Origin of the sequence: Tropicimonas sp. IMCC34043 (assembly GCF_003390845.1) — a bacterium.
Classification (GTDB): domain Bacteria; phylum Pseudomonadota; class Alphaproteobacteria; order Rhodobacterales; family Rhodobacteraceae; genus Tropicimonas.
Window position 1 is genome coordinate 170,666 of record NZ_QMEK01000002.1, and the last position, 55,721, is coordinate 226,386.

The 55,721-nt window shown below is 66.0% G+C and carries 53 protein-coding genes, 2 tRNA genes and 1 pseudogene (2 of these 56 running past the window's edge); 30 read left to right on the forward strand and 26 right to left on the reverse strand.

Features of this window, described 5'->3' with window-relative positions; genetic code table 11:
- Positions 1-517: the 5' portion of a complex I NDUFA9 subunit family protein gene (locus DQG17_RS10540; protein ID WP_116132806.1), read on the reverse strand. The gene continues 464 nt to the left of window position 1, outside the view; only the first 517 of its 981 coding nucleotides appear in the window; its start codon is at positions 515-517; its stop codon lies off the left edge, out of view.
- A 275-nt stretch (positions 518-792) separates the two neighbouring features.
- On the opposite strand from DQG17_RS10540, the gene DQG17_RS10545 reads away from it, so the two are divergent.
- The 3 genes from DQG17_RS10545 to DQG17_RS10555 all read left to right on the forward strand — a co-directional run bounded on the left by DQG17_RS10545 (position 793) and on the right by DQG17_RS10555 (position 2,212).
- A tRNA-Leu gene (locus DQG17_RS10545) sits at positions 793-879 on the forward strand.
- Positions 880-1,182: 303 nt separating this feature from the next.
- Entirely contained in the window at positions 1,183-1,509 is a 327-nt protein-coding gene (locus DQG17_RS10550) for a hypothetical protein (protein ID WP_157973581.1), read from the forward strand.
- 49 nt (positions 1,510-1,558) lie between these two features.
- Complete coding sequence (locus DQG17_RS10555; protein WP_116132808.1) at positions 1,559-2,212, forward strand: tripartite tricarboxylate transporter permease; 654 nt, start codon at positions 1,559-1,561, stop codon at positions 2,210-2,212.
- A 31-nt stretch (positions 2,213-2,243) separates the two neighbouring features.
- On the opposite strand, the gene DQG17_RS10560 is transcribed toward DQG17_RS10555, so the two are convergent.
- The 5 genes and pseudogenes from DQG17_RS10560 to DQG17_RS10580 all read right to left on the reverse strand — a co-directional run bounded on the left by DQG17_RS10560 (position 2,244) and on the right by DQG17_RS10580 (position 5,703).
- A complete protein-coding gene (locus tag DQG17_RS10560) occupies positions 2,244-3,677 on the reverse strand; it encodes a pyridoxal-dependent decarboxylase (protein WP_157973582.1) in 1,434 nt (477 codons plus the stop codon).
- Positions 3,678-3,778: 101 nt separating this feature from the next.
- Positions 3,779-3,904: pseudogene (locus tag DQG17_RS10565) on the reverse strand (IS5/IS1182 family transposase); the annotation flags it as partial.
- 112 nt (positions 3,905-4,016) lie between these two features.
- Positions 4,017-4,892 (reverse strand): SRPBCC domain-containing protein, encoded by an 876-nt coding sequence (locus DQG17_RS10570; protein ID WP_116132810.1) that lies wholly within the window; start codon positions 4,890-4,892, stop codon positions 4,017-4,019.
- The gene (locus tag DQG17_RS10575) at positions 4,889-5,365 is read right to left on the reverse strand and encodes an SRPBCC family protein (protein ID WP_116132811.1); all 477 of its coding nucleotides are present in this window, start codon (positions 5,363-5,365) and stop codon (positions 4,889-4,891) included. The genes DQG17_RS10570 and DQG17_RS10575 overlap by 4 nt, the downstream gene beginning before the upstream one ends.
- Entirely contained in the window at positions 5,362-5,703 is a 342-nt protein-coding gene (locus DQG17_RS10580; RefSeq protein WP_116132812.1) for a helix-turn-helix transcriptional regulator, read from the reverse strand. The genes DQG17_RS10575 and DQG17_RS10580 overlap by 4 nt, the downstream gene beginning before the upstream one ends.
- Before the next feature lie 150 nt (positions 5,704-5,853).
- On the opposite strand from DQG17_RS10580, the gene DQG17_RS10585 reads away from it, so the two are divergent.
- The 6 genes from DQG17_RS10585 (at position 5,854) to DQG17_RS10610 (ending at position 12,768) form a co-directional block, all read left to right on the forward strand.
- The gene (locus DQG17_RS10585; protein WP_232829403.1) at positions 5,854-6,885 is read left to right on the forward strand and encodes a transcriptional regulator; all 1,032 of its coding nucleotides are present in this window, start codon (positions 5,854-5,856) and stop codon (positions 6,883-6,885) included.
- A gap of 125 nt (positions 6,886-7,010) precedes the next feature.
- The gene (locus tag DQG17_RS10590; RefSeq protein ID WP_116132813.1) at positions 7,011-8,519 is read left to right on the forward strand and encodes an alpha-N-arabinofuranosidase; all 1,509 of its coding nucleotides are present in this window, start codon (positions 7,011-7,013) and stop codon (positions 8,517-8,519) included.
- Between the two features lie 27 nt (positions 8,520-8,546).
- Positions 8,547-9,647: an ABC transporter ATP-binding protein gene (locus tag DQG17_RS10595; protein ID WP_116132814.1), complete on the forward strand. Its 1,101-nt coding sequence runs from the start codon at positions 8,547-8,549 to the stop codon at positions 9,645-9,647.
- 1 nt (position 9,648) lies between these two features.
- Positions 9,649-10,524 (forward strand): carbohydrate ABC transporter permease, encoded by an 876-nt coding sequence (locus DQG17_RS10600; protein WP_116132815.1) that lies wholly within the window; start codon positions 9,649-9,651, stop codon positions 10,522-10,524.
- 3 nt (positions 10,525-10,527) lie between these two features.
- The gene (locus tag DQG17_RS10605; RefSeq protein WP_116132816.1) at positions 10,528-11,376 is read left to right on the forward strand and encodes a carbohydrate ABC transporter permease; all 849 of its coding nucleotides are present in this window, start codon (positions 10,528-10,530) and stop codon (positions 11,374-11,376) included.
- An 84-nt stretch (positions 11,377-11,460) separates the two neighbouring features.
- A complete protein-coding gene (locus tag DQG17_RS10610) occupies positions 11,461-12,768 on the forward strand; it encodes an extracellular solute-binding protein (RefSeq protein WP_116132817.1) in 1,308 nt (435 codons plus the stop codon).
- A 242-nt stretch (positions 12,769-13,010) separates the two neighbouring features.
- On the opposite strand, the gene DQG17_RS10615 is transcribed toward DQG17_RS10610, so the two are convergent.
- The 9 genes from DQG17_RS10615 to DQG17_RS10655 all read right to left on the reverse strand — a co-directional run bounded on the left by DQG17_RS10615 (position 13,011) and on the right by DQG17_RS10655 (position 21,713).
- Complete coding sequence (locus DQG17_RS10615; protein ID WP_116132818.1) at positions 13,011-14,456, reverse strand: aldehyde dehydrogenase; 1,446 nt, start codon at positions 14,454-14,456, stop codon at positions 13,011-13,013.
- Between the two features lie 178 nt (positions 14,457-14,634).
- A complete protein-coding gene (locus DQG17_RS10620; protein WP_116132819.1) occupies positions 14,635-15,855 on the reverse strand; it encodes a 3-hydroxybenzoate 6-monooxygenase in 1,221 nt (406 codons plus the stop codon).
- 69 nt (positions 15,856-15,924) lie between these two features.
- Complete coding sequence (locus tag DQG17_RS10625) at positions 15,925-17,187, reverse strand: TRAP transporter large permease (protein WP_116132820.1); 1,263 nt, start codon at positions 17,185-17,187, stop codon at positions 15,925-15,927.
- Entirely contained in the window at positions 17,184-17,678 is a 495-nt protein-coding gene (locus DQG17_RS10630; protein ID WP_116132821.1) for a TRAP transporter small permease, read from the reverse strand. The genes DQG17_RS10625 and DQG17_RS10630 overlap by 4 nt, the downstream gene beginning before the upstream one ends.
- On the reverse strand, positions 17,675-18,664 hold the full coding sequence (locus DQG17_RS10635) for a TRAP transporter substrate-binding protein (RefSeq protein ID WP_198666087.1): 990 nt from the start codon (positions 18,662-18,664) through the stop codon (positions 17,675-17,677). The genes DQG17_RS10630 and DQG17_RS10635 overlap by 4 nt, the downstream gene beginning before the upstream one ends.
- A 55-nt stretch (positions 18,665-18,719) precedes the next feature.
- Entirely contained in the window at positions 18,720-19,367 is a 648-nt protein-coding gene (maiA, locus tag DQG17_RS10640) for a maleylacetoacetate isomerase (RefSeq protein WP_198666088.1), read from the reverse strand.
- Positions 19,364-20,059 (reverse strand): fumarylacetoacetate hydrolase family protein, encoded by a 696-nt coding sequence (locus DQG17_RS10645; protein ID WP_116132822.1) that lies wholly within the window; start codon positions 20,057-20,059, stop codon positions 19,364-19,366. The genes maiA and DQG17_RS10645 overlap by 4 nt, the downstream gene beginning before the upstream one ends.
- A gap of 12 nt (positions 20,060-20,071) precedes the next feature.
- On the reverse strand, positions 20,072-20,668 hold the full coding sequence (locus DQG17_RS10650) for a maleylpyruvate isomerase N-terminal domain-containing protein (RefSeq protein ID WP_232829404.1): 597 nt from the start codon (positions 20,666-20,668) through the stop codon (positions 20,072-20,074).
- Positions 20,640-21,713, reverse strand: a complete 1,074-nt coding sequence (locus tag DQG17_RS10655; RefSeq protein WP_198666089.1) for a cupin domain-containing protein — start codon at positions 21,711-21,713, stop codon at positions 20,640-20,642. The genes DQG17_RS10650 and DQG17_RS10655 overlap by 29 nt, the downstream gene beginning before the upstream one ends.
- 144 nt (positions 21,714-21,857) lie before the next feature.
- Here DQG17_RS10655 and DQG17_RS10660 point away from each other — a divergent pair, with 144 nt between their 5' ends.
- The gene (locus tag DQG17_RS10660) at positions 21,858-22,361 is read left to right on the forward strand and encodes a MarR family winged helix-turn-helix transcriptional regulator (RefSeq protein ID WP_116132824.1); all 504 of its coding nucleotides are present in this window, start codon (positions 21,858-21,860) and stop codon (positions 22,359-22,361) included.
- Positions 22,362-22,434: 73 nt separating this feature from the next.
- On the opposite strand, the gene DQG17_RS10665 is transcribed toward DQG17_RS10660, so the two are convergent.
- Positions 22,435-22,632, reverse strand: a complete 198-nt coding sequence (locus DQG17_RS10665) for a heavy-metal-associated domain-containing protein (protein WP_116132825.1) — start codon at positions 22,630-22,632, stop codon at positions 22,435-22,437.
- Between the two features lie 168 nt (positions 22,633-22,800).
- Between DQG17_RS10665 and DQG17_RS10670 the strand changes: the two genes are divergently transcribed.
- Both DQG17_RS10670 and cueR read left to right on the forward strand, forming a co-directional pair.
- Positions 22,801-25,308 carry a heavy metal translocating P-type ATPase gene (locus tag DQG17_RS10670; RefSeq protein ID WP_369908015.1) on the forward strand — a complete coding sequence of 836 codons (2,508 nt, stop codon included), beginning with the start codon at positions 22,801-22,803 and terminating at the stop codon, positions 25,306-25,308.
- 10 nt (positions 25,309-25,318) lie between these two features.
- A complete protein-coding gene (gene cueR / locus DQG17_RS10675; protein ID WP_116132826.1) occupies positions 25,319-25,744 on the forward strand; it encodes a Cu(I)-responsive transcriptional regulator in 426 nt (141 codons plus the stop codon).
- Between the two features lie 170 nt (positions 25,745-25,914).
- Here the strand turns inward: cueR and DQG17_RS10680 are convergent.
- From DQG17_RS10680 to DQG17_RS10700, 4 genes are all read right to left on the reverse strand, one after another.
- Positions 25,915-25,990, reverse strand: a tRNA-Thr gene (locus DQG17_RS10680).
- 106 nt (positions 25,991-26,096) lie between these two features.
- On the reverse strand, positions 26,097-27,572 hold the full coding sequence (locus tag DQG17_RS10685) for a heme biosynthesis protein HemY (protein ID WP_116133163.1): 1,476 nt from the start codon (positions 27,570-27,572) through the stop codon (positions 26,097-26,099).
- Positions 27,573-27,583: 11 nt separating this feature from the next.
- Positions 27,584-29,305 (reverse strand): COG4223 family protein, encoded by a 1,722-nt coding sequence (locus DQG17_RS21845; protein WP_198666090.1) that lies wholly within the window; start codon positions 29,303-29,305, stop codon positions 27,584-27,586.
- Positions 29,306-29,381: 76 nt separating this feature from the next.
- The gene (locus DQG17_RS10700; protein ID WP_116132829.1) at positions 29,382-30,116 is read right to left on the reverse strand and encodes a uroporphyrinogen-III synthase; all 735 of its coding nucleotides are present in this window, start codon (positions 30,114-30,116) and stop codon (positions 29,382-29,384) included.
- A 39-nt stretch (positions 30,117-30,155) separates the two neighbouring features.
- Between DQG17_RS10700 and tsaD the strand changes: the two genes are divergently transcribed.
- The 3 genes from tsaD to DQG17_RS10715 are packed head-to-tail and all read left to right on the forward strand — an operon-like array spanning position 30,156 to position 32,031.
- On the forward strand, positions 30,156-31,268 hold the full coding sequence (gene tsaD, locus DQG17_RS10705; RefSeq protein WP_116132830.1) for a tRNA (adenosine(37)-N6)-threonylcarbamoyltransferase complex transferase subunit TsaD: 1,113 nt from the start codon (positions 30,156-30,158) through the stop codon (positions 31,266-31,268).
- Between the two features lie 59 nt (positions 31,269-31,327).
- Complete coding sequence (locus tag DQG17_RS10710; protein ID WP_116132831.1) at positions 31,328-31,600, forward strand: YciI family protein; 273 nt, start codon at positions 31,328-31,330, stop codon at positions 31,598-31,600.
- Positions 31,600-32,031, forward strand: coding sequence for an EVE domain-containing protein (locus DQG17_RS10715; protein WP_116132832.1), 432 nt, complete (start codon positions 31,600-31,602; stop codon positions 32,029-32,031). Before DQG17_RS10710 ends, DQG17_RS10715 begins: the two co-directional genes overlap by 1 nt.
- Positions 32,032-32,309: 278 nt before the next feature.
- Here the strand turns inward: DQG17_RS10715 and DQG17_RS10720 are convergent, their stop codons facing one another.
- Complete coding sequence (locus DQG17_RS10720; RefSeq protein WP_116132833.1) at positions 32,310-32,651, reverse strand: DUF2853 family protein; 342 nt, start codon at positions 32,649-32,651, stop codon at positions 32,310-32,312.
- 261 nt (positions 32,652-32,912) lie between these two features.
- On the opposite strand from DQG17_RS10720, the gene lysM reads away from it, so the two are divergent.
- Positions 32,913-33,338: a peptidoglycan-binding protein LysM gene (gene lysM, locus DQG17_RS10725; protein ID WP_116132834.1), complete on the forward strand. Its 426-nt coding sequence runs from the start codon at positions 32,913-32,915 to the stop codon at positions 33,336-33,338.
- Between the two features lie 131 nt (positions 33,339-33,469).
- Here lysM and ahcY read toward each other — a convergent pair whose 3' ends face one another.
- Positions 33,470-34,861, reverse strand: coding sequence for an adenosylhomocysteinase (ahcY, locus tag DQG17_RS10730; RefSeq protein WP_116132835.1), 1,392 nt, complete (start codon positions 34,859-34,861; stop codon positions 33,470-33,472).
- A gap of 132 nt (positions 34,862-34,993) precedes the next feature.
- Between ahcY and DQG17_RS10735 the strand changes: the two genes are divergently transcribed.
- On the forward strand, positions 34,994-35,557 hold the full coding sequence (locus DQG17_RS10735; protein WP_198666101.1) for an HD domain-containing protein: 564 nt from the start codon (positions 34,994-34,996) through the stop codon (positions 35,555-35,557).
- A 19-nt stretch (positions 35,558-35,576) separates the two neighbouring features.
- Here DQG17_RS10735 and DQG17_RS10740 read toward each other — a convergent pair whose 3' ends face one another.
- From DQG17_RS10740 to DQG17_RS10750, 3 genes are all read right to left on the reverse strand, one after another.
- Positions 35,577-36,014 (reverse strand): hypothetical protein, encoded by a 438-nt coding sequence (locus DQG17_RS10740; protein ID WP_116132837.1) that lies wholly within the window; start codon positions 36,012-36,014, stop codon positions 35,577-35,579.
- Between the two features lie 97 nt (positions 36,015-36,111).
- Entirely contained in the window at positions 36,112-36,666 is a 555-nt protein-coding gene (locus DQG17_RS10745) for an ActR/PrrA/RegA family redox response regulator transcription factor (protein ID WP_116132838.1), read from the reverse strand.
- 92 nt (positions 36,667-36,758) lie between these two features.
- Complete coding sequence (locus DQG17_RS10750) at positions 36,759-37,379, reverse strand: SCO family protein (protein ID WP_116132839.1); 621 nt, start codon at positions 37,377-37,379, stop codon at positions 36,759-36,761.
- A 98-nt stretch (positions 37,380-37,477) separates the two neighbouring features.
- Here DQG17_RS10750 and regB point away from each other — a divergent pair, with 98 nt between their 5' ends.
- The 11 genes from regB (at position 37,478) to DQG17_RS10805 (ending at position 52,412) form a co-directional block, all read left to right on the forward strand.
- Positions 37,478-38,878 carry a sensor histidine kinase RegB gene (regB, locus tag DQG17_RS10755; protein ID WP_116132840.1) on the forward strand — a complete coding sequence of 467 codons (1,401 nt, stop codon included), beginning with the start codon at positions 37,478-37,480 and terminating at the stop codon, positions 38,876-38,878.
- A gap of 62 nt (positions 38,879-38,940) precedes the next feature.
- The gene (locus DQG17_RS10760; protein ID WP_116132841.1) at positions 38,941-40,569 is read left to right on the forward strand and encodes a PAS-domain containing protein; all 1,629 of its coding nucleotides are present in this window, start codon (positions 38,941-38,943) and stop codon (positions 40,567-40,569) included.
- Positions 40,570-40,732: 163 nt separating this feature from the next.
- Positions 40,733-41,245, forward strand: a complete 513-nt coding sequence (tsaE, locus tag DQG17_RS10765) for a tRNA (adenosine(37)-N6)-threonylcarbamoyltransferase complex ATPase subunit type 1 TsaE (protein ID WP_116132842.1) — start codon at positions 40,733-40,735, stop codon at positions 41,243-41,245.
- Positions 41,242-42,255, forward strand: a complete 1,014-nt coding sequence (locus DQG17_RS10770; RefSeq protein ID WP_116132843.1) for an aminoglycoside phosphotransferase family protein — start codon at positions 41,242-41,244, stop codon at positions 42,253-42,255. Before tsaE ends, DQG17_RS10770 begins: the two co-directional genes overlap by 4 nt.
- Complete coding sequence (locus tag DQG17_RS10775) at positions 42,231-42,929, forward strand: nucleotidyltransferase family protein (RefSeq protein ID WP_116132844.1); 699 nt, start codon at positions 42,231-42,233, stop codon at positions 42,927-42,929. Before DQG17_RS10770 ends, DQG17_RS10775 begins: the two co-directional genes overlap by 25 nt.
- Positions 42,922-45,882: a double-strand break repair protein AddB gene (gene addB / locus DQG17_RS10780; protein WP_116132845.1), complete on the forward strand. Its 2,961-nt coding sequence runs from the start codon at positions 42,922-42,924 to the stop codon at positions 45,880-45,882. The genes DQG17_RS10775 and addB overlap by 8 nt, the downstream gene beginning before the upstream one ends.
- Positions 45,879-49,280: a double-strand break repair helicase AddA gene (addA, locus tag DQG17_RS10785; protein ID WP_116132846.1), complete on the forward strand. Its 3,402-nt coding sequence runs from the start codon at positions 45,879-45,881 to the stop codon at positions 49,278-49,280. The genes addB and addA overlap by 4 nt, the downstream gene beginning before the upstream one ends.
- A gap of 61 nt (positions 49,281-49,341) precedes the next feature.
- Positions 49,342-49,662, forward strand: a complete 321-nt coding sequence (gene trxA / locus DQG17_RS10790) for a thioredoxin (RefSeq protein ID WP_116132847.1) — start codon at positions 49,342-49,344, stop codon at positions 49,660-49,662.
- Positions 49,663-49,774: 112 nt separating this feature from the next.
- Positions 49,775-50,332: an ATP-dependent protease subunit HslV gene (gene hslV / locus DQG17_RS10795; RefSeq protein WP_116132848.1), complete on the forward strand. Its 558-nt coding sequence runs from the start codon at positions 49,775-49,777 to the stop codon at positions 50,330-50,332.
- Positions 50,333-50,416: 84 nt separating this feature from the next.
- On the forward strand, positions 50,417-51,079 hold the full coding sequence (locus DQG17_RS10800; protein ID WP_116132849.1) for a TrkA family potassium uptake protein: 663 nt from the start codon (positions 50,417-50,419) through the stop codon (positions 51,077-51,079).
- Position 51,080: 1 nt separating this feature from the next.
- Complete coding sequence (locus tag DQG17_RS10805; protein WP_116132850.1) at positions 51,081-52,412, forward strand: TrkH family potassium uptake protein; 1,332 nt, start codon at positions 51,081-51,083, stop codon at positions 52,410-52,412.
- A gap of 3 nt (positions 52,413-52,415) precedes the next feature.
- On the opposite strand, the gene DQG17_RS10810 is transcribed toward DQG17_RS10805, so the two are convergent.
- Positions 52,416-53,540, reverse strand: coding sequence for a class I SAM-dependent RNA methyltransferase (locus DQG17_RS10810; RefSeq protein WP_116132851.1), 1,125 nt, complete (start codon positions 53,538-53,540; stop codon positions 52,416-52,418).
- A gap of 180 nt (positions 53,541-53,720) precedes the next feature.
- On the opposite strand from DQG17_RS10810, the gene hslU reads away from it, so the two are divergent.
- Together hslU and DQG17_RS10820 are read left to right on the forward strand one after the other, a co-directional pair.
- Positions 53,721-55,028: an ATP-dependent protease ATPase subunit HslU gene (hslU, locus tag DQG17_RS10815; protein ID WP_116132852.1), complete on the forward strand. Its 1,308-nt coding sequence runs from the start codon at positions 53,721-53,723 to the stop codon at positions 55,026-55,028.
- A 170-nt stretch (positions 55,029-55,198) separates the two neighbouring features.
- On the forward strand, positions 55,199-55,721 hold the 5' portion of the coding sequence (locus DQG17_RS10820; protein WP_116132853.1) for an MFS transporter. The gene runs 707 nt beyond the window's last position; the window shows 523 of its 1,230 coding nt (coding positions 1-523); it begins with the start codon at positions 55,199-55,201; its stop codon lies off the right edge, out of view.

The following is a 55,721-nucleotide window of genomic DNA, read 5'->3' on the forward strand; positions in this document are numbered from 1 at the left end:
GCCCGAATTTCGACATCGCGGCGAATCGATTGAAGAACTCGTCCTCCGGCCCGAAGATGATCGAGGGACGCAGGATCACCGCACCGGGCATCGCAGCCCGGACCGCGGCCTCGCCAGCGGCCTTGGTGCGGCCATAGGCACTGTCGGATCCTGCGTCGGCCCCGATTGCCGAGATATGTACCATGCGGGCAATCCCGGCCTCGGCCGCCAGACGGGCGATCCGCCCCGCGCCTTCGACCTGCAGCGCCTCGAAGGAATTCTTGCCGTGCTCGGCCAGGATCCCGACGCAGTTGATGACCACGTCTGCGCCCTGCATCGCCGCGCGAACCGAGTCCTCGTTGCGGATGTTGCAGAGGACGGGCTCGACCTGACCGACTTCGCCATAGGTGCGCACAAAGGCGGACTCGTTGGGAACCCGCGTCGCGACCTTCACCCGCCAGCCATCCTTGGCCATGCGGCGAACGATGTAGCGTCCGACGAAACCAGAGCCGCCATAGATCGTCACGAGTCCCGACATGTAAGATCCCTCCGTTCGATCGCCTTAAAGCCAGATACCTTTGCGCCCGAACCTGAACAAGCAGCGATTGCGTCGCGCCCCGCGTCAAAAATCGCAACCAGTCCCGTTTCGATGCCTTTGAGGGCAATCAGCCGGCGGCCTTGCCGGTCTTGTTGCCGCCCGTCGCAGCGCCGAACTCGCGGCCCGATGCTGCGCGGCGAGGCGGCACGAAAAAACCCCGAAATCGCCGTTGACACCCCCCGACGCCAGCTATAATCACCGCGCTCACGACACCTGCCCAGGTGGCGGAATTGGTAGACGCGCTAGCTTCAGGTGCTAGTATCCGAAAGGATGTGGAGGTTCGAGTCCTCTCCTGGGCACCATTGATCCGACAGAGCTATTTGTATTTAGCGGCTTACGCGACTGTAGCGCTTTGCAGTCCACCCCTAAGTCCATCCACAGGCGCCCTGTGGCGGTGTATTGCCGTTCAGCGTTGAGCCTGCCTCCACCCTGCTTTCTCAGCCTCCGCTTCCGAACGGAACCACCGCTCTCCCTTCTCGGTCGAGATGCGGGTGCCGTCGTAGTCTCGCCGCCCCTGGCAGACAGTAGATCCTGCCCGAGTCGGAGGTGTTGCCCTTGATCTCGCACCCGGCCGGTATTGCCTGCGGTGCGCTTGGCGCCGATGCATGCCGGCAGGTTTCGGGCAGGATCGCTTCGCCTTGCCAGACGCCCCCCGTGACTCCGGGGTGTCGGATCTGGCGTATGCCGAAACCGCTTTCCCCTTTCCAGCGGTGCTGGCGATCCCGTCCGTGGTTCTCTGGTTCGGCTGGAACGTGCTTGGCGGGGTGCTCTGCGCCGCGCTCATCGCTGTACTTCTCGCGATCACGCTGGGTGAGCGGCGGCCACTGCCGATCATCGCCCTCGGCGCGCTCGCTGGCGGGGTGGTCGAGCTTCTGTTCGTCAAACTCCTGTATGCGCGCATCCCTGAAGGGCTGCTCGGCGCGGTTTTCTGAGGCTGTCATGGATACTTCCTCTGCCCTGATGTAGGGCCTGCAGGCCGCAATGACCGTCGAGACCGCCTCGATGGTGGTACTCGGCACCTTTCTCGGCATCCTCGTCGGTGCGCCGCCGGGCCTGTCCTCGGGCATGGCGGTCGCGGTCCTTTTGCCCTTCACCTTCAACATGGACCCGCTTGCGGGAATCGTGTTCCTGACCTCGGTCTATGTCGCGGTGGCCTACGGCGGCTCGATCACTGCGATCATGCTCAACACCCCCGGCGCGCCGGAGAACGCCGCAACTGCCGCCGACGGCTATGCGCTGACCCGTTCCGGCCGCTCGGCCGAGGCGCTCGGCACCGCGATCTGCGCCTCGGCGATCGGGGGGCTTCTGTCCTATTTCGCGATGCTGTTCGGTATCGACTGGGTGGCCGACATCGCGCTGAGCTTCGGCGCGCCCGAGATCTTCCTCATCGCGATGTCGGGGGTGATGATCCTCGGCGCCGTGGGCACCGGATCTCCGGCCAAGATCCTCGCCTCCGTGGCGGATTCCGAGCTGGTCCGGACCATGCAGATCTACGGCGACGGCTGGCCGCTGTCCTTCATCGAACGCCCGATCTCGGCCGGGATCACTGCGGTGATGGCGCTGGCATTCGGGCGATCGGCCTGGCTGCACTGGCACGCGGCCCGAACAGGTCGACGATACATAAGTCCGGAGTAGCCTTGGTCAGACCAGGCTGCGCCATCCACGATCATGCCGGGTTGTCGAGGCACCAGCGGTAGGCGGCGATAATCTCGGCCGAGAGAAGATCGGCGTCTGGCTCGTGCATGGCATAGCCGATTGCCGACGCCCGGATGATCTTGCGGCCGGCCCATTCCCCGTGGGTCGGATAGACCCTGCCCGCCTCCTGCACGCGCCTCAGGACGCGCATCGTCAGCGCATCGCCATCTGGCCCCTCGCCGCAGGCTATCGCGACCTGGTTGCTGTGGATTTCGTTCAAGACGCCGATGCCGGGCTCGGCCGAGACCGCTTTCGCGATCCGTTCGGCAAGCCGGCAGTGGCGCGCCACAAGCTCGCGAACGCCTGCACGGCCCAGATGCCGCAAGATGGCATAGCTGGGAACGCCGCGGGCACGGCGCGACAACTCGGGCGTGGAGTCGCTCGGTTCCCAATGGGCTGTCGTATCGGGCAGGTAGGCCCCGCGGGCCGACATTGCGGCGACCAGTGGCGCCCGATCACGCACGATCACCATGCCAGCGTCGAACGGGGCATTGAGCCATTTGTGCAGGTCGACGGCCCAGCTGTCGGCATCGCCGACACCGGTCAACCGGCCAGCCAGTTCCGGCACCGCGGCAAGCCACAGCCCGAACGCGCCATCGACATGAGCCCAGCCGCCCCTCTCGTGCACCATCGGGATAAGGTCGACGAAAGGATCGAACGCTCCGGTATTGATCTGGCCCGCCTGAAGAATGACGAGCGGTGGCGCTTGGCAGAGCGCGAGCGCGGCCGCAAAGGCAGCCGGATCGATCCGGCCTTCGTCGTCTGTCGCAACCCTTTGCACGCGGCGGGCGCCAAGCCCGGCATAGCGCAACGCGGCGAAAGGCGCTGAATGCGCGTCCTGACCGATCAGCACCGGGAACTCTGGTGCGCCGAAAAGACCTTCGGCCTCCACGTCCCAACCCTGCGCGGCAAGCAGCGCATTCCGTGCCGCCATGACCCCGACCATGTTTGCAACGGTGCCGCCGGTCACCAGACCGGCACCGCTTTCCGGGGGCAGCGACAAGAGGTCGATCACCCAATCGCAAACCGCGCGTTCCATGCCCGTGACCGCAGGCGTCTCGAAGGACGTGCCGGCGTTCTGGCCCCAGGCCGACACCAGGAAATCGGCCGCAACGCCGACGGGATGCGATCCACCGAGGACGTAGCCGAAGAATGTCGGTCCAGCCATCTTGTGCAGGCCTCCTTCGGCATCCGACACAATCTGCTCGATCACCTCATCCTCCGGGATGCCCGCCTCCGGCAGGTCTCCCAGAAAGCGCCCCGCTGCCTCATCGAGGCTCAAGGTCGGACGCGCCTTTTGCTGCGGCAGGCCTTCGCGATAGTTGCGCGCCGCACGGGCTGCCAAATCGAGGGCACGCGCCTGCACCGCGCTCAGCCCACTCGGCACAATTCTCTCCCTGTCCATTCGCCCCCCCTCCAAAGGTCTTGGATCAAACCTATGGCAGACCGGGTCAGGACTCATAGAGAATAGAGACGACGGTCGCGGCGAGTGCGGCCAGTGCGGATGCGGGTGATGAAGACAATCTCGCCCAGCGCCCCGCGATCATCGACCCATGGCTTGCCATGGGACTTCGGGAAACAGGGTTCAAGACGCGCCATCTGCGCATCGTTCGTCCAAATAAGATCAGACATGTCACCGCTCCGGCTTTCGGCGGCGACTATTGGAGGCAAGCTGAAATCCAGGGGTCCTGACCCCAAGCCGCAAGTCTGCGCCATGCCCAAGACGGCCCAAGGCCAGAGCCAATCACTCTGCCCCGACGAAGCGCGCCAGCTTGCCAAGGGTCTGCATCCCGAGCTCGACCGCGCCGAAACCCTTGGCCTGCTGGAACTCGGCCGCGGTGCTCATCACCATCCCCAGAGTCACCATCGTCGCCCCATCGGCATCCTCGAACATCACCCAGGCATCGGCGTGCTTCGGCCCGTTTTCGCCCCACAGAAGCGTATAGCCGATCCGGTCTTCGACCCTGACCTCGCCGTAAACGTGGTGGTTGGGGAAAACCGTTCCGTCCGGCGCAATCATGTCGAAAACCCATTCGCCGCCGGACCGCAGGTCGATCCTTTTCGTCCGGCACGAAAAGCCCTCCGGCCCCCACCATTCGGGCAGGGTTTTCGGATTCATCCATGCGCCCCAAACCACCTGCCGTGGTGCCCTGATAACGCGCTGCAGCACCATGGTGCGTTCGGCAACCCCTACCAGATTGTCCAGTCCCGCACCAAAGCCCTGCCGATAATCGGCCTCCATATCCAGGGCGAGCGAGGAGAGTTGCACCGTCACGACCGCCCGACTGGTGTCGCCCGATCCCGAGAAATCCGCCGTTATCAAGGCAGCCGATTGCGTCACACCTTCGGACGAGATCACCTCGTAGTTCACCGAGCGCTGCGCGGGCTGCAAGTCCAGCCAGCCGCCCTCGCAGCGGACGTCGGGCTGCCCCTCTACCCGGCAGAGCGAGATCTCGCGCCCGCCCACCCTGGTTTCGGCCTCCAGAAACTCCACGACAACCGAGGGCGCGGGCGCGGCCCAGACCGCCCGGGCGGCCGGCGCCGTCCAGGCCTGCCACAAGGTCGCGACAGGCGCTGCCACCTGCCGCTCGAAGGCCAGGGTTGCGAAACGGCCGTTCATTTCATCAGCCCCTTTGCGTAGGATTCCAGCTGTGTCGCCACCGTGCCCCAGCCGTCAAAGAACCCCATCTCCTCATGCGTCTTGCGCGTGTCTGGAGTGCGGTGGCGGGCGATCGCGGTATAGGTCGTGCCGCCCCCGGGGGCGTCCGACAAAAGCAGGATCGCGGTCATGAAAGGCTCGGGCGTGGGCTTCCAGCCTTCGGTGTATCCATCCGTGAACACCAGCTTTTCGTCCGGCACCACCTCCAGATAGACGCCCCTGTTGTCCATCATGTTGCCGTCGATATCGAAGGTCGTGTCGAACCGGCCCCCGACCCGCAGGTCAATATCGACCGACGTCACCTTGTGGGGCGCGGGAATGAAAAAGTGCGGGATATGCTTCGGTTCGGTCCAGCACTCCCATATCAGATGCCGCGGCACGGCCAGCGTGCGGGTAAAGCTCAAGTCGGTGGTCGGATCCAGATCCGGTTTCATGTCTCGCGCTCCTTCATCAGCTTCATCACGTAATCGTCCAGCCGGTCGAGCCGGGCTTCCCAGATGGACCGCTGCTCCTCGAGCCATGTCTGCATCGGGGCCAGCGCCTCGGGCACGATGGCGCAGGTGCGCACCCGCCCGTCTTTCGACGTGGCGATCAATCCCGCCTCCTCCAGCACCGAAAGGTGCCGCATCACCGTCGGAAGACGCAGCCCCGTCGGATTGGCCAGTTCTGTGACCGGCGCAGGACCCTCGGCCAGGCGCGTCAGGATCGAGCGCCGCGTCGGGTCCGAGAGGGCGTGGAAGAGCCGAGAGAGATCAGGATCATGCTTAGCCATGTCTCTAAGTATAATCCCTTTCGCCCTGCGACAAGAAAAAGTTCGACAGATGGCTAAGTTTTCGCGTTTGAGGGAAAAGGCAAACGGGCGTCTCGGAGTTCCGCGCGACGAACCTCTGTGCCGCGATCCTTTGCGAACGGCTGCGTCACCGTGAGAGCGATCAAGACTGGACCGAAGGTGCATTTCCCCGCCAGCAAGCTGATCGATTGTTTGATCTATATCGAGAAATCAGATATCAATACCCGGAATGTGGAGAGCTCCGTGAGCAAGCGATTTCTGACGATCACCCCCGAAGACGCCCAGCCGGTGCTGAAAGCACTGGCGGCACCGGCGCGACTGGCCATCTTCAAGCTGTTGCATGAGGAAGGCCCGCTGAACGTCAATGACATCGCGGAGCGCCTGGGGCTGCCGCAGTCCAGCGCATCGATCCATGTCAACGTGCTGGAAGCGGCAGGGCTGGTGCAGACGGAATCGCAGAAGGCGCGAAAGGGCAGCCAGAAGGTCTGCCGCTCCGCCTATGACGAGATCGTGGTGTCCTTCGACGGCCCGAAGACGGTTGCTGAGGATGTGATCGAGGTCGCCATGCCCATCGGTCTTTATTCAGGCTACGATGTGATGGCGCCCTGCGGAATGTGCTCGTCCGAGGGAATCCTGGGATTCCTCGATTCACCCGACACGTTCCTATCCCCGGAACGGATGAAGGCTGAACTTCTCTGGTTCACGATGGGATATGTGGAATACCAGTTCCCCAACAACGCTCGCATCGCGGGACGGGCCGTGGTTGAACTGGAATTGCTGATGGAGTTGTCCTCCGAGGTTCCGGGGACTTCCACCGATTGGCCCTCTGACATCACGATCTCCATCAATGGCACCGCAGTTGCGGTCTGGACGGCGCCGGGAGATTACGGCGACCGGCGCGGCAACTTCACGCCGGGTTGGTGGAAGCTCGCCGGCAGCCAGTACGGCCATCTGAAGAGTTTCCGGGTCAATGACACGGGGACATACCTCGACGGCGTGCGGATTTCCGACGTGGCACTGAGCGACCTCGGCCTGCAGGAACACCGGTCGATTCGGGTTCGTATCGCCGTTCCGGAGGGGGCCGAACATCCGGGGGGCGTCAACATTTTCGGCCGCGGGTTCGGCAACTACGACCACGATATCCTTCTGCGACTAAGGGTTTAGGTCGGGCGATGAGGGTTCGCCGGAAGGGCTCGTTGTTTTTGTTGATAGGCGCGCAGGATCCGTGTTAATATCGGCTTATCCGATTTAAATTGGATAATATGATATACTTCGGGAGGGGGACAGGCATGCGAGCATCGGCGATCGCGCACAAGGACTTCGTGATCGGTCAGATCGATCCGCGGCTTTACGGGTCCTTCATCGAGCACCTCGGCCGCGCCATTTACACCGGCATCTTTGAGCCCGATCACCCGACAGCCGACGACAACGGCATGCGGCAGGACGTGATCGACCTTGTGCGGGAACTTGACGTGCCCGTCGTCCGCTATCCCGGTGGCAACTTCGTTTCGGCCTTCTACTGGGAGGATTCCATCGGTCCGGTCGAGGAACGCCCCACGCGGCTGGACCTCGCCTGGCATTCCTCCGAGTCCAACAAGGTCGGGATCCACGAATTTGCCGAATGGGCCGATGCGGCTGGCACAGAGATGATGCTGGCGGTGAATCTCGGCTCTCGCGGGCTGGATCCTGCGCGGAACTTTCTCGAATACGTCAACCACCCCGGTGGCTCCTACTGGTCCGATCTTCGCAAGAAGAACGGCCGCGAGGAACCGTGGGGCGTGAAGATGTGGTGCCTCGGCAACGAGATGGATGGCCCCTGGCAGACAGGGCAGAAGACCGCGGACGAATATGGCCGCATCGCCTTCGAGACCGCCAAGGCCATGCGCGCCTATGACAAGTCGCTGGAACTGGTGGTCTGCGGCTCGTCCACACCCACGATGCCGAGCTATCCGCAATGGGAAGCGACTGTGCTCGACCACACCTATGATGTGGTCGACTACATCTCGTTGCATATGTATTTCGACAACCCCAAGGGCGACACCGCGGACTATCTCGCACAGACCGCGCGGCTCGATGCCTACATCTGCACCGTCGCCGGCGTGATCCAGTTCATCAAGTCGAAGAAGCGGTCGAAGAAAGACGTCTACATCAGCTTTGACGAATGGAACGTCTGGTACCACTCGCGCGAGCAGGACAGGAAGATCCTCGAAGGCAACAGCGGCTGGCCACATGCACCGGCGTTGCTGGAGGACATCTACAATTTCGAGGATGTCCTTCAGGTGGGCTGCATCCTCAACACCTTCATCCGACACGCCGACGTGGTGAAGATCGGCTGCCTGGCGCAGCTGGTGAACGTGATCGCGCCGATCATGACGGTCGAGGGTGGACCGGCCTGGCGGCAGACCACCTTCTACCCCTTCCTCTTCGCGTCGAAATACGGCCGCGGCACATCGCTGAACCTCGCGATGGACTGCCCCGGCTATGACACCGACGTGGCAAAGAACGTGCCCTACCTCGACGTGGCCGCCGTGCAAAGCGAGGCTGACGGGGCGCTGACCGTCTTCGTGGTCAACCGCCACCAGACCGATGCGATCGAGTTCGATCTGGCGCTGGAAGGGTTCGGGGAGCGAAGCGTGACCATGGACAAGGAAATCGTCGGCCACGACCTGCGCGCGACCAACGGTCCGGACGGCGAACCTGTTGCTCCGGTGGATGGGGCGGGTGCAATCGTCGCCGGCGGAAGGCTTTCGGCCAGCATCGCTCCGCTGAGCTATCGGATGTTTCGCCTCGGCGTGTAAAACGCGCCGCGGCAGGGAGGACGGGCAATGTCGGCACCCATTGAAATCGCCAATATAACCAAGCGATATGGAGCGCTTACGGTTCTGGAGGACATCACCCTCCATATCGAGCCTGGCGAGTTTGTCGTCTTTCTCGGGCCGTCCGGTTGTGGAAAATCCACGCTTCTGCGGATGATCGCAGGGCTGGAGGCTGTCGACGGCGGCACGATTTCGCTCGGCGGCGAGCGCATCGACACGCTGCCACCCGGCAAGCGAGGGGTGGCGATGGTATTCCAGTCCTACGCGCTCTATCCGCATATGACCGTGGCCCAGAACATGGGCTTCGGGTTGGAGAACCTCAAAACCCCGAAAAACGAAATTGCCCGGCGGGTTCAATCTGCCGCCGAAACGCTGGAGATCGCCCACCTTCTCGACCGCAAGCCCGCCAAGCTTTCTGGCGGTCAGCGCCAGCGGGTTGCCATCGGCCGGGCCATCGTGAAAGAGCCGCAGGCCTTCCTTTTCGACGAGCCGCTCAGCAATCTCGACGCCGCGCTGCGCGGGCGGACCCGGCTGGAACTGGCGCAACTGCACCAGCGGCTGGGCGCGACCATGATCTTCGTCACCCACGACCAGGTCGAAGCGATGACGCTCGCCGACCGGATCGTGATCCTGAACGACCGCCGGATCGAACAGATGGGCGCGCCGATGGAAATCTACCAGCGCCCGGCCACGAAGTTCGTGGCGCAATTCGTCGGCAGCCCCGCCATGTGCTTTCTTCCGGTCACCGGCATGACCGATGCCGCACAAGGGGTCACGCTTGACGTGGAGGGGGCCGGCAAGATCGAGATCGACGTGCGCCTGCCCGCCGGATTCCGGCGCGACGGCGCAAGCGTCGGCATCCGGGCGGAAGACGCCAAGGTGCTGGATCGCGGCCAGCCCGGGATCGCGGTCGGGGTCAAGGTGGTCGAACGGCTGGGCGACCGGGCCTTCATCTACGGCACACTCGACAACGGGACCGAATTTGTGGTCGAGGACAGCGGTCGCAGCACGGTGGCGTCTGGCGACGTCATCCAGATCGGCTTCGACCCGAATGCGCTGCATATCTTCGACGGCGATGGCCGCGCCTATCACCATTCGGAGGAAGCGTGACATGGCCGAGAGCTATCGCCGCTCCCGCTGGTCAAACGCACTTTTCGTTGCGCCCTATCTCGTTGTCTTTTTCGCGCTTCTTGTTTTTCCACTGTTCTGGGGCATGTGGCTGAGCCTGAACAAGGTCGACCTGTTCGGCGGCGGGCAGTTCATCGGCCTGCGCAACTATGCCCGCGTGCTCTCGGATCCGGTATTCCACCAGGCCGTCCGCAACACCGTCGTCTTCGTTGCGGTCAGCGTCCCCACGCTGGTCGGGCTCGGGCTGTTTCTGGCGCTGGCGCTCAACAAGACAACCCGAGGATCGAGCTTCCTGCGCGGGCTCTATTTCTCTTCCTCGATCCTCTCGGTCACAATCGTCACCCTGATCTGGCGCATCGTCTTCATCCCCAACGACGGGCTGATGGCACTGATCTTCAACGTCCTTGGCCTGGAACCGATCGGATTTCTCTCGACCAAGGGCTGGTCGCTGTTCTCGGTGGGGGTTGCCACGGTCTGGTGGTGCATCGGCCTGCCGATGATGCTGCTTCTGGCCGCGCTTCAACAGATCCCGGCCGATCTCTACGAAGCCGCGGCCCTCGACAATGCCGGCAAGTGGCGCGTGCTCACCCGCATCACGCTGCCCTCGATCAAACCGACGATCATGCTTGTCGCGGTGATCCAGATCGTCATGCAGTTCCAGCTTTTCGGGCAGGCGCTGATAATGACCAACGGCGGCCCTGCCGGAAGTTCGCGACCCATCGTGATGTATATCTACGAGACGGCCTTTATCCGCTGGGACGTGGGCATGGGGGCTGCAGCGTCCGAGCTGCTCTTCGTCATCATCCTCTGTGCTGCGATGTTCCAGTACTGGATTTCATCACGCAAGGAAGTGGCCTGAGCCATGGCTGACAGATCCGCCTTTTCGCCCGAAAACCTCACCGCCAACCGGACGCTCTTTTGGATCGCCGCCGTCCTGGCCGCCCTGATGCTGGCGCCCGTCCTCTGGATCCTCGGGCTCTCGCTGAAAAACAACCAGGACCTCATGCACGGCACCGATGCCGTGTTCCGCGCGCCCTACACGCTGAAGAACTATGCCGATATCCTCGTCAATTCACAGGTCTTCGGGTGGTTCCTGAATTCGCTGATCGTCGCCACCGGCCAGACGCTGGGGGTCCTCACGCTGTGTTCGCTGGCGGGCTACGCGTTTGCCCGTCTGGAGTTTCCGTTTCGGCGCGCGATCTTCATCATTGTCCTCTTCGGCCTCGCCGTGCCGGAACAGGCCGTCATCATTGCCCGCCACCAGATGTTCAACTGGGTCGGGCTGCACAATACCCACATCGCGCTGATGCTGCCCGGCATGTCGAGCGCCTTCGGGGTGTTCCTGATGACGCAGTTCTTCAACGCCATCCCGAAGGAAATCGACGAGGCGGCGATGCTCGACAACACGTCGCAGTTCCGCATCTTCTGGAAGGTGCTGCTGCCGCTCACCCTGCCGGCGCAGGCGACACTCGGCATCTTCACCTTTCTGCTGGCGTGGAACGACTATTGGTGGCCGCTCATCTCGGCCACGAAAAAGGAAATGTACACGCTGACCATCGGCATCGCGTCGACCCAGACCAATTTCGCCCAGTCGGAGGGGCTGGGCTTCCTCTCCGCCCAGGCGATCTTCGCAAGCCTGCCAGTGGTGATCGTCTACATCTTCTTTCAGCGTCACATCGTGACCGCTGTCTCCGGGGGCGCCGTGAAATGACCCCCGCCCGCCCAGGAGGAGACCCATCGCGGCGGGAACGGCACCAATCCGGGGCCAGCCCCCGAAACTCAGGGAGTGAACAACATGAAACGGCTTCTTACCGGAACCGCGCTTGCCACCCTTGCCTTCGCGGGCATGGGCCATGCCGATACCACCATTGAATTGCAGCGCTTCTTCGGTGCCTGCGACACCGAATTCGGCAACGTCACCGACGTGTCGCAAGCCGTCGGCGAATGCGGCATCATCACCGCGCTGATCAACAAGTTCGAGGCCGATAACCCGGGCATCGACGTCAACGTGACAACTGTGGAATGGCCCGGCTACGACCAGCTGAACGCCCAGCTTGCCTCCCGCGCCGCGCCCGACGTCGTCACGATGCATTACTCGGCGATCTCCGACTACCAGTCGCGCGGGTTGCTGGACCCGGTCGACGACATCCTGGCCGCACAGGGCATCGAGCCCTCTGCCTTCACCGATGCCGCCCGCAGCGGTGTGACCAAGGAGGGCAAGATGTACGGTCTGCCCTTCGACAACTGGACCATGCTGTTTCACGTCAACCTGAACCTGATGAAAGAGGCGGGTCTGGTAAACGACGACGGAACGCCGATCCTGCCGACATCGGTCGACGAGTTGTTCGCGCAGGGCGAGCAGTTCAAGGAGGCCACCGGCAAGCCTTATCTCGTTCAGGTCCTCGCCAATGAGACGGCTGCCTACACCCGCGCGCTTTACACCTTTCTGCAGCAGCAGAATTCCGACTTCTTCGCCGATCCCAAGGCGGTAGACCTGACAACGCCCGAGGCAACCGCGGTCGTCGAGTTGCTCAAGAAGATCTATGACGAGGGCCTGACCACGACCGGCATGGACTATGCGGCGGCGGTCTCGGGCTTCTCCAACGGGGACGGCGGCATTGCCATCAACGGCACATGGCTGATCGGCGATTACGTCGCCCAGTCCGAGAAGGAAGGCACCGCGCTCTCGGGCGGCTACACCGTCTATCCGATCCCGCAACTCTTCCCCGGCAAGGACAGCACCTACGCAGACGGTCACGGCTGGGTTCTGCCAAAGAAAGATCGCTCGCCCGAGCAGGTCGAGGCCATCGGCAAACTCTTCAAGTCCCTCGCCGACAATGACTTCCAATGGGCCCGCACCGGCCACCTGCCGGCCGTGCAGGCGGTGTTCGAGATGGAAGAGTTCCAGTCGTTGCCGCACCGCGCGAACATTGCCGAGATTGCCGACACCGGCCAATCCCTGCCGCCCGAAGTGCTGCGCCAGTTCGCGATTCAGGACATCATCGGGGAAGAACTCGCCGCCGCGGTCCACGGGGACAAATCGGTCGAAGATGCCCTGGAGACGGCGGAAAAGCGCATCAACGATCTGCTCGACAACATCTGACATCCGTCGAAAGAACTTTCGGATACGAACCGGGGGCCGCAAGGCCCCCGGACCATTTTTCCGGGGCGCATCTGTCATCGGCCGATCCCTTGATCCCGATGCCCCGAGACCGGCCGTTTCACCGGCACCTGTCAGTGCCGTCGAGCGCCACGACCCGCGCCCCCCCCCGAGTGGCAACGGGCCGAGCCGTGATCTCAAGCGGATGGACTACGCCCGGTCCGCGACCGCCCAGCAGGCCGGCGCTAGAACGGATAGGGCTGGCGGGGGTTTTCGACCGTGACCCAGCGCAGGTCGGTGAATTCCGCAATCCCCGCCTTGCCGCCAAAACGCCCATAGCCCGACGCCTTCACGCCCCCGAAGGGCATCTGCGGCTCGTCCGAAACCGTCGGGCCGTTGATGTGACAGATACCGCTTTGCAGGCGGTTCGCGACATCGAAGGCCCGCGTGATGTCTTGCGAAAACACTGCCGCCGACAGGCCGTATTCGGTGTCGTTCGCCACCCGGACCGCATCGTCCGTGTCCTTGACGCGGATGATCGCCTTGACCGGACCAAAGCTTTCCTCGGCATAGAGGCGCATCCCCGCCGTCACCCCGTCGAGCAGCGTCGCCGCGTGGATTGCGCCGTCGCGGGTGCCGCCGGCGACCAGCGTGGCGCCCTTGGCGGTGGCATCGGCGATCAGCGCATCCATCTTTTCGGCCGCCGCCTGCGTCACAAGCGATCCCAGGACGACCTTGTCGCGGGGATTACCGCTGGGAAGCGCCGCAGCCCGCGCGGCGAGCTTTTCGACAAAGACGTCCGCGATCGCCTCGACCACAATGATCCGCTCGGTCGACATGCAGATCTGCCCCTGGTTCATGAAGGCACCAAAGATCGCCGCGTTCACCGCCCCGTCGAGATCGGCATCCTCCAGAACCACCAGCGGCGCCTTGCCGCCCAGTTCCAGCAGCGCGGGCTTCAGGTTCTCGCCGGCGATACGCCCGATGATCCGGCCGACGCGGGTCGAGCCGGTGAAGTTCACGTGCCGCACCTCGGGCGCTTCGATCAGGGCCTTCACGACCAGGGCGGCATCCTCGGGCGCGTTCGAGACGACGTTGATCGCGCCCGCGGGAAGCCCCGCCTCGGTCAGGCATTCGCCGATCAGGCGTTGGGTGCGCGGGCACATCTCGGAGGATTTCAGCACCACGGTATTGCCGCAGGCAAGCGCCATTGCGACCGCCCGCGTGCCAAGGATGACCGGTGCATTCCAGGGCGCAATGCCAAGGCAGACGCCGCGCGGCCGCGCCACGGCAAGGGCCATTGTGCCGGGCTTGTTCGCCGGGATCACCTCGCCGCCGATCTGGGACGTCATGGCGCCGGCCTCGCGCAGCATCCCGGCAGCGAGGTGGACGTTGAACCCGGCCCAGATTCCGGTGGCGCCGGTCTCGGACACCATGGCATCCACGAAATCATTGGTGCGCGCCTCCATGATGTCGGCGGCGCGGGACAGCACCGCGCGCCGCGCCTCGGGTCCCTTCGCGGACCATTCGGCAAAGGCGGCCTGCGCGGCCGCGACCGCCTTGAGCGCGTCGGCAACGCCACCCGCCGCGGCGGTGGTCGCAACCTCGCCCGTCACCGGATCGGTGCGGTCAAAAACGCGGCCGCTTTCGGCCGCAACCTCGGCACCGCCGATCAGCATGTTCAAACTCATGGTGTCCTCCCTCACTTGAGCCCGCGGCTCGTCGCATCACCATGTGCGCGCATACCGCCGTCTCAGGCAAGGTTCCCGCCGCGCAGCCAAGCCGATCCTTGTGACAGAAGAAGGCCAAGCCATGCGCGACGGCCTCCGCGTCCGCGCTGACATTGCGGAGGCGGAGCCTTTGGCACCGTCAGCCCGCCCTGGCGTGACTTTCGGCCGAGACTGCACCCTCAAGCCCGGTCGAGCCATAAAGCCAGTCGACCACGTCGTACCAGTCGTTGGGGCTTTTGGCCCGCATCACGGCATTGCGCAGCTCGGCATGGGCACCGGCGGCGTGATAGACATGCTGGCCGATCTCGCGCGACTGAAGCTGTACGCGCGCCGTGCGCAGGCGCCGCAACTCCTGATAGCTCTGCAGCGCGGCCTCGGGGTCGTTCGGCAGGCGATCCATCTCGTAGGCCAGCGCCACCGCATCCTCCATCGCCATGCAGGCGCCCTGGGCGAAATACTGCAGCATCGGATGGGCGGCATCGCCCAGAAGCGCCACGCGTCCGTCGATCCAGTTCGACACCGGATCGCGGTCGCACAACACCCAGCGCTTCCAGCTCTGGCCGCGGTCGATGATCTGGCGCGCAACCGGCGCGACATGCTCGAAGCCCTTCTTCACTTCGTCATGGCTGACCGGCACACCGGCCTCGGGCGAGGGCGCGTCGTTGTGATAGGTCACCACAAGATTGAACAGCTTCCAGCCTTTCAGCGGATAGTGAACGATATGGCATTTGGGTCCGGCCCAAAGCGTGGCGGCGTTCCAGCGCAGATCCTCGGGCATATCCTCGGTCGGGATCACAGACCGATAGGTGGTGTGGCCCGAAACCCGCGGCGCGCCGTCGCCCACCACCCGCTTGCGCACGTTTGACCACAGGCCATCGGCGCCGATCAGCAGCCGGCCGGTCACGCGCGTGCCATCGGCAAGGATCGCCGTGACGGTTGCGCCGTCCTGCTCGTAATCGACCACCTCGGAATCTGTGCGCAGATCGACCAGCGGATGATCGGCACAGGCGGTCAGGAACACCTTGTGCAGATCGCCACGGTGGATCACCGCATAGGGGTTGCCAAACCGGCTGCGGAACGCATCGTCAAGCGGGATGCGGGTGATCTCGGTCCCCGCAATTGCATCCATCAGGCGCAGGCTGTCGATATAGACCGCGATGTCGCGCGCCGCGTCGCCAACGCCGAGATAGTCGAAGGCATGGAAGGCGTTGGGGCCAAGCTGGATGCCGGCGCCGATCTCTCCCAGTGCCGGCGCCTTTTCCAGCACCAGCGAGGCGATGCCTTTCTGGGCGAGCCCGATGGCGGTCGCAAGGCCGCCGATACCGCCACCGGCGATCAGGATGGGCAGGGTCTGGGTCATGACAAATCTCCTCCGTTTGCCGCGGACGGTGCCGGGCAGCAGTCTGTTTCAGGGACGAAGGGCGCGGCCTCAGAAGGGCCGCACCATCCAGGGCAGGAAGATCACCATCAGGATGACGGCGAGGGTGGCCAGCACATAGGGAACCAGCAGTTTCGACAGCCGAAGGATCGGCACATCCGACAGGGCAGCGGCGATATAAAGCCCGGTGCCGACCGGCGGCGTCAGCAGCCCGGTGACCAGCGTCAGACCCATGACGACGCCAAACAGGATCGGATCGATCCCGTAGTGCGTGGTCGCGACCGGCAGCAGGATCGGGGTCAGGATGATCAGCGCGGCGATCCCGTCGAGGAACATGCCCACAATCGACAGGAATACGACGATCAGCAGCAGAAACACGGTCGGATTTTCGGTCAGCGTGACGATGAAGTCGGCGACGCTTTGCGGCACCTGGTTGAAGGTCAGCACCCAGCCAAAGATCTTAGCTGCAAGGATCAGGAACAGCACCACCGCCGAATTGGTTACGGTGCGGTCGACGATCCGCGGCAGGCTCGACAGCGGCAGCTCGCGGAACACGAGCCCGCCAAAGACCAGCGCCACCACGATCGCGATTGCGGCCGATTCCGTCGGCGTGAAGATCCCGAAGGATATGCCGCCGACAATCACCAGCGGGATTGCCATCGTCGCAAGCCCGGGCACCGTGGCGGCGAAGCGGTCTCGCAACGGAATGCTGGCATCGTGGTTGCCGCCGCTGTGGTTGCGCCCGGCCTGCCAGAACGCCAGCCCCAGAAGCAGCACGAACAGCACCATGCCCGGCACGATCCCGGCGACAAACATGTCGGCAATCGAGACCTGGGCGATCACACCGAAGATGATGAAGATCATCGAGGGCGGAATGATCGGCCCCAGAAGCCCCGCGGCCGCGGTCAGCGCGGCGGCATATTCGCGCTTGTAGCCGTCCTTTTCCATCTCCGGCACGACGACGCGGCTCATCACCGCCATCTGTGCCGTCGCCGATCCCATGATCGCCGCGAGCGCCAGGTTCGAGATCAGGTTCACCACCACAAGATTGTGGGGCAGCCGCGTCAGCCAGACCCGCACGGCGATGATGATCCGCCGCGTCAGGCCGCTTTCGTTCATGATCTCGCCCAGCAGCACGAACAGCGGGATCGCCAGAAGGTCGAAATTCTCGACCGAACCAAAGGCGATCTGCGGCACGGCATCGAGAAGCTGAAGGTGGCCCGAGACCGCCATGAAGACCAGCGTCGCGCCGATCAGCACGAAGGCAACAGGCATCCCCGTCAACAGCAGGGCGGCAAAGGAAAGTCCGGTCATGTCACTTCTCCTGCCACCACGCGCAGCGCCGTCGACAGATGCGCCAGCGCGTGCACCAGCGCACAGATGCAGAAGATCGGAAAGATCCAGAAGAACGGCGCTTTCGGCCAGCCGGTGGTGATCACCTGTTCGAATTCGACAACGGGCGAGCGGACCCATTCGACCCCGGCCTTCAACAGCAGCACCAGCATCGCGGCGACCATCGCCCAGACAATGGCGTCAAGCAGGTGGCGCAGCGGCGGCGCCAGCGCCTCGCTGAGCAGCGTGACGCCGATCTGCATCTTGTCGTGGATCGAGATCGAAACCGCGACAAAGGCAAGCCACACCAGCAGGATCGCCGCCAGCTCCTCGGCGAAGATGACCGGCCGGCCGGCGACATAGCGCATGGCGACGTTGACCACGATCAGCCCGACAAAGCCCAGCACGAGCAACCGGCTTGCCCACCTTTCGATGCGGACCAGCCACCCCGAGAGCGTGGGGAAAAGCGTCACTTCGCCTGCCCCGCAACTTCGGTCCGGAACTGGGCGATCAGCGGATACCGGGCGAACGACTCGTCCACGGCCGCATTCGCGCCGGCAAAGACCTCGGCGCCATTCCCGATCTCGACAATGGTCAAATCGGTCTCGCGCAGCGAGGCGAGATTGGATGCCTCGGCCGCGATCTGCTGGGCCGAGCCCCAGGCCAGCGCCTCGGCCGTCACCTCGGAGAAGGCCTGCTGTTCGTCGGCGCTCATCCCGTTCCAGGTCATGTCCGAGACCACCATCACCGCCGGAAAGGCCATGTGGTTGCTGATCGTCAGGCCGTTGGCGACCTCGTTGAACTTCAGCCCCACCAGCGCGTCGAGGTCTATGTCGATCCCGTCCAGCAGCCCGGTCTGCAGCGCCTGATAGACCTCGGTCAGGTTGACCGGGGTCGGCACGGCGCCGACGGCCTGCCACCAGACCTTCATCGCCGGAAACGGCACGATGCGGATCTTCTTGTTGGCCAGCTCCTGCGGGTCGGTGGCGGGCGCGTCCTTCATCAGGATCTGGCGCATGCCGGCAAAGGTATAGCCCAAGCCATGCAGCCCGGCCCGGTCGAGTTCGCCCAGCATTTCACCGGCCGCCGGAGTATCCGCCGCCTCGATCGCCGCCGAAACATCGGCAAACAGATAGGGTGTGAACCAGCCCTGCAACGAGGGCGCGCGCAGGCTGGTGATCGCCGCGGTCATCAACCCGCTGTCGAGAAGGCCGGTCGACATCTGCTGGAACATCTCCTGCTCCGAGCCAAGCTGGCCTGCCGGAAACACCACCAGCGTCAGTGCGCCGCCGCTGGCTTCGGGCAGCTTTTCGGCGATCCGGTTCGCGACCTTGGTCCACACGTGGCTGGGGGGTGTGATCAACCCCATGCGCAGCTCGCGCGCCTCGGCGGCAAACGCTGCGGCACTGGTCATCAGGGCCGCCAGCAGTGCGCTGCGGCAAAATCCTGCGATGGTCATTGGAGTCCTCCCTTATTCGATGACGTTCCCCCGCCCGATCCGGCGGGGGTGCGGTTCAGGTTTCTGAATCCGGCTGGTTCTTGGGATTGGCGTCGGCAAAGGCCGGCAGCGCCTCGCAAGCCGCCGCGACCGCCCGCACCCGCGGCATCGCCGCAAGGTCAACGCCGAACCGGGTGGCAGAAAAGACCTGCGGCACAAGGCAGATGTCTGCGAGTGTCGGCGTCTCGCCGAAGCAGAAACTCGATGCGTCGCGCCGCGCCAGCAGCGCCTCGCAGGCCGCAAGCCCATCCGTAATCCAGCGCCCGCACCAGGCGTCGAGCGCGGCCTGATCGGCGCCGAATTCGGCCTTCAGATAATCGAGCACCCGCAGGTTCTGCAGCGGATGAACATCGCAGGCGATGGCCTGGGCAAAGGCACGAACCTCGGCCCTGAGGTTGGCGTCGTCCGGCAAAAGCCTTGGCCCCGGCTGGGTCTCATCCAGCCATTCGATGATCGCCAGCGACTGGGTCAGGCAAAAGTCGCCGTCCTCGAGCGCGGGCACCAACGCCTGCGGGTTCAGCGCACGATAGGCCGGTGTCTTCTGCTGGCCGCCGTCCTTTCTCAGGTGCACCGACACGAAATCGTACGGGATGCCCTTGAGGTTGAAGGCGATGCGGCAGCGATAGGCCGACGAGCTGCGGAAATAGCCGTGAAACCGGATCATTCCGCCGCCCCGATGGTCAGTTCGATTGGCACCAACCCGTCGATCCCGCCGGTGATGGCATCGCCTGCGACAACCGCGCCGACGCCCGCCGGCGTGCCGGTCATGATCAGATCGCCCGGCTTCAGGTGATAATAGCCCGACAAATGGCTGACGATTTCCTCGACTTTCCAGATCAGGTCGGAAAGCCGCGCATCCTGGCGCACCTCGCCGTTGACTTCCAGATGGATGCGCTGCGGGCCGATGGCCGCGACCTCGGCCGCCCTGGTGATCGGCGCGAAGACGGCGGATTGTTCGACATCCTTGCCCAGATCCCATGGCCGTTGCTTGGCCCGGGCGGCAAGCTGCAGGTCGCGCCGGGTCATGTCGAGTCCGCAGGCATAGCCATAGATCGCCGCGGCGGCAGTCGCCTTGTCGGCCTTGAACACCGGCGCGCCGATCGCGATCACCAGCTCCATCTCGTAGTGAAAGTTCTCGGTGCCCGGCGGATAGGCGATGATCGAGCCGGAGGGCTGGGCCGTCAGCGCCGATTTGGTGAAGTAGAAGGGCGCCTCGCGGTCGACCTCGACCCCCATCTCGGCGGCATGGGCGGCATAGTTGCGCCCGACGCAGAAGATCCGGTGCACCGGGTAGCTCGCCGTCTCGCCCACAACCGGGACGGTCGGCCATTGCGGCGAGGGGAATAGGTTGGTCATGTGGCTGTCCTTTCAGTCCTGTTTCGCGACCACGTCGCGCAATTCTTCGGGCACATCGCAGAGCCGTCCGCCATTGCCAAGCGCCAGCGCCCCACCCCAGACGGCAAGCGCGCGCAACCGGGGCGTGTCGCGGGTGGGCCGCACGCCTTCTGCCAGCGTCACCTGCCCGTCCCAGCCGGCATCCTCGAGATCGCGCCAGACCACCGCCAGGTGCACGTCGGCATGGGCCTCCAGGTTGCGCAGCGCCCGCGGCGGCAGGGTTTCGGCCAAGGCGAGCGCGGCAAGGTCGGTTTCGGCCCGGTCCTCGCTCTCCAGCCCGTTCGCATCCTCGACCGCCTGGGCGATCTCGCGTGCCTGAAGCGCAACCGCAGCCGCCACGCGGGCCCGCGACCAGCCCGGCCGAGCCGACGGCAACGCCAGGTCGGCATCGTTCAGCTCGTTGAGCTTGCGGGCGAAATAGGCGGTGCCAAGCCGCGCCAGCGCCAGTGTGTCGGCCGGCGCATTCGCCGATTCATAGCGCGCACCGCTTCCTTGCCGCGCCCTGAGCGCGGCCCGTGCCTGATCGAGATCGCCCACGGTCTCAGACGGTCTCGACGAGGGTACGGTCAAAGTGCAGCCGCTCCATGATCGGCGCATCCGAAAAGCGGAACAGGTCGAACTGCGTTTCGGCCTGCAGCGACCACGCCACCCAGGACGGAATGACGAAGATGTCGCCCTTTTCGACCTTGTGGGTCTCGCCGCCCATCACCACTGCGCCACGGCCCTCGAACACCTGAAAGACCGTCGATCCGACGTCGCGCCGGCTGGGCGTTTCGCACCCCGCACGCAGGCGATGGAACTCGGCCCGGATCGTCGGCATCACGTCGCCGCCCGTCGTCGGGTTGATATAGCGCACCGCGGCATGGCCCTGCTCGACGGTGGCAGGATGGCCCTCCTCCTCGAGCAACAGCTGCTCGGTCAGCGCCCGGTCGGTGAACTCCCAGCGATAGGCGCCGATGGGCGAGCTGACGGTGTTCTGCAGCCCCGAGAGCGGCCGCAGCCCGGGGTGGCACCACAGGCGTTCGCCGCGCGAATAGTTCGGGGTCGCATAGTCGGTCACCCGGTCGGAGCCGAATTCGAAGAAGCCGACGTCGTTCTGGAAGCTGAACGGAATGTCGAGCCCGTCGATCCAGGCCATCGGCTTGTCGGTCTCGTTGTGGTGACCGTGAAAGTTCCAGCCCGGCGTCAGCAGGAAATCGCCCCGGCTCATCCGCACCGGGTCGCCATTGACCACGGTCCAGACCCCCTCGCCCTCGACAACGAAACGGAAGGCGTTCTGGGAATGGCGATGCTCGGGCGCGGTTTCCTTGGGGCCAAGGTACTGGATCGCGCACCACATCGTCGGGCTGACATAGGCCTCGCCGCCCAATCCGGGATTGGCCAGGCCAATCGCGCGGCGTTCGCCGCCACGACCCACCGGCACCAGTTCGCCCGAGCTCTGCGCCAGCGGATAGAGATCGGACCATTTCCAGACATGGGCCACGGCCCTTGGGCGCGGGTGGCGCGGCATCAGATCGCCAAGCTGGGTCCACAGCGGGTTCAGGTGCTGTGCCTTGAAATCGGCATAGAGCTGGCGCAGCGCGGGGCTGTCCGCGGGCTGCATCGCATTGTCCATCGGTCTCTCCTCCCTCGGCGATTCGACTTATTACGACGTGTACTTATAATTAGTATACGTGTCAATATTGATGAGTACACGCACTAACGGGCCAACTCGGCGCCGCAGCTTGTCTGGAGCGGGGGGTTCGACTAGGCAGGACGCATGGCGACAATTTTTGACCTGCCGGGGCACCTGTTCCGGCGCCTGCATCAGATATCGGTTTCCGCCTTTGCCACCGAAGTCAGCGCGGCAGGGTTCGATCTGACGCCTGTGCAATTCGCAGTGCTCAGCATGCTCGAGGATCACCCCGACATCGATCAGGCGACACTCGCCGGGCTGATCGCCTATGACCGGGTGACAATCGGCGGCGTGATCTCGCGGCTCGAGGCAAGGGGAATGGTCGAACGCAAGATCTGCAAGACCGACCGCCGCGCCCGGCGCCTGCGCCTGACCGAACGCGGTAAGGCCACGCTGACAACCGTCTGGCCGGCAGTGCGGCGGGCCCAGACGGTGATGGTCGGTGCCCTCGACCCGGCCGAGCAGGAGACGCTGCTGGCGCTGATGCGCAAGGTCACAAACGCCAGCAACCAAGTCAGCCGGGCGCCGCTCCGGGCGCCGGGCGCCGACCGGCACGACGAAGATTCCACAGACACTGCGGGACCCTGACCGCGTCGACGTAGCGCCACGGTCTGGGACCCGGCGCAATGAAATGGCGGGGCCGCAAGGCGGCCCCTATGGCTCAGGCGGGCTGGGGCGCGAAGCCTGCGTCGGCGATCGCCCCTAGCAGGGCATCTGCGGGCAGGTCGCTGGCAATCGCCACCGAGTGATCCTGAAGATTGCAGTCGACCGTCGCCTTGGCGTCGATCTGCTTGATGGCCTTCTCGATGGTGGCGGTGCAGTGGCCGCAGCTCATATCGGGAACGGTGAAACGGGTCATGGCATTCTCCTTTTGACGGGATCCTCAAGGTTTCCAGCGCTGGAAGGTCAAGCGGAAACTGCGACCCCATCCTGGCACGCTGCGCGCGCTCCTGTGCCCAGGGGCCTTGACCTTCCAGTTAGGGGAACCCTTATCTAGGGGACCAGTGGAACAATGAAAGAGACTCTGGTGACCGACATGAACACATTGAACCTGTCCGTAGAGGGCATGTCCTGCGCCTCTTGTGTCGGCCGTGTCGAACGCACGCTGAAGGCTCTGCCAGGGGTCGAGACGGCCGCCGTCAATCTCGCAAACGAAACCGCCAGGGTGGCATTCGCCGGGTCGGCCGATGTGGCGGCCGTGACGGCCGCGCTCGACAAGGCCGGCTATCCGGCGCGGACCGGCGATGTCACGCTGCGGGTCGAAAGCATGTCCTGCGCCTCCTGCGTGGGCCGGGTCGAACGGGCGCTGGCGAAGGTGCCCGGGGTGCTCGAGGCTTCGGTGAACCTCGCCAGCGAAACCGCGCGGGTGCATTTCCTCGAAGGACAGGTGACGCCGCAACTGCTGATCCGCGCGGCGACCGAGGCGGGCTATCCCGCCACGCTGCAACAGACCGGCTCGGCCCCCGAGGCCGGCGCACGCAAGGATGCCGAGGCGGCAGCGCTGCGCCGCCTGACCCTGATCGCCGGCGCGCTGGCGCTGCCCGTGTTCCTGCTCGAAATGGGCGGCCATGTCATTCCGGGCTTCCATGCCCTGATTGACGGCACCATCGGACGTCAGGCAAGCTGGGTGATCCAGTTCGTGCTGACGACGCTGGTGCTGGCCGGGCCGGGGCGGCGGTTCTATCTCAAGGGCTATCCGGCGCTGTTTCGCGGCGCGCCCGACATGAACAGCCTGGTGGCGATCGGCACCTCGGCCGCCTATGGCTATTCCGTCATCGCGACCTTCCTGCCCGGCCTGCTGCCGGCCGAAACCCGCGCGGTCTATTTCGAGGCGGCGGCGGTCATCGTCGTGTTGATCCTGCTCGGCCGCTGGCTGGAGGCGCGCGCCAAGGGCCGCACCGGGCAGGCGATCCGCAAACTGGTCGGGCTTCAGGCGAAATCGGCGCTGGTCGAGCAGGACGGCACGACCGTCGACCGGCCCATCGACCAGATCGCCGTCGGCGACGTGATCCGCGTCCGCCCGGGCGAAAGGATCGCGGTCGATGGCGAGGTCGTCTCGGGCACCAGCTATGTCGATGAAAGCATGCTGACCGGCGAGCCGATCCCCGTGAACAAGGCCGAGGGCGACACCGTCGTTGGCGGCACCGTCAACGGCACTGGCGCCCTTTCGTTCCGCGCCACCAAGGTCGGTGCCGACACGATGCTGGCGCAGATCATCCGCATGGTCGAAGAGGCGCAGGGCGCCAAGCTGCCGATTCAGGGGCTGGTGGACCGCATCACCATGTGGTTCGTCCCCGTCGTCATGTCGCTGGCCGCCCTGACCGTTCTGGTCTGGCTGCTGGTCGGGCCAAGCCCCGCGCTGTCCTATGCGCTGGTGGCGGGCGTCGCAGTCCTGATCATCGCCTGCCCCTGCGCCATGGGGCTTGCCACCCCGACCTCGATCATGGTCGGCACCGGACGTGCCGCCGAACTCGGCGTGCTGTTCCGCAAGGGCGATGCGCTGCAGCGGCTGCAGGACGTGCAGATCGTCGCGCTCGACAAGACCGGCACGATCACCGAGGGCAAGCCGACCCTGACCGACATGGAACTTGCGCCGGGCCATTCCCGCGACGCCGTTCTGCGCGATGTCGCGGCGGTCGAGGCCAGTTCGGAACATCCCGTGGCGCAGGCGATCCTGCGGGCCGCGGGCGACCGCGCAACCTTGCCCAAGGCCGAGGATTTTGCCTCGATCACCGGACACGGCGTGCGCGCCGTGGTCGAGGGACGGCAGGTCCTGATCGGCGCACAGCGGTTGATGGCGCGCGAGGGGATAGCACTTGGCGATCTTGGCCCGCGCGGCGCGGCGCTGGCAGCGGCTGGCAAGACACCGCTGTTCGCCGCGATTGACGGCACCCTTGCCGCGGTGATCGCCGTATCCGACCCGATCAAGCCGACCTCGCGCACCGCCATCGCGGCGCTGCACGATCTTGGCCTGCAGGTCGCCATGGTGACCGGTGACGCTAGGGCCACTGCGGACGCCATCGCGGGCGAGCTTGGCATCGACCACGTGGTGGCCGAGGTTCTGCCAGACGGCAAGGTCGCGGCGCTCGATGCCCTGCGCGCCGACGGCCGCAAGCTTGCCTTCGTCGGGGACGGCATCAACGACGCGCCCGCGCTCGCACATGCCGACATTGGCATCGCCATCGGCACAGGCACCGACGTGGCGATCGAAAGCGCCGATGTGGTGCTGATGACGGGCGATCTGCGCGGCGTCGTCAACGCCTTCGACATCTCGGCCCGGACCATGCGCAACATCCGCCAGAACCTCGGCTGGGCGTTCGGCTATAACGCAGCGCTGATCCCGGTTGCAGCCGGTGCGTTCTATCCGGTGTTCGGGATCCTGCTGTCGCCAGTGCTGGCGGCCGGTGCCATGGCGCTGTCGTCGGTCTTCGTGCTGTCGAACGCACTGCGCCTGCGCCTCGTAAAACCGGTTCTTGGCGGCGAGGCGCCCGCGCCCACGCCGAAAGCATCTCTCACCCCTGTTCCCGCGGAATAAGGAGGCTGCCATGAACATCGGCGACGTCGCCCGCCTGTCCGGCCTGCCGGCCAAGACCATCCGGTACTATGAAGATATCGGGCTGGTGGCCCCGCTGCGCAGCACCAACGGCTACCGCAGCTTTCGCGAGCGCGACCTGCACAAGCTGGCGTTCCTCGGCCGGGCCCGGTCGCTTGGCTTCACGATCGAGGATTGCCGCGGCCTGCTCGAACTTTACGAAGACAGCAGCCGCGCCAGCGCCGACGTCAAGAAGATCGCCAGGGAACACCTGGAACGGATCGACGCCAAGGTCGAAGAGCTGCTGGCGATGCGCAAGACGCTGTCCCACCTCGTCCACGAATGCGCAGGCGACAATCGCCCGAACTGCCCGATCCTGGATGACTTGGCGTCCTGTTCCCACGCTGCGCCGAAAAAAGGGAAACGGGTCGGCGGATGACGGCCAAAGGGCCCGGCCATTGCAGCGCGGGCCGAGAACCGACACCAGCGCTGCGCCTTTTGACAGGGCCGCGCTTTAGGCAGCGCATATGGCCTTCTCGGGCAATCGAGGCTGATTTCGGCTCTGGTCTATCTGGCGATTGCGCCAAGGGCACCGCGCCGTTTGGCGCGTGGTGCCGGTGAAGGGACTCGAACCCCCGACCCCATCATTACGAATGACGTGCTCTACCAGCTGAGCTACACCGGCAACGAGGCGCCTGCGCCCCATCTGCGTCTTTGGTTTCGTCCGGATCAGACCGGGCGAAACCTTTGCGCCGAGGTCGAATACACTGCATTCCGGGCAGTGTGTAGCCCTATTTTTTCGGCTCCGCGTCAAGTACCTCGGACTCGGGCGCCGGGGTCTGTTCGGGGTCCTCTGCAGCTTCCTCGGACGGCGCGGCCGCCGCTGCCTGGGCGCCGACGACCAGCGGCAGCATGTCGGTGCCGGTCGGCATGGCGAGTTCGTCCCTCGACAGCTCGCGCCAGCTGAGCGTGTCGAAGCCGCCGCAATTGTGGCAGATCGGAACCCAGGTCGGTTCGACGTGCTGGCATTTCTCGCAGACCCACTGCGGTCCGCGCGGTGCCGTGACCGCCTTGGCCAGCCACCCCCGGACAATGGCGTCGTCGCCGCCCTCGCCGCGTTCGATCGCGGCCATGATCGACAGGACCCGTGCGGTCGGCTTGCTTGTCGGCAGGTCGCCAAGCGCCCGGCGCGCGGCCGGGAAATCCTCGGCAGAGATATTCAACTCGGCCAGCAGCATCCGGGTCTCGGGATCCTCGGGCCGAATCTTGGCCAGTTCACCGAATCGCTTCAACCGGGCCTTCGGGCTCTCGTCCGGAACGATCTCGGCGAAGGCGACGGCAAGTTCGGGATGCGGGCTCATTTCCCAGGTCTTCTTCAGCACCCGCGCCGCGTTGCGCGGCTTGCCCGCTTCGATATAGGCGTGTGCTGCCATGATCGAGGCAGGGATAAGATCGGGCGACAGCTTGTTGGCCTCGATCGCCGCCTCCCGCGCCTCGATCGAATTGCCGGCATCGATGATGTCCTTTGCCTCGGACACGGCCAGCACGGCATCGCGGCGCCGGTGCAGATCGCGCGGCATCGAGCCTGCGCGCAGCTTGCTGGTCAGGGTCTTGCGGGCGCCCTTCCAGTCATGCTTGTCGGCCTGCAGCTTCAGCAGGATATCCTGCACTTCCTCGTTCTTCGGCTTGAGGGCATTGGCCTTCTGGGCAAGCGCCAGCGCGGTGTCGGTCTGGCCGTCCTCGAGTTTCTGCTTCATGATCCCGCGAATGCCGACGAACCGGGTCTTGGGATCGGCCAGAAGCAGCTTGTAGGTCTCCTCCGCCTTTTTCCGGTCGCCCATCATCTCGGCCGCATCGGCAGTGATCACCTTGGTGATCGCGGGGTTCTGCAGCAGTTTCTCGGCCTTGCTCGCGTTGGCGATCGCCAGACGGGCCTCGCCTTCGGACAGCGCCATCAGCGCGTCGCTCAGCGCGCGATAGCCGCGGCGCTCGCGATTGCGGTTGAAATACCGCGTCAGCGCGGTCTCGTCGCCGAGCAGGAACTTGAGAAACGCAAACAGCAGCCCGATCAGCTTGAAGGCGACATAAAGCGCGGCCAGAAGAGCCAGCCCCAGAAGAACCGCCTGCAAGGCGCCGAGTTGCACCTCCTTGTAGCCGCCGATGGCAATGACGATGTCCGGCCCGTGTTCCATGACGTATCCGGCACCGAACGTGAGCGCAGCGACCACCGCGACAAACAACAGGATCTTGATGAGAGACCAGAGCATCATGATCGTCCTCAGTTAGCGGCCAGGGAGGCGGCGAGTTCATCGGCGGCGGCGAGCGCCTGGGCCCGGGCGTTGGCTTTGGCCACCCAGTCCGACATGGAGGTCTGCCCCGCTTCGGGCAGGGCTGCAAGCTCGGTGACCGCTTCGTTCAGATGACCGCTGCGCAACGCGGCCTCGGCCCGGCTTAACACCGCGTCGGGATCGTTGCCCTCGCTTGGCGCCAGAGATCGCAGGCCAAGCTGGGTCTTCACGAACGTATTGACCCGGTCGGGCACCGAGTCGCTCGTCTCGGCCTTGCGTGAGGCGTACAACGCCTGCCGCGCGGCCAGGGTAAAGTCGTCCTGCAGTTGCGGAAGGGTCGCGACGCCGCTTTCGGCCGAGGCGGTCAGCGCGGCGGGCACCGTGAGCCCGTCCAGCTGGGGAATGTATTCGGCATAGGGGGTTCCGGCGTCCAGCGCCGACTGGATATCGACCACGGCCTGGGCGCGCCGCACATGCTCGGCCTTGGCCGCCGCTTCGGCGGCCTCGGCTGCGGCCTTTTCCTCGGCGGCCTTGGCGGCGGCTTCGGCGGCCGCAACCTTTGCTTCCGTGTCGTCGATCGCCTTCTGAACCGCCTCGTTCGCCGCCGTCGCGGTCGACTGGGCAAGCCCTTCGGCCCGCTTCATCTGATCGGCCAGATCGCTCTGCAGCGCCGCAAGCTGTTCGCGGAACCCCGTGACCTCGCGGCCATAGGCCTGCACCGCGGCAACCGATGCCGGGTCGGTGGCCTCGGCAATGGGACGTTTCTGCAGATCGTCGATCTGGGGCAGCAGTTTCTCGAACTGCGCGCTCAGCGACTTGAGTTCGCCCGTCGCGTCGGCCACATCGGTTTTCACCGCATCAAGCCCCTCTGCCGAGGCGACGCCGGCTTTCAGATCGGACAGTTCGGTTTTCACCGCGGCAATGCCGCTTGCGGCCTCTGCCTGCACCTTCGCGATCTGGTCGGCCGACGCGAGCGTCGACAATTGCCCGCGCAGTTCGGAAAGGTCGGACTGCAGCTTTGTCACGGTCTGGGACTGCGTCGCGATCTGGGCATCGAGCTGCTTGTTGGGAAAGCTCGGCATCATGTTCGCCGGGATCACGAAGGGCGCGGCGAAGGCAAGGCCGATTGTCGCGACAACCCCGCCGAGGAATCCCGGCAGCACGCCGCCGCGACGTTCCACCACCACGGTTTCCTTCTCGATCGCCGGCGCGCTCCAGACCGGTGCGGCCTTGTCCTCGCGCTGCGGCTCCGCCGGCGCGGCTTCGGCTTCGGCTTCGGCTTCGGCTTCGGCTTCGGCTTCGGCTTCGGCTTCGGCTTCGGCTTCGGCTTCGGCTTCGGCTTCGGCTTCGGCTTCGGCTTCGGCTTCGGAGGCGTCGTCTATCGGGGACTCTTCGTCAACGGCCTCGCTCAACACCAGATCGTCGTTGTCGGCGTCGTCGCCATCGGCTTGGTAGATATACGTCCCGTCGCCCTCTGGCGTCGGATCGGCTAGCACCTCGGCCGGGATTTCCTCGATGATTTCGGCGTCCTCGATCTCGTCCGCGGGCGAAACACGGGGTTCTGAGGAAACCTCAGGGGCCTCGCTCTCGATTTCCGTGCTGTCGTCTTCGGGACGGGTCTCCGCCTCGGAAACCGGCAATTCCGGTTGCGAGCTCTGTTCGAGCCGGTCGGAGTCGTCGGGTGCCGCATCGGACTTCTTCTTGTCGACCACTTAAATATCCCTCCGAATCTCGACACTGCTATCAGGCGGTTGTCGACATGGAACTTAGCTTGGCATCACCGATGCCTCAAGCATACCTATATGCGTCAAACAGGCTGCCGAGAGCCTGAATTACCCCTGAGGCATCGGGCATTTCAGCCACTTCCGCCCGTTCTCCCGGAAGACCGCGCCAGGAGCGCAGCACCGCCGGACTGATCGCCGCAACATGCAGCCGCGCGCGACGCCCCGCGGCCTCCGTGGCAAGCAATGCGGCACTTCGCGCCGAGAACAAGGGTGTCGCAACGTCACCCACGTCCTGAAGCGCGATACGCGCCTGATCGCTGAGCGGCAGGCTGCGCTGATCGTAGATCGCAATCGCCCTTGCATCGAGCCCCGCGCCCTGCAGATGCCCAACGAGATCACCGGCACGGTGGAGTCCGCCCAGATGCAGGATTTTTTCGGACAATCCGGCAGTTTCCATGCGCCGCGCCAGTCGATCGACGTCGGGTTCCTTTCCCAGAACCTCGAATCCGGCGGCGCGTGCGGCCGCAGCCGTCCGGCCCCCCACGCACCACGCGACCCGACCCTGACCCGAGAGCCGGCCTTCCAGGGCCCGCAATGCCATCTCGGAGGTAAAGACATGATGTGCCGCCGGATCGTCCGGGATCTCCGCTGGCAACACCTCGATTTCCATCAGCGGCGAGACAATCACGCCGGCAAAGGTACCAAGCCGCTGTTCCACTTGCCCGGCGAAGCGGGTTGCGGCGGGTTCGGGCCGGGTCAGAAGCAACAGGGTATCGGACAGGTTCACTTTCGACACCATCGGGACTATCTGGGTTGAACTTCCCTAGACCCTGGTCCCATGCATCCGCAACCCGCCCCCTTCGCCTTGACCCTTCTCGGGATCGAAAGCAGCTGCGACGACACCTCGGCCGCCGTGGTGCGCTGGTCCGAGGCGAGCGGCGCCACGATCCTGTCGAATGTCATCGCAGGCCAGACCGAGTTGCATGCAGCCTTCGGCGGCGTCGTCCCCGAGATCGCCGCCCGCGCCCACGCCGAGAAGCTCGACCTGATGGTCGAGGCGGCTCTCGCCGAGGCGGGGCTCGGGCTCGGCGCGCTCGATGGCATCGCGGTCACGGCGGGGCCCGGGCTGATCGGCGGCGTGCTGTCGGGCGTGATGTGCGCCAAGGGGCTCGCCATGGGCAGCGGCCTGCCGCTCATCGGCGTGAACCACCTGGCCGGGCACGCGCTGACCCCGCGGCTGACCGATGGCGTCGCCTTTCCCTATCTGGTGCTTCTGGTCTCGGGCGGGCACTGCCAGTTTCTGCTGGTCGAGGCAGCGGACCGGTTTCATCGCCTTGGCGGCACGATCGACGACGCGCCGGGCGAGGCGTTCGACAAGACGGCCAAGCTGCTCGCCCTGCCGCAGCCGGGTGGGCCAAGCGTCGAGCGGACCGCAGCGGCCGGCGACCCGGCCCGCTTCGGTTTCCCCCGCCCGATGCTCGACCGGCCGGGATGCGACATGTCGTTTTCAGGGCTCAAGACCGCACTTCTGCGCGCGCGCGACGGCTGTATCGCCGCCGAGGGGGGCCTGCGCGCTGGCGATCGCGCGGACCTTTGCGCAGGATTTCAGGCCGCCGTCGCCGACGTTCTGGCCGAAAAGAGCGCGCGGGCCATAGCGCTTTATCTGGAACGGGCGCCGGAACAGCCGGTTCTGGCCGTGGCGGGCGGGGTTGCGGCCAACGCAACGATCCGCGCCCGGCTGCAACAGATTTGCGCCGCTTCGGGTCTGCGCTTTGTCGCGCCGCCGCTGGCGCTTTGCACCGACAATGCCGCCATGATCGCCTGGGCCGGGATTGAACGTACGTGGCTCGGTCTGCGGGACGGCATGAGCCTGATCGCCCGGCCGCGCTGGCCGCTCGACACTTCTCAGGCCGCAATGCTGGGGTCGGGCAAGAAGGGCGCCAAAGCCTGAGGGCTTGCCTCTGTCCCAAAGCCGCGGGATGCTGCAGCCGGATCAGACTGGAGGACCCGATGCTCGTCGCCATCATCTGCAATGACAAACCCGGCGCGTTGCAGACGCGCCTCGACAACCGTGCCGCCCACCTCGCCCATCTGAAGGGCAGCGGGCTGGCGCGTCAGGCCGGCCCGTTTCTCGACGGTGCGGGCGAGATGTGCGGATCGCTGATCATTCTCGAGGTCGCTGACATGGCGCAGGCCGAGGACTGGGCCGCGAACGACCCCTATGCCAAGGCCGGTCTGTTCGAAAGCGTCACGATCCAGCGCTGGAACCGGGTGATCGGCTGATGGCCTTCTGGCTGTTCAAATCCGAACCCGCGACCTGGTCCTGGGCGGATCAGGTCGCGAAGGGCGCGGCAGGCGAGCCGTGGGACGGGGTCCGGAACTATCAGGCGCGCAACAACATGCGCGCGATGGTGCTGGGCGACCGGGGCTTCTTTTATCATTCCGTCAAGGAAAAGGCGGTGGTCGGCATCGTCGAGGTCTGCGCGCTCAGCCACCCGGACCCGAAGACCGAGGATCCGAGGTGGGACTGCGTCGACATCCGTGCGGTGGCGCCATTGCTCCGGCCGGTCACACTGGACGAGATCAAGGTTCAGCCCGGGCTTGAGGACATGGTTCTGATCCGGAACTCCCGGCTGTCTGTCCAGCCTGTGACCGAGGCCGAGTGGCGCATCGTCTGCGACATGGGCGGGGTCGGTCCCGCGGCCGGCGGCTGACGGCCGGGCTATCGCGAGGAATTCTCGCCGCGACAAAGGACGGATTGTTCAAATATGACGGCCCGTACAGCGGCTGGCCGATCCGCCCGAATTGAACCTGCAGAAACGAATGGAGGGGCCCGTCCCCGGAACCCTCCATTGTCCCGCGTGGTCGCACCACACGCGTCGGAAAGAACACCGGGGTCGTCCTGACCCTGCGGTTCCTTTCTAACCCGCCGACGCGATTTCCCGCAAAGACCAAGTGCCTTGCATTTGGGCCAAATCCGGTGGAACCCGGCTCAGGCGTAGACGGCCTCCCTGCCGAAATGCCGGGTCAGCAGATAATAGACGACAGCGCGATACTTGGTGCGCTCGGACCTGCCGTAGGTCTCGATCACGGCGTTCAGACCCTCCATCAGATCCGGTCCGTCGGGCAGACCGAGCTTGTTGATCAGGAAGTTCCTCTTCACGGTTTCAAGCTCGCTTTGCTCGCTTGCTGCCACCGTTGCCGCATCGGCATTATAGATCGCCGGCCCACAGGCGATGGTGACCTTGGTCAGCAGATCCATGTCGGGCTCCACCCCGCATTTGGTCCGCAGATCCTCGGCGTATTTACCGATCAGTTCATCGCGCTTGCTCATGTGTCCTCCCCTCGCACGTTTTGATCGAACCAGAGGCGCCCCTGTTTCAGGTCGCGCCCCATTTCACGTTAGCCACGATGGGTTTGAAGGCAAAATGGTTTCTCGACGGGCCGTTTTTCGGCGATTCGCAATCTGCATAATGCGGTTGCCATCGTTCGGGTATGGCGGCCTGTCCTGGCGGCCTTGCCCGAATGTTCGCCGTCCAGCGGGCAAGGCTTCGATCTGACCGACCGGCGAGTTTGACACAGGGAGACACGCGAAATGGGACTGTTCAGTTTTCTGAAAGGCAAGGGAAAGAAACTTGGAGCCGCCGAGGCGGCCGAGGCCCCCGCCGCCGAAGACCTGCAGAAAGAGGTGAAGGATCTGGGGCTGAACGCCGAGGGCGTCGACATCAAGGTCGACGGCGACAAGGTCGTGCTGACCGGCGCCCCGGTCGACCAGGAGACCAAGGAAAAGGTCATCGTCGCGCTTGGCAATATCGCGGGTGTTGCGCAGGTCGAGGACAACACCGGCGGGGCGGACCCGACGCTTCACACGGTGGCCGAAGGCGAGTCGCTGTGGAAGATCTCGGAGAAATACCTCGGCAAGGGCAACCGCTACATGGAGATCTTCGAGGCCAACAAGCCGATGCTGAGCGACCCCGACAAGATCTATCCGGGTCAGACGCTGCGCATTCCGGCAGCCTGATGGCTGCCGGCACCCTCGCGCCCCTTGCAGATCATCTTGCCGGGTCGGGGACGCCCTGAAACGACCAAGGACGCCGCCCGGGGTGGGCGGCGTCCTTTCAAGACGCTGGCGATGTGCCCGGATGGGCGCGATCAATACCGGTAGTGGTCGGCCTTGTACGGGCCATCGACCGTCACGCCGATATATTCGGCCTGCTCGGGGCGCAGTTCGGTCAGTTTTGCACCGACGCGGTCAAGGTGCAGGCGCGCGACCTTTTCATCGAGGTGCTTCGGCAGAATGTAGACATCGTTGCCGTACTGATCGCCGCGGGTCCAAAGCTCGATCTGCGCCAGTACCTGGTTGGTGAAGGAGGCCGACATCACGAACGAGGGGTGGCCGGTCGCATTGCCGAGGTTCAGGAGCCGCCCCTCGGACAGCAGGATGATCCGGTTGCCCGAAGGCATCTCGATCATGTCCACCTGATCCTTGATATTGGTCCACTTGTGGTTCTTCAGCGCGGCAACCTGGATCTCGTTGTCGAAATGGCCGATGTTGCCGACGATCGCCATGTCCTTCATCTCGCGCATATGCTCGATGCGGATGACGTCGCGGTTGCCGGTGGTGGTGACGAAGATGTCGGCGTCTGCAACCTCATCCTCAAGCCGCACCACCTCGAACCCGTCCATCGCGGCCTGCAGGGCGCAGATCGGATCGACCTCGGTCACCTTCACGCGGGCGCCGGCGCCGCGCAGCGACGCGGACGAGCCCTTGCCGACGTCGCCATAGCCGCAGACCACCGCGACCTTGCCGGCCATCATCGTGTCGGTGGCACGCCGGATGCCGTCGACCAGCGATTCCTTGCAGCCGTACTTGTTGTCGAACTTCGACTTGGTGACGCTGTCGTTGACGTTGATCGCCGGGAACGGCAGCAGGCCCTTCTTCTGCAGGTCATAAAGACGGTGCACGCCGGTCGTGGTTTCCTCGGACACACCCTTGAGAAGGTCGCGCTGACGGGTGAACCAGCCCGGGGCCTCGGCCATCCGCTTGCGGATCTGGTTGAACAGGCAGACCTCCTCGTCCGAGGTCGGCGTCGCGATCAGGTCGGTCTCGCCCGCTTCGACCCGGGCGCCCATCAGGATATAGAGTGTCGCGTCGCCGCCATCGTCGAGGATCAGGTTGGCACCGTCCTTGAAGTCAAAGATCCGGTCGGTATAGCCCCAGTATTCCTCCAGCGTCTCGCCCTTGACGGCAAAGACCGGAATGCCTGCGGCGGCAATGGCGGCCGCGGCGTGATCCTGGGTCGAGAAGATGTTGCAGCTTGCCCAGCGAACCTCGGCGCCAAGGGCGACCAGCGTTTCGATCAGCGCGGCGGTCTGGATCGTCATGTGCAGGCTGCCGGCGATGCGCGCGCCCTTCAGCGGCTTGCTTTCGCCGTATTCGGCGCGGAGCGCCATCAGTCCCGGCATCTCGGTTTCGGCAATATCGAGCTCGCGACGCCCGAAGGCTGCAAGCGAAATGTCCTTCACAAAATAGTCCTGGGCCATGTTCGTATCCTTCGGACAGTGGAATTTGGTTTCGCGGTGACGTAGCACCCCACAGGTGGCCGGGCAAGTTCGGCCCTGCAGGGAAATTGAACGGAGGCGACCTTGGCAAAACCCGCGCGCGCCTGGCAACGGATGCTTTCGGGCCGGCGGCTGGATCTGCTGGATCCGACGCCTCTGGACGTGGAGATCGAGGATATCGCGCACGGGCTGGCGTTTGTCGCGCGCTGGAACGGGCAGACCCGCGGCGACTATGCCTATTCGGTGGCCGAGCATTCGCTGTTGGTCGAGGTCCTGTTCGGCCGCATCTATCCCGAGGCGCCGGTGCGCTGGCGGTTGGCGGCCCTGCTGCACGATGCCCCCGAATACGTGATCGGCGACATGATCTCGCCGGTCAAGGCGGCGGTCGGGCCAAGTTATGGCGCGCTCGACGCCCGGCTGGCGGCCGCAATCCACATCCGCTTCGGCCTGCCGGTCGAGGTGCCGAAGACGGTCAAGCGGCTGATCAAGCGCGCCGACCGGATCAGCGCCTGGCTGGAGGCAACCCAGATCGCAGGCTTTACCGAGGCCGAATCCGACCGCTTCTTTGGCCGTCCGACGCCCGACCTGATCGAGGGGCTAGGCGTGCATCTGCGCCCGCCGGTCGAGGTCCGCGCCGATTTCAGACGCCGGCACGCCGAACTGCTGGCGCTGTTGTGATCCCACACATCGGGCCGGCCTAGCGGAAGCTGCAGACCGTTCCTGCCCACAGCACGCTGACCTGCCCGGTCTCTGCCGCAATCAGGCCCGAAATGCCGCCAAGATCGAACTCGTCGCCCAATGTGGATGTCCCGGTCCGCACGCCAAGCGCCGCCGCCTCGGCCTGACTCATCCCGACGCGAAGACCGTTGGTGCTGCGCAGCGTGGGATCGCGCGAGATCCAGCCGACAAAGTCCTGGTTCTGGAAGCTCAGCGTCAATCCGCCCCGCCAGTCGACAGCCGTAATCGGCCCTGCCCCGCACTCGGGTTGCCGGACGGAAGACGTGGGGCCGCGCCCGACGATCTTGGAAACCGAGGCAACCGTGCTGTCCTGCGTGCGCGCGAAGCCGATTTCGAGCCCGCTGTTTCCGACGGCGAGGCCGTCGGATTTCAGCGAGATCCCGATGCCCGCCTTCATTGTCGGGGAGGGCGGCGGCGTCTCGCATCCGGCCACAAACAGGCACGCGACCGCAACGGCCGCGCGCGTGTATCGAGCCCTCACCGGTGGCATGGGCCTAGCGCGGACTGCGTTTTGCCAGAATACGCTGCAGCGTCCGCCGGTGCATGTTGAGCCGCCGGGCAGTTTCCGAAACGTTGCGATCGCAAAGCTCGTAGACCCGCTGGATATGCTCCCACCGGACCCGGTCGGCCGACATCGGGTTCTCGGGCGGCGGCGGCAGCTCGTCACCCGTGGCCAGAAGTGCTGCCATGACGTCGTTGGCATCGGCGGGTTTCGACAGGTAATCGGTGGCGCCGATCTTGACCGCGGCAACCGCGGTCGCAATGGCACCATATCCGGTCAACACGACAACCCGCGCTTCCGGGCGCTTCTCGCGAAGGGTCTCGACCACATCGAGCCCGTTCCCGTCCTCGAGGCGCAGGTCGATCACCGCATAGGCTGGCGGCCGCGCCGTGGCGATCGCCTTGCCGGCGGCAACCGACAGGGCCATCTCGGGCTCGAAGCCGCGTTTTTCCATGGCCCGCGCAAGTCGCCGCAGGAAAGGTTCGTCATCGTCGACGATCAGCAAGGATCTGTCTTCGCCGATGTCCTGCAGTTCGCGCTCTACCATCGGCGTCCTCCGAGCTATTTTGGCGTTTCCGGCCGACGATAGTCCTCTGCCAAGGCAGGGTCAAACGGTTGCCGCGAACACATGCCACGATATTATAGTTTCTCGAGATAGCATTGAACCTGATCTGCCAGCTGTTCGCCGGAAAGCTCGCGCCGGAAATAGGCAAGATAGCCGGTGTCGGGCAGCACCAGATAGGTGAAGGTCGAGTGATCGATCAGATAGTATTCGTCGTCGGGATCGCGGATACTGAAATAGGTGCGGTAGGCCTTCGAGGCCGCCCGGATCTGTTCCTCGGACCCGGTCAGGCCCAGCATGTCGGGGTGGATGTTGGCGGTGAAGTCGTCCATCGACCGCGCGTCGTCCCGCCCCCAGTCGACAGAGACAAAGACCGGCTGCACATCGAAGCCGCGCTCTTTCAGGATGTCGACGGCCTCGGCGTTGCGCACGGTGTCGAGCGGGCAGACATCGGGGCAATAGGTATACCCGAAATAGAGCAGCGACGGCCGGGTGAAGATTTCCTTGTCGGTCACCGTCGCGCCGGTCTCGCTGACCAGTTCGATCGGCCCGCCGATCCCCTCGGGGCCGCCGGCGATGACGCCGGTCCGGCACTGCGCGAACTGGTCTTTTGGCTGCATGAGGACATAGGCCGACATCCCGCCCGCCGCCGCAACGGCGAGGACCGCAGCCGATATGGCCCAGAAACGCGTTTTCATCCGATTTTCTCCGCCTTCCAGCTTTCAGCGATTTGCCGCCGCGCCGCGAGCGGAGTATCAAGACATCCGGTCGCAGGGCATGCCGCACAGGAGATCCCATGACGAAGGCAACCTTTCCGGTTTTCGACCGGATGTCGAGAAGCCATTGGGTCAGGCTTCGGACGCTCGTGGTGCTGCGCTGGGTTGCCGTCGTCGGACAGATGCTGGTGCTGCTCATCGCTGTTGGCCACTATCGCCTGCAGATCGATCTCGGGCTCTGTATTGCGGCGGTCGGCGTCGCCGTTCTGGCCAATCTGGTCGCCGTCTTCGCCTATCCGCAGAACAAGCGCCTGTCCGAGAACGAGACCCTGCTGACGCTGACCTTCGATCTGTCGCAACTGGCGTTCCTGCTCTACCTCGCCGGCGGGCTCAACAACCCCTTCGCGCTGCTGGTGCTTGCACCGGTCACGATTTCGGCCACCGCGCTCGGTCTTCGCTCGACCCTGCTGCTTGGCGGGCTTGCGATCGTCTACATTTCGCTGCTGATGGGCTTTTATCACCCGCTGCAGACCGAAACCGGGATCGAACTGCGCAGCAGCGACATGTTCCGCTCGGGCTTCTGGTCGGCGATCACGCTCGGTGTCGCGTTCCTCGCGCTCTATGCGCAGCGCGTCGCCCACGAGATCCACGCGATGTCCGATGCGCTGACCGCCACCCAGATGGCACTGGCCCGCGAACAGAAGCTGACCGACCTTGGCGGTGTCGTTGCCGCGGCCGCGCACGAGCTGGGGACGCCGCTTGCGACGATCAAGCTGGTCAGCGCCGAGCTTGCCGAGGAACTCGACGGCGACCCGGTACTGCGCGAGGATGCGCTGCTGATCCGCGAACAGGCCGACCGCTGCCGCGACATCCTGCGCTCCATGGGCCGGGCCGGGAAGGACGATCTGCACATGCGCCAGGCGCCGCTCGATACCGTGATCCGCGAGGCCGCCGATCCCCATGGCGACCGCGGCAAGCGGATCCATTTCGACGTGGCGCCGGACCTCGGCGGCAACATCCGGCAACCCTCGATCTATCGCCGGCCCGAGATCATCCACGGGCTGCGCAACCTGGTTCAGAATGCCGTCGATTTCTCGGACGCCAACGTCTGGATCGACGCGCGCTGGACCGACCGGGACATCCTGATTCGAATCGCCGATGACGGCCGCGGCTTTCCGCCGCAGGCCCTGGGCCGGATCGGCGACCCCTTCATCCGGATCCGAAAGTCCGTTTCCGAACGCAACCCGCGGCCCGAATACGAGGGAATGGGGCTTGGCCTGTTCATTGCAAAAACCCTTCTGGAACGCTCGGGAGCCCAACTTTTCTTCTCAAATGGAACAGATCCGTTCCTGACCGAGGCCGAACGCCCCGACCGCTCGGGCGCGGTGATCGAGGTCCGGTGGCCGCGTGCAGAGATCGTCGCCGAGGGGGCCGACACGGGCGAAGGCCTTGGTGAAAACCTTAAGATTCCCGTAGGGTAGGCTTTGCATGCCTTAACCTCCGCTTAACCATTCCGCGCCAGTTTCGGCGCAGGAAGAGGGGGGTGGTTGCCTCGGTGATGCTGGATTCGCTGGTAACACTCATATCGTTGATGACTGTAACATCGCTGTCGACAGCGATGATCGCTCTGGGCGTCATGGGCGCCCTGCAGCCGGCGCGACGGATCACCTGGACACCGTTCGACAAACACGGCGACAATATCGTCTTCCTGTTCCGCGATCGGCGCCTTGTCGATGCAACGCCAGACGCCCGCAGCCTTCTCGAAAGCGGGCCGGGATTTCTCGAGGATTGGGCCAGGGTGCTGTCGATTCTGCAGGCGCGCTTTCCGGACCTTCCCCAGGCCATGGCGGAGCTTCCCGCGCGACAACAGTTCACGCTGACCGATTCCTCCGGTGGCGACCAGATCGAGGCGGAATGGCGCGGCGGACTGGTGCGCCTGGTGCTGCGTGACGGGGCAAGTGTCCTGGACCGGATCCCGCACGACCGGTTCAGCCACAGCGCCCAGACCGACGAGCTGGCGACCCTGCGTGGAGTGGTCGACGACGCCCCGATGCTGGTCTGGAAGGAAAGCCCCGATGGTGCTGTCCGCTGGGCGAACGGCGCCTATGTCGATCTGGTGAACCGGGTGCGCGAGCAGGACGGGCCGCTTGGATGGCCGCTGCCGCGGATCTTCGAGCACCGGCCCGTCGGACCCGACCCCGCCGAACCGCCGCGACGATTGTCGATCCGCCTGCCGGAAACAGAGGTGCCGCGATGGTTCGACTGCTACGCCGAGACGCGGGGCGAGACCACGCTTGTCTTCGCCCTTCCGGCCGATCAGCTGGTCAAGGCCGAGAACACCCTGCGCGAATTCATCCAGACCCTGACCAAGACCTTCGCGCATCTGCCCACCGGCCTTGCCGTATTCGACCGCGACCGCCGGCTGGCGCTGTTCAACCCCGCGCTCACCGATCTGTCGGCACTGGAGCCGCTGTTTCTCAGCGGTCGGCCGACGCTGTTCGAATTTCTGGACCGGCTGCGCGAGAAGCGGCGCATGCCCGAACCCAAGGACTACAAGGGCTGGCGCAAACGGATCCTCGAGCTTGAAAGCGCCGCCGCATCGGGCACCCATCAGGAGGTCTGGTCGCTGCCCGGTGGCCAGACCTACCGGATCACCGGACGGCCGCATCCCGACGGCGCCATTGCCTTCCTGTTCGAGGACATAAGCGCCGAAATCTCGTTGACCCGCCGGTTCCGGGCCGAACTGGAACTCGGGCAGGCGGTGGTCGACAGCCTTGACGAGGCGATTGCCGTGTTCTCGTCCTCGGGCTCTCTGATCCTTGCAAACCGCGCCTATGAACAGCTCTGGCAGCACGAGTCGCTGCGCACCGTCAACGATGTCAACGTCATCGAGGCGACGCGGATCTGGCGGGAGCGCTGCGATCCTTCACCCATCTGGGGCGATCTGCGCGATTTCGTGGGCGACTCGGGCGAGCGCGCGGAATGGACCGCCGAGGTCTCCATGCTCGACGGCACCATGCTGAGCTGCCGCTTCACCCCTCTGGCCGGCCACGCCACGCTGGCAGGCTTCACCCGGCTTTCGTCCGCCATGGACGAGATGGACGCGATGGAGCTGCCCGAGCGGACGCTCGCCCTGCCCGGAAATTCGTCGCTGGCCGCGGCAGCGTCCTGAACGCCGCGCCGTGCGGTCGCCGACAGGCCCTGACCGTGGACACCTCCTGACCTTCGACGCGAACCGGGACCTGCGCGGGCCATTGCCGAGACACTTGCGCCCACAGGCCCCGCCACAGCACGGGGGCGGTTGCGGGCCGGGGCCAGCGCGCTAGTCTGCGCCCATGACCGCGACCTCGACCGCCCCCGTTTCCTTTGACCTTGCGCTGCCCGATCCGGGCGCGACCGATGCGTTTGGGCGGTCGCTCGCGGAGCGGCTTGAACCCGGGGACTGCCTGCTGCTTTCGGGTCCGATCGGTGCTGGCAAAAGCCACCTCGCCCGGGCGATCATCCGCGCCCTGCTCGACCGCGCCGGCGCCGCCGAGGAGGACATTCCTTCGCCAACCTACACCCTTGTGCAGACCTACGAGGCCGCCGGGGTCGAGATCTGGCACGCCGATCTCTATCGCCTGAGCGCGCCCGACGAGCTGTTCGAACTCGGGCTCGACGCCGCCTTCGACAGCGCGATCTGCCTGATCGAATGGCCCGACCGGCTGGGGACAGACGCGCCCTCCGACGCGCTTACTATCGCGCTGTCGCCGACAGCCGGGGACGGACGGCTGGCGCGGCTGAGCGGTTCGGCCGGCTGGGCCGGGCGGCTTGCGGCGCTGCAGGGCCTCGAACCGGTGGCGCGATGACCCGTACGGAGGCAATTGCAAACTTCCTGTCCGGCGCTGGCTGGGGTTCTGCGGCGCGGACGCCGCTGGCCGGCGATGCCTCGGCTCGCCGCTATGAACGGCTGACCCGCGGCGGCGAGACCGCGGTACTGATGGATGCCCCACCCGACCAGGGCCAGGATGTGCGCCCCTTTCGCCGGATCGCCGACCATCTTTCGCGCCTCGCACTGTCGCCGCCGCAGATCCTTGCGGCCGACGACAGCTTGGGCCTTTTGCTGATCGAGGATCTAGGAGACGCCCTGTTCGCGCGGATCCTTGCGGTCGATCCCGGGCAGGAAATCCCGCTTTATCGCGCCGCGGTCGATGTCTTGCTGGCACTGCACCGCCATCCAGCCCCCCCGGAGCTGCCCCAATTCGACACCACGGAGCTTGCGGCGGCAATCGAGCCGCTGACCGCCTGGTATCTGCCCGCGATCGGTGCGAATGCGGCGACGGCGGATGGCATCGAACCCCTGCTGCGGGACGCCCTGCAGGCGCTGGCCCCCGCCGACCCGGTGATCTGCCTGCGCGACTATCACGCCGAAAACCTGATCTGGCTGCCAAGTCGCAAGGGCGCTGCGCGCGTCGGGTTGCTGGATTTTCAGGACGCCTTCGCTGGCCATCCGGCCTATGACCTCGTCTCGCTGCTGCAGGATGCCCGCCGCGACGTTGCGCCGACGGCCGCCGCCGCCGCGACAGATCGATACCTGCGCGAAAGCGGCGCCGATGCCGAACAATTCGCGCGCGCCTGCGCCACGCTCGGTGCACAGCGCAACCTGCGCATCCTCGGCATCTTCGCGCGACTGTCGCTGCGCGACGGCAAGGCCCAGTATGTGGACCTGATCCCCCGGGTCTGGGGCCATCTGCAGGCAAACCTTGCGCATCCCGGACTTGCCGCCCTTGCAAGCTGCGTCGCCGAAACCGTACCGGTCCCCACCCCAGACCGACTGCAAAGGATCAAGGACCGATGCGCGACCTGCCCGACACGGTAATGCTGTTCGCCGCCGGTTTTGGCACGCGGATGGGCGCGCTGACCCGGACCCGGCCGAAACCGCTGATCGCGGTCGCGGGCCGGCCGCTGTTGACCCATGCCCTGAACCTTGCCGAGGCGGCCGGGATCGCGCGCAAGGTCGTCAACACCCATTACCTCGGCAGCCAGATCGCCGCGTTCCTCGCCGGCCAGCCCGATATCGCGATTTCGCACGAGAGCCCGCAGATCCTCGAGACCGGCGGCGGGCTGAAGCACGCGCTGCCGCTGCTGGACGGCAGCCCGGTCTTCACGCTGAACACCGATGCGGTCTGGACCGGCGACAACCCGTTCGACGAACTGCGCGCCGCCTGGGACCCCGCGCGGATGGACGCGCTGCTGCTGCTGGTCGACCCGCAGGATGCGCGTGGCCATTCCGGCAAGGGCGATTTCCGGCGCGGTTCCGGGGGCCAGCTGTCCCGCGGCGCGGGCGAGATCTATGCCGGCGCGCAGATCCTCAACACCGCGCTGCTGTCCGAGGTCGCGGAACCGGCGTTTTCGCTGAACCTGCTGTGGGACAGGATGCTGGCCCGCGGCCGGCTGTTTGGCTGTCTGCACCGCGGCGGATGGTGCGATGTCGGCCGCCCCGAAGGGATCGCTGTGGCCGAGGCGATGCTGGCCGAGGCAGGCAATGCCTGAGACGCCGCGCCTTCACGCCCTGCCGCCCGGCGTCGATTTCGCCCGCGCCCTGATTGCAGGGCTGGACTCGCGGCTGCCCGCCGATCCGCAGGTCTGGGCCCGGACCACGATCTTCGTCAGTTCGGGGCGGATGCTGCGCCGGCTGCGCGAGGTGTTCGACGCGGGCCCGCCACGGCTCCTGCCGCGGCTGCGCACCATCGCCGATCTGGCCTTTGATCCGCAGTTTCCCGAAATCCCGCCGGCCCTGCCCGCATTGCACCTGCAGCTCGATCTAGCCGAACTGGTGCTGCGGCTGATCGAACGCAATCCCGACCTCGCCCCGCGGTCCGCTGCCTTCGATCTTGCGGCAAGCCTTGTGGCGCTGATCGACGAGATGCATGGCGAAGGCGTCGGGCCCGAGGCGCTGGCAGACCTCGACGTCGGCGATCTGGCCGATCACTGGAAACGCGGGCGCGCGATTGTCGAGGCGGCCTTCACCCATCTCGCCGCCGATCCCGGCCATCTGCCGGGGGCCGAGGCGCGGCGGCGGCAGGTGGTGCAGGCGTTGATCGCCCGCTGGCAGGAGGCGCCGCCGCAGGACTCGGTGGTGATCGCGGGATCGACCGGATCGCGCGGGGCGACGCGGCTGTTGATGGAGGCGGTGGCACGCCTGCCACACGGCCATGTGGTTCTGCCCGGCTTCGATTTCGATCAGCCGCCCGCCGTCTGGTCGGCCCTCGATCAGGCGCTGACGGGCGAGGATCACCCGCAGTACCGGTTCCGGGCGCTGATGCGCGATCTCGGGCTGGAGCCGGAGCAGATCACGCCCTGGCACGACACGCCCGCCCCCGATCCGGGCCGCAACCGGTTGATCTCGCTCGCACTGCGACCGGCGCCGGTGACCGACCAGTGGCGCGCCGAGGGCCGGCACCTGACCGGGATTGCGGAAACCTGCTCCGGGATGACCCTGCTGCTGGCGCCAAGCCGGCGCGACGAGGCGGCGGCCATCGCGCTGCGGCTGCGCAAGGCGGCCGAGGATGGCCAGACCGCCGCGCTGATCACCCCCGACCGGATGCTGACCCGCCGGGTCGCGGCCGCGCTGCAACGCTGGGGGATCGAGCCGGACGACAGCGCCGGGGTTCCGCTGCAACAGACGGCGCCGGGGCGTTTCCTGCGGCTGACCGCGGCGCTGTTCGAACGCGCGCCCGAATTGCCGGCGCTGCTGAGCCTGCTGAAACACCCGCTCACCGCATCCTCGCGCGGGCTGCGCGGCAATCACCTGCGCTGGACCCGCGAGTTGGAACTCTACCTGCGCCGGCGGGCGCACCCGATGCCCGGAGCAGACGAGCTGCGCGCCTGGGCTGCCATTGGCGAGCATGCCGACGGTCGCGTCGACTGGGCCGCGTGGCTTGGCGGCCTGCTCGACGCCATCACCCGCGGCGGCGCGCAGGGGCTTGGCCTGCATGTGGCGCGGCATCTGGCACTGGCCGAGGCGCTGGCCGCAGGCCCCGCCACGACCGGCAGCGGCGAGCTGTGGCTGAAGGCTCCGGGCGAGGCCGCGGCCGCGGCGATGCGCGCACTGGCCGAGGCGGGCGGCCGCGGCGGCATGCTGGCCGCGCGCGACTATGCCATCCTGCTGGCCGGGCACCTCGGCAGCCAGACCGCGCAGGACCCGGTCCGGCCGCATCCCGGCATCATGATCTGGGGCACGCTCGAGGCGCGGGTGCAGGCCGCCGACCTGACCATCCTCGCCGGGCTGAACGACGGGATCTGGCCCGACCTGCCGGGTGCGGATACCTGGCTGAACCGCGCCATGCGGGCCGAGGCGGGGCTGCTGCTGCCGGACCGGCGGATCGGCCTTGCCGCCCACGATTTCCAGATCTCGGTCGCCGCGCGCGAGGTCATGCTGACCCGATCCGCCCGCGATGACGAGGCCGAGACCGTGCCGTCGCGCTGGCTGAACCGGCTGAGCTATCTGCTGGGCGGGCTGGGGCCCGAGGGCAAGGCGGCGCTGGCCGCCATGACCGCGCGGGGCGACGCGTGGCTAGCGCAGGCGCGCAGCCTCGACCGGCCGGCAGCAATGGTGCCGCCCGCGCCGCGCCCCGCACCCTGCCCGCCCGTCGCGTCCCGGCCGCGGCGGCTGTCGGTCACCGAAATCACGCGGCTGATCCGCGATCCCTATGCGATCTATGCCCGTCACGTTCTGGGCCTTGCGCCGCTGGACCCGCTGTCGCCGCAGCCCGATGCAAGGGTCCGCGGTACTGCCCTGCACCGGATCATGGAGGATTTTCTGGCCGTCCGTGACGATTGGCAGGACGATCCGGCGCTCGCCCGCGCTGCGCTCGACACCATCGCACAGCACCACTTTGCCGAGGCGACGCCCCTGCCCTCGATCCGCGCCCTGTGGCAGGCGCGGCTGATGGCCATCGCGGGCCGGCTGATCGAGGGCGAGACCGCGCGTCTGGCCGAGGGCGCGCCCACGCTGACCGAACGCTCGGGCGGGATCGACCTGTCGGGGCTCGACTTTCGCCTGACCGCCCGCCCCGACCGGGTGGATCGGCTGAACGACGGCACACTTGCGGTCTATGACTACAAATCCGGCCGTCCGCCCTCGGACAAGGAAGTGCTGTATTTCGAAAAACAACTGCCGCTCGAGGCCGCGATGCTGGAACGTGGCGGGTTTTCCGGGATCGAGCCGTCGAGCGTTGCGCGCATGGGCTATGTCTCGCTTGGCACCAGCGAGGACCGCGAGGTGCAGGCGGACCACGATGGCGCCCGGCTGGCCGACGTCTCGTGGCAGGGTCTGCACCGGCTGATCGGCAATTATGGCAGCCGGACCCAGGGCTATGCCGCGATCCGGGCCGCGCAACTGACGAGCTATGCCGGCGATTTCGACCACCTGGCGCGGTTCGGCGAATGGGATCTGACCGACCGGGCAGTTCCGCTGCCGATAGGCCCGGAGGAGACGGCATGACAGCCCCCCTGTTCGACGAGGCGACGCGCCGTCAGGTGCAGGCCGCCGATCCCGCCGCCTCGACCTGGCTGACGGCCAATGCCGGGTCGGGCAAGACGCGGGTGCTGACCGATAGGGTGGCGCGGCTGCTTCTGGGCGGCGTGCCGCCGCAGAACGTGCTGTGCCTGACCTATACCAAGGCGGCCGCCGCCGAGATGCAGAACCGGCTGTTCGGGCGTCTGGGCGAATGGGCGATGCTCGACGACGACGTGCTGCGGGCCGAGCTGCAAAAGCTTGGCGCCGGAACCGGGCTTGCGGCCGAGACGCTGGCACAGGCGCGGCGGCTGTTTGCCCGGGCCATCGAAACCCCCGGCGGGCTGAAGATCCAGACCATCCATTCGTTCTGCGCCGGGCTTTTGCGCCGCTTCCCGCTCGAGGCCGGGGTAAGCCCCGGCTTCACCGAACTTGACGAGATTGCCGCCGCCCGGTTGCGGACCGAGGTTTTGGACCATCTGGCCGAGACGGAGCCCGGGATCTATGGCGGCATGGCGGCCCTCGTCAGCGACCCGGATCTGACCGGGCTGGCCGCGCAAATCTCGTCGCACCGCAACCTGTTTCCGGCCCGCCCCACGCGCGACGATGTGCTTTCGCTTTACGACCTGCCCGCCGGGTTTGCCGCCACCGACGCGATGGCCGGTCTCGACGCGGCCTGCGACCCGGGCACGCTGGGGATGATCGCCGATACGCTGGCGGGACAATCGAAGACGATGGTCGAGCTTGCGCAGGAGCTGCGGCTGCTCGCCACTGTCGGGCTGGACGCGGCCGGCTTCGGCACGCTGGCGCGAAAGCTGCTTTATGCGTCGGGCGAAAACATCGGCTGGCCGAAACCTTCGGCCCTGACCAAGAAGGCGCGCGAGGCGCTGGGGCCACTGGAAGACGATTTCGACGCGCTGGCCGACGCGGTCGCCGAAACCCGGCAGGGGTTGCTGGCGCTGGCGGCGGTGGAAAAGACCCTGACCCTGCATCGGTTTGCCGCCGCCTTCCTGCCGGCCTATGCCACAGCCAAGGAGGCGGGCGGCTGGCTCGACTTCGACGACCAGATCCAGAAGGCCGAAAAACTGCTGTCGAACCCCGGCGTCGCCGACTGGGTGCTCTATCGTCTCGACGGCAGCATCGACCACGTTCTGGTGGACGAGGCGCAGGACACAAGCCCGCTGCAATGGCAGGTGATCGAACACCTGACCCGCGAGTTCACCGCAGGTGGCAGCCGCGCCACGGCGGGCGAACGCTCGATCTTTGTCGTGGGCGATCTGAAACAGTCGATCTATTCGTTCCAGGGCGCCGACCCCGAGGGCTTCGTGCGGATGCGTCAGGCCTTTGCCAGCCGGCTTGGCCATCTCGACCTGACGCTGCAACAGCTCGACCTGCAATATTCCTTCCGCTCGGCCGGCGAGGTGCTGAAGACGGTCGATGCGACCTTCGGGCCCGACAACCTGCGCGGCATGGGCGACGCGGTGGGCCACGTCGCCTTCAAGGGCGCCCTGCCCGGCCGGGTCGATCTGTGGCCGCTGGTCGACCGTGTGCCGGCCGCCGAGCCCGAGAATTGGGAGGATCCGGTCGATCTGGTCAGCGAAGAACACCACGTGGTGCAACTGGCCCAAGCCGTGGCGCGGCAGGTGCGCGAGATGGTCGATCACGGGTTCCTGTGGGCGGAACGGAACGGCGCCTTCACGCCGCGGCCAATCCACGAAGGCGACGTGCTGATCCTGGTGCAGGGCCGCGGCGAGGGCAGCGCCGTGTCGCTGTTTCACGAGATCATCCGCGCCTGCAAGGCCGAGCGTCTGTCGGTCGCCGGGGCCGACGTTCTGAAGCTGGGCGAGGAACTGGCGGTGCGCGATGTGCGCGCCTTGCTGGCGTTTCTGGCCACGCCCGAGGACGACCTGTCGCTGGCAGCCGCACTGCGCTCGCCGCTTCTGGGGCTGTCCGAGGCGCAGCTTTTCGACCTTGCCGCCGGCCGGCCAAAGGGCCGGTTCCTGTGGGAGGCGATGCGGCGCCGGCAGGCCGATTTCCCGCAGGTCTTTGAAATATTGTCGGATCTGCGCGATCAGGCCGATTTCCTGCGGCCCTACGATCTGATCGAACGGCTGTTGATGCGCCACGATGGCCGCCGCCGGCTGGTCGCCCGGCTGGGCGAGGAGGCATCGGACGGGATCGACGCGCTGCTCGCCCAGGCGCTGGCCTATGAACAGGACGAACCGCCCAGCCTGACCGGGTTTCTGGCCCGGATGGAGGGCGCCGAGATCAACGTCAAGCGCCGCGCCGAAGCGCGCGGATCGAAGCTGCGGGTGATGACGGTGCATGGCGCCAAGGGGCTGGAATCGCCCATCGTGATCCTGCCCGACACCGCGCACCGCAAGCGCCCGCACGAGTTTCGCGACGCGTTGCTGCCGTCGGGCTCGGGCGTGCCGCAGTGGAACGTACCCTCGGCGGAGGCGCCCGAAGTCACAACCCGGCTGAAACGCGCCACCATCGACAAGCGGCTGGAGGAAGCGCAGCGGCTGCTCTACGTCGCCATGACCCGGGCCGAGCAATGGCTGATCGTCGCCGCGGCGGGCGATCTCGGCAAGGACGGCGACAGCTGGTATCAGCAGGTCGAGGCAGGGATGCAGGGGCTTGGTGCGTCCGCGCACGAATTCGCCCTGGGCCCCGGACTCAGGCTCGAGTCCCCGCATTGGGCCACGGCCCGTCGCCCGGCGCCAGAGGACACCGCCACGGACGAACCGCCCGCCCTGCCCGGCTGGGCGCTGACCCCGGCCGAAACCCCCGATCGGCCCGCGGCAACGCTGTCGCCCTCGGGGCTTGGTGGGGCCAAGGCGCTGCCGGGCGAGCGGGCGGACTGGTCCGAGGCCGAGGCGCTGCGGCGGGGCACGCTGATCCACCTGCTGCTCGAACATCTGCCCGCGCATCCGCGCGCCGACTGGCCCGATGCGGCGGCGGGGCTTCTGGCAACACAGGCCCAACCGGCTGAAATCTCGCCGCTTCTGACCGAGGCGCGGCGGGTGCTGGAGGACGAGGCGCTGGCCTTCCTGTTCGCGCCGGAGACCCTTGCCGAGGTGCCGGTGACAGCCGCCCTGCCCGAACTTGGCGGCGCCCGGATCCATGGCGCCATCGACCGGCTGCTGATCCGGCCCGATCATGTGCTGGCGGTCGATTTCAAGACCAACGCCCTGGTGCCCGACCGGCCCGAGGCGGTGCCCATCGGCCTGCTGCGCCAGATGGGTGCCTATGCCGCCGCGCTGAAACTGGTGTTCCCGGACCGCCGGATCGACACCGCGATCCTGTGGACCGCCGAGGCGCGGTTGATGGCGCTGCCTGCGGCGCTGACGCACGAGGCGGTGATGGGGATGGCCGCGCCTTGACGCTTGGGGGTAGGCTCCTTACCTTCCGCCTCCAATGCGCGCCATCCCAAGGAGATCCGACATGGCAACCGTCCCCGTGACAGACGCAACATTCGACGCCGACGTGAAGAACTCCGACATCCCGGTGGTGGTGGATTTCTGGGCCGAATGGTGCGGACCCTGCAAGATGATCGGCCCCGCCCTCGAGGAGATCGCCGTCGAGATGGAAGGCAAGGTCAAGATCGTCAAGGTCAACGTCGACGAGAACCCGAATTCGCCGGCGCAGATGGGTGTTCGCGGCATCCCGGCGCTGTTCCTGTTCAAGGACGGCCAGGTGGTGTCGAACAAGATCGGTGCCGCGCCAAAGGCCGCACTGAAGGCGTGGATCGAGGAATCGATCTGAACCGCGGGTCCTGACCGGCGGGCAAGGGGGCGCTGCGGCGCCCTTTTTGCTGGCCGGTTGCAGCCTGCCCGCGGCGGGCACATATAGGGACGCGATCGAAACGGAGAGACAGATGGCCGACAGCGACTTTCCCGGCTGGCACGGGACGACGATCATCGGGGTGCGCAAGGGGGGCGAAGTGGTGGTCGCAGGCGACGGCCAGGTCAGCCTTGGCCAGACCGTGATCAAGGGCACCGCCCGCAAGGTGCGCCGCCTTAATCCCGGCGGGCACGAAGTTGTGGCGGGCTTTGCCGGCTCGACCGCCGATGCCTTCACCCTTCTCGAACGGCTGGAGAAAAAGCTCGAGGCGACGCCCGGCCAGCTTGCCCGTGCCGCGGTCGAACTCGCGAAGGACTGGCGCACCGACAAGTACCTGCAAAAGCTCGAGGCGATGCTGATCGTGACCGACGGAACGGAGCTGCTGGTGATCACCGGCGCGGGCGACGTGCTCGAGCCCGAGAACGACATCGCGGCGATCGGGTCTGGCGGAAACTATGCACTGGCCGCGGCGCGTGCCATGATCGACGGCGACCTGCCCGCCGAAGAGATCGCGCGCAAGGCGATGGCCATCGCCGCCGAGATCTGCGTCTATACCAACGGCAACCTGACGGTAGAGCGGATCGGGGCCTGATACGCCAAAGCGGACACCGACCGGTTGCAAATTTGCCCGGTTCGGCAATAGTCGGGGCCGAGTGGACCCGCGAAAGGTGTCGTTATGGCAATCCCTCCCCGCAGCTTTGCCATCATCGGCCTTGGCACCTTCGGCGCGACGGTTGCCAAGGAACTCGCCCGGTTTGACGATTATGTCATCGGCATCGACAGGGCCGAGCGCCCGGTTTCGGCGGTCGCCGACATCATCTCGCATGCCGTGATCGCCGATGCCCGCGACGAGGCAGCGCTGCGCGAAGCAGGCGTCGGGGATTGCGATGTCGCGCTGATCGCCATCGGCGAGGATCTGGAGGCCAATGTGCTGGCCACGATCAACACCAAGATGCTGGGTGTGCCGATGATCTGGGCCAAGGCGCTCAACCGCACCCATCACCGCATCCTGACCAAGCTGGGCGCCGAACGTGTCATCCTGCCCGAAGAGGAGGTCGGGATGAGCATCGCCCAGGTGCTGCACAATCCGCTGATGCGGAACTATCTGGGCATCGGCAACGGGTTTTACGTGGTGAACTTCCTGGTGCCGCAGCAGATGGAAGGAAAGCGCCTGTCCGAGTTGAAGGTTGGCGAGCGCTTCAGGCTGCGCAGCCTCGGGGTGATGCGCGGCACCGAGTTCATTGGCGGCGAAAACGACGACCCCACCCTGAAGGTCGAGGACAAGCTGATGCTGCTTGGTCGGCGCAGCGAGCTGCGCGACTTCGCCGCGAGCATCTGACATGGCGCGTCAACGGACCCTTCGGCTTGCAAAGGTTGCGCCGCCGGTCCTTCTGGCGTCGTTCTACCTCGGGTTGATCCTGAGTGGCGCGGTGGCGCTGTTGCTGCCGCTGAGCACCAGGGTTCCGATCACGATCATGGAGGCGCTGTTCACCGCAACCTCGGCGGTCACCGTCACCGGGCTGTCGCTGGTCGACACCGGCACGACATTCACGCTGTTCGGACAGATCGTGCTGCTGGTCCTGATTCAGGTCGGCGGCGTCGGGCTGATGACCTTTGCCGTGCTGCTGCTGTCCTCGCTCGGGCTGTCGGTCAACACCCCCTCGCTGCATGTACTGCGCGAGGACCTGAACCAGAGCTCGACCCACCGGATCATGGATCTGGTCGGCTCGGTGGTGCGAATATCGCTGGTGGTCGAGGCCGCAGGCGTGGTGGCGCTGGCCTTTGTCTTCGTGCCCGAGATGGGCGTGCAGAAGGGGCTTTGGTTCGCATTCTTTCACGCGATCTCGGCGTTCAACAACGCGGGTTTCGGGCTCCGCCCCGACAGTCTGTCGGCCTGGGTGGACGATCCCATCGTCAACCTCACCATTCCGGCGCTGTTCCTGCTGGGCGGGCTCGGCTTTGTCGTGATCGGCGATATCGTGCAGAAACGCCGCTGGCGGCTGCTGACGCTGCATTCAAAGCTGATGCTGGTCGGGTCGGCGGGCCTGACGATCTATGGCATGTCGATGTTTGCGATCCTCGAATGGGGCAACCCGCTGACGCTTGGCACGCTGGACGGCTGGGGGGCAAAGCTGCTGGCCAGCTGGTTCCAGTCGGCCACGACGCGCACCGCCGGGTTCAACACGCTCGATCTGTCCCAGCTTCACGACAGCACCACCCTTGTCATGATCGGGCTGATGATGGTCGGGGGCGGCAGCGCCTCGACCGCGGGCGGGATCAAGGTGACGACGCTGATGGTGGCGCTGCTTGCCACCGTTGCGTTCTTCGAGCGGCGAGAGTTGCGCGCCTTTGGCCGCACCATTGCATCCGATCAGGTCCTGAAGGTGATGGCCCTGATGACGATCTCGATCCTTGCGATGCTCACGGCATTGTTTCTGGTCTCGATCTCCCACGACGGCGACTTCCTCGATCTTGCGTTCGAGATCGCCTCGGCCTTCGGGACTGTGGGCCTGACCCGCGGCGCGACCGGGGAGCTCGATACCATCGGGCGCATCATCGTGATGTTCCTGATGTTCATGGGGCGCGTCGGGCCGCTGACACTGGGCTTTCTGCTGGCGACACGGCGGGCGTCGCGGGTGCGCTTTCCGACCGGGCATGTCTATCTGGGCTGAGGATCAGGGCAGGGTGTCGGTCCGGTAAAGCCGTATCCGCAGCCCGCCATGATCGATGGTGGGACCGTTCGGAAGGAAGGGCAGTTCGGTGGTGCGGGCAAGGCCCGCGTCGGAGGTCACAAGCCCGACCCGCCAGCCCGAGAACCGCTGCTTCAGAACCGATCCGAGGGTGCCATAGAGGCCGAACAGAAGGTTCCGGTTGCCGATCCGCGCGCCATAGGGGGGGTTGACCATCACAAGGCCCGCAGGTCCCGGCGGCGGGACAAGATCGCTGATCGGCTGGCAAGCGAATTCCGTGACTCCGGCCACGCCACTGCTGACCGCATTCTGGGAACTCATTGAAATTGCGCCCTGATCCCGGTCATAGCCATAGAACCGCTGGTCAGGGATCGTCCTCTGTGCGGCACCGCGCAGGGCCGCCCAGCCGGTTGCGTCAAAGCCTGCCAGATCCTCGAAGGCAAAGCTGCGCGACCGCCCGGGCGCGAAGCCCGCGGCGATCTCGGCCGCCTCGATCACGAAGGTGCCCGATCCGCACATCGGGTCGACCACAGGCTCCCGGCCGGCAAATCCGCACTGGCGCAAGAACAGCGCCGCCATCGTCTCGCGCAGCGGCGCCTTGCCGACAGCCGGCTTGTGACCGCGCTTGTGCAGGGACTCGCCCGAGGTATCGACGCTGATCTCGCAGAGGTCATCCTCGATCCGCGCCTTGACCTGCACCGCGCCTTCGGTCGCCTCGCTGACGATCGGGGCGCCAAGTTCCTCTGCGATCGCGCGTTCGATCCGCTGCGCGGCGGCACCCGCGTGATAGATCCGCGACTTGCGGCAGGCGACCTCGACCCGCACAGGCACGTCCTTGCGCAGCAGTTCAGCCCAGGGCACGCGACGCGCCCGCTTGTCGAGCTGCGCCAGATGCATGGCGCGAAAGCTGGCAATCCGGGCCAGCACGCGGGTCGCACAGCGCAGCTGCAGGTTGGCGCGCCAGACCTCGGCCCAGGAGCCGCGGATCAGGACGCCGCCTTTCAGCGGCTCGGCGGGCGCAAAGCCGTTTTCCCGTGCCTCCGCAGCCAGCAGAGGCTCCAGCCCGGGGGGGCAGACGAGGAAGATGTCGAAATCCGAGGGGGTATCCATGGCGCTGAATAGACGGAAAACCGGGCCTCCGCGAGGCATTTTCGCGTATCCGCCCGCGCAACCCGGCGCCTCGGCGGGCGGTCGCGACGATTGCACGGGCGGCCCGATACGCGCCCCGACTTGCGTCCGGCGTCAGCATGATTACCTAGGCCGGGACGTTGGCCCCAAAGGCGAGAAGACATGACCGACCTGACCCCCCGCGAGATCGTCTCGGAACTCGACCGCTACATCATCGGCCAGAAGGACGCCAAGCGCGCCGTGGCCGTCGCGCTGCGCAACCGCTGGCGGCGCAAGCAGCTTGACCCCGACCTGCGCGAAGAGGTCTATCCCAAGAACATCCTGATGATCGGCCCCACCGGCGTCGGCAAGACCGAGATCAGCCGCAGGCTCGCGAAACTCGCCCGCGCGCCCTTCATCAAGGTCGAGGCGACCAAGTTCACCGAAGTCGGCTATGTCGGCCGCGACGTCGAACAGATCATTCGCGATCTGGTCGATGCGGCGATCCAGCAGACCCGCGACCTGATGCGCGAGGACGTGACCGCCAAGGCCCGCCAGAACGCCGAGGATCGGGTGCTCGAGGCGGTCGCCGGCAAGGACGCCCGCGAACAGACCCGCGAGATGTTCCGCGGCAAGCTGAAGCGCGGCGAGCTTGACGACACGGTGATCGAGCTCGAGCTTGCCGACAGCGGCCCCGCGATGCCGATGTTCGACGTCCCCGGCCAACCCGGCATGAACATGGGCGCGATGGATCTGGGCAGCATCTTCGGCAAGGCCTTTGGCGGCCGCACCGTGCGGCGGCGCATGACCGTCGCCGACAGCTATGACGTGCTGCTGCGCGACGAGGCCGACAAGCTTCTGGACGACGATGCCGTGACCAAGCAGGCGCTCGAGTCGGTGCAGGAAAACGGCATCGTCTTCATCGACGAGATCGACAAGGTCTGCGCCCGGGCCGAGGCCCGCGGCGGCGACGTCAGCCGCGAGGGCGTGCAGCGCGATCTGCTGCCGCTGATCGAGGGCACGACGGTATCGACAAAGCACGGCCCGGTCCGCACCGACCATATCCTGTTCATCGCCTCGGGTGCGTTCCACATCGCCAAGCCTTCGGACCTGCTGCCCGAACTTCAGGGGCGGCTGCCGATCCGGGTCGAGCTGCGCGCCCTGACCGAAGAGGATTTCGTACGGATCCTGACCGAGACCGACAATGCGCTGACGCTGCAATACACCGCGCTGATGGGGACCGAACAGGTGACGGTCGACTTCACCCGCGACGGGATCGCGGCACTTGCGCGGATCGCGGCCGAGGTCAACCTGTCGGTCGAGAACATCGGCGCACGGCGGCTTTATACCGTGATGGAGCGGGTGTTCGAGGAACTGAGCTTTACCGCGCCCGACCGAGGCGGCGAGGCGGTGACGGTCGATGCTGCCTTCGTCGAGAAAAACCTCGGGGCGCTCGCCGCCTCGGCCGATCTGAGCCGCTATGTGCTTTAGGGGTTGAGGCAGGCGGAGGACAGCCGCGAGGCAGGCCCTGCCTGTTTGCGCCCCATCGCAGATAACGCCTGCCCGCTCTGTCCCCGGCCGCGCGAGCACCGGTTCTGCCGCCGCTGCGGCACATGGGCTATCGCTGGACGGCCCGCGATTGCGGTGCAATAGCATCGGGCATGTTGGAGTTTCTTCGCGACAATGCCCGATGGCTTGCGGCCGGCTTCCTGCTGGCGCTGATCTCGAGCTTTGGCCAGACCTATTTCATTTCCGTGTTCGCCGGCGCGATCCGCGCGGAATTCGGGCTGAGCCATGGCGGCTGGGGGGCGATCTATTCGGCCGCGACTTTCGTTTCGGCAATGGTGATGCTTTGGGCGGGCGGTCTGACCGACCGCTACCGGGTGCGGGTGCTGGCGATGGTGGTGCTGCCCGCCTTCGCGCTTGCCTGCCTCGCGATGGCCCTGGTGCCGTCGGTATGGCTGCTGGCGCCGGTGCTGTTCGCGCTGCGGCTTGCCGGGCAGGGCATGACCGTGCATGTCGCCGTGGTGGCAATGGGCCGATGGTTCGTCGCCAACCGCGGCAAGGCGCTGGCGGTCGCGGTTCTCGGGATCTCGCTTGGCGAGGCGCTGATGCCGCTCGGCTTCGTGGCGCTGATGGGGCTGACCGGCTGGCGGGCGCTGTGGGCGGTGGCGGCAGTCTGCA

What these genes read in the sequence shown, in the direction of transcription:
- DQG17_RS10550 (WP_157973581.1), top strand. Translation starts at nt 1,183, where the DNA reads ATGCCGGCAGGTTTCGGGCAGGATCGCTTCGCCTTGCCAGACGCCCCC.
- DQG17_RS10555 (WP_116132808.1), top strand. Translation starts at nt 1,559, where the DNA reads ATGACCGTCGAGACCGCCTCGATGGTGGTACTCGGCACCTTTCTCGGC.
- DQG17_RS10560 (WP_157973582.1), bottom strand. Translation starts at nt 3,677, where the DNA reads ATGGACAGGGAGAGAATTGTGCCGAGTGGGCTGAGCGCGGTGCAGGCG.
- DQG17_RS10570 (WP_116132810.1), bottom strand. Translation starts at nt 4,892, where the DNA reads ATGAACGGCCGTTTCGCAACCCTGGCCTTCGAGCGGCAGGTGGCAGCG.
- DQG17_RS10575 (WP_116132811.1), bottom strand. Translation starts at nt 5,365, where the DNA reads ATGAAACCGGATCTGGATCCGACCACCGACTTGAGCTTTACCCGCACG.
- DQG17_RS10580 (WP_116132812.1), bottom strand. Translation starts at nt 5,703, where the DNA reads ATGGCTAAGCATGATCCTGATCTCTCTCGGCTCTTCCACGCCCTCTCG.
- DQG17_RS10590 (WP_116132813.1), top strand. Translation starts at nt 7,011, where the DNA reads ATGCGAGCATCGGCGATCGCGCACAAGGACTTCGTGATCGGTCAGATC.
- DQG17_RS10595 (WP_116132814.1), top strand. Translation starts at nt 8,547, where the DNA reads ATGTCGGCACCCATTGAAATCGCCAATATAACCAAGCGATATGGAGCG.
- DQG17_RS10600 (WP_116132815.1), top strand. Translation starts at nt 9,649, where the DNA reads ATGGCCGAGAGCTATCGCCGCTCCCGCTGGTCAAACGCACTTTTCGTT.
- DQG17_RS10605 (WP_116132816.1), top strand. Translation starts at nt 10,528, where the DNA reads ATGGCTGACAGATCCGCCTTTTCGCCCGAAAACCTCACCGCCAACCGG.
- DQG17_RS10610 (WP_116132817.1), top strand. Translation starts at nt 11,461, where the DNA reads ATGAAACGGCTTCTTACCGGAACCGCGCTTGCCACCCTTGCCTTCGCG.
- DQG17_RS10615 (WP_116132818.1), bottom strand. Translation starts at nt 14,456, where the DNA reads ATGAGTTTGAACATGCTGATCGGCGGTGCCGAGGTTGCGGCCGAAAGC.
- DQG17_RS10620 (WP_116132819.1), bottom strand. Translation starts at nt 15,855, where the DNA reads ATGACCCAGACCCTGCCCATCCTGATCGCCGGTGGCGGTATCGGCGGC.
- DQG17_RS10625 (WP_116132820.1), bottom strand. Translation starts at nt 17,187, where the DNA reads ATGACCGGACTTTCCTTTGCCGCCCTGCTGTTGACGGGGATGCCTGTT.
- DQG17_RS10635 (WP_198666087.1), bottom strand. Translation starts at nt 18,664, where the DNA reads ATGACCATCGCAGGATTTTGCCGCAGCGCACTGCTGGCGGCCCTGATG.
- maiA (WP_198666088.1), bottom strand. Translation starts at nt 19,367, where the DNA reads ATGATCCGGTTTCACGGCTATTTCCGCAGCTCGTCGGCCTATCGCTGC.
- DQG17_RS10645 (WP_116132822.1), bottom strand. Translation starts at nt 20,059, where the DNA reads ATGACCAACCTATTCCCCTCGCCGCAATGGCCGACCGTCCCGGTTGTG.
- DQG17_RS10655 (WP_198666089.1), bottom strand. Translation starts at nt 21,713, where the DNA reads ATGGACAATGCGATGCAGCCCGCGGACAGCCCCGCGCTGCGCCAGCTC.
- DQG17_RS10660 (WP_116132824.1), top strand. Translation starts at nt 21,858, where the DNA reads ATGGCGACAATTTTTGACCTGCCGGGGCACCTGTTCCGGCGCCTGCAT.
- DQG17_RS10665 (WP_116132825.1), bottom strand. Translation starts at nt 22,632, where the DNA reads ATGACCCGTTTCACCGTTCCCGATATGAGCTGCGGCCACTGCACCGCC.
- cueR (WP_116132826.1), top strand. Translation starts at nt 25,319, where the DNA reads ATGAACATCGGCGACGTCGCCCGCCTGTCCGGCCTGCCGGCCAAGACC.
- DQG17_RS10685 (WP_116133163.1), bottom strand. Translation starts at nt 27,572, where the DNA reads ATGCTCTGGTCTCTCATCAAGATCCTGTTGTTTGTCGCGGTGGTCGCT.
- DQG17_RS10700 (WP_116132829.1), bottom strand. Translation starts at nt 30,116, where the DNA reads ATGGTGTCGAAAGTGAACCTGTCCGATACCCTGTTGCTTCTGACCCGG.
- tsaD (WP_116132830.1), top strand. Translation starts at nt 30,156, where the DNA reads ATGCATCCGCAACCCGCCCCCTTCGCCTTGACCCTTCTCGGGATCGAA.
- DQG17_RS10710 (WP_116132831.1), top strand. Translation starts at nt 31,328, where the DNA reads ATGCTCGTCGCCATCATCTGCAATGACAAACCCGGCGCGTTGCAGACG.
- DQG17_RS10715 (WP_116132832.1), top strand. Translation starts at nt 31,600, where the DNA reads ATGGCCTTCTGGCTGTTCAAATCCGAACCCGCGACCTGGTCCTGGGCG.
- DQG17_RS10720 (WP_116132833.1), bottom strand. Translation starts at nt 32,651, where the DNA reads ATGAGCAAGCGCGATGAACTGATCGGTAAATACGCCGAGGATCTGCGG.
- lysM (WP_116132834.1), top strand. Translation starts at nt 32,913, where the DNA reads ATGGGACTGTTCAGTTTTCTGAAAGGCAAGGGAAAGAAACTTGGAGCC.
- ahcY (WP_116132835.1), bottom strand. Translation starts at nt 34,861, where the DNA reads ATGGCCCAGGACTATTTTGTGAAGGACATTTCGCTTGCAGCCTTCGGG.
- DQG17_RS10735 (WP_198666101.1), top strand. Translation starts at nt 34,994, where the DNA reads ATGCTTTCGGGCCGGCGGCTGGATCTGCTGGATCCGACGCCTCTGGAC.
- DQG17_RS10740 (WP_116132837.1), bottom strand. Translation starts at nt 36,014, where the DNA reads ATGAAGGCGGGCATCGGGATCTCGCTGAAATCCGACGGCCTCGCCGTC.
- DQG17_RS10745 (WP_116132838.1), bottom strand. Translation starts at nt 36,666, where the DNA reads ATGGTAGAGCGCGAACTGCAGGACATCGGCGAAGACAGATCCTTGCTG.
- DQG17_RS10750 (WP_116132839.1), bottom strand. Translation starts at nt 37,379, where the DNA reads ATGAAAACGCGTTTCTGGGCCATATCGGCTGCGGTCCTCGCCGTTGCG.
- regB (WP_116132840.1), top strand. Translation starts at nt 37,478, where the DNA reads ATGACGAAGGCAACCTTTCCGGTTTTCGACCGGATGTCGAGAAGCCAT.
- tsaE (WP_116132842.1), top strand. Translation starts at nt 40,733, where the DNA reads ATGACCGCGACCTCGACCGCCCCCGTTTCCTTTGACCTTGCGCTGCCC.
- DQG17_RS10770 (WP_116132843.1), top strand. Translation starts at nt 41,242, where the DNA reads ATGACCCGTACGGAGGCAATTGCAAACTTCCTGTCCGGCGCTGGCTGG.
- DQG17_RS10775 (WP_116132844.1), top strand. Translation starts at nt 42,231, where the DNA reads ATGCGCGACCTGCCCGACACGGTAATGCTGTTCGCCGCCGGTTTTGGC.
- addB (WP_116132845.1), top strand. Translation starts at nt 42,922, where the DNA reads ATGCCTGAGACGCCGCGCCTTCACGCCCTGCCGCCCGGCGTCGATTTC.
- addA (WP_116132846.1), top strand. Translation starts at nt 45,879, where the DNA reads ATGACAGCCCCCCTGTTCGACGAGGCGACGCGCCGTCAGGTGCAGGCC.
- trxA (WP_116132847.1), top strand. Translation starts at nt 49,342, where the DNA reads ATGGCAACCGTCCCCGTGACAGACGCAACATTCGACGCCGACGTGAAG.
- hslV (WP_116132848.1), top strand. Translation starts at nt 49,775, where the DNA reads ATGGCCGACAGCGACTTTCCCGGCTGGCACGGGACGACGATCATCGGG.
- DQG17_RS10800 (WP_116132849.1), top strand. Translation starts at nt 50,417, where the DNA reads ATGGCAATCCCTCCCCGCAGCTTTGCCATCATCGGCCTTGGCACCTTC.
- DQG17_RS10805 (WP_116132850.1), top strand. Translation starts at nt 51,081, where the DNA reads ATGGCGCGTCAACGGACCCTTCGGCTTGCAAAGGTTGCGCCGCCGGTC.
- DQG17_RS10810 (WP_116132851.1), bottom strand. Translation starts at nt 53,540, where the DNA reads ATGGATACCCCCTCGGATTTCGACATCTTCCTCGTCTGCCCCCCCGGG.
- hslU (WP_116132852.1), top strand. Translation starts at nt 53,721, where the DNA reads ATGACCGACCTGACCCCCCGCGAGATCGTCTCGGAACTCGACCGCTAC.